The 49,039-nt window shown below is 71.9% G+C and carries 40 protein-coding genes and 2 pseudogenes (1 of these 42 only partly in view); 28 read left to right on the top strand and 14 right to left on the bottom strand.

Features of this window, described 5'->3' with window-relative positions; translation table 11 throughout:
- From ABZ478_RS25590 to ABZ478_RS25580, 3 genes and pseudogenes are all read left to right on the top strand, one after another.
- Positions 1–426 (top strand): annotated as a pseudogene (locus tag ABZ478_RS25590) (hypothetical protein); the annotation flags it as partial.
- A gap of 13 nt (positions 427–439) precedes the next feature.
- Positions 440–1,261, top strand: coding sequence for a sterol desaturase family protein (locus ABZ478_RS25585; RefSeq protein ID WP_359552985.1), 822 nt, complete (start codon positions 440–442; stop codon positions 1,259–1,261).
- A 140-nt stretch (positions 1,262–1,401) separates the two neighbouring features.
- Positions 1,402–4,047 carry a glycosyl hydrolase gene (locus ABZ478_RS25580; RefSeq protein ID WP_359552984.1) on the top strand — a complete coding sequence of 882 codons (2,646 nt, stop codon included), beginning with the start codon at positions 1,402–1,404 and terminating at the stop codon, positions 4,045–4,047.
- A gap of 122 nt (positions 4,048–4,169) precedes the next feature.
- Here the strand turns inward: ABZ478_RS25580 and ABZ478_RS25575 are convergent, their stop codons facing one another.
- The 4 genes from ABZ478_RS25575 to ABZ478_RS25560 form a co-directional block, all read right to left on the bottom strand.
- Positions 4,170–4,745: a rhodanese-like domain-containing protein gene (locus ABZ478_RS25575; RefSeq protein WP_359552983.1), complete on the bottom strand. Its 576-nt coding sequence runs from the start codon at positions 4,743–4,745 to the stop codon at positions 4,170–4,172.
- Between the two features lie 99 nt (positions 4,746–4,844).
- A complete protein-coding gene (locus tag ABZ478_RS25570) occupies positions 4,845–5,588 on the bottom strand; it encodes a sulfite exporter TauE/SafE family protein (protein WP_359552982.1) in 744 nt (247 codons plus the stop codon).
- On the bottom strand, positions 5,585–5,950 hold the full coding sequence (locus ABZ478_RS25565) for a rhodanese-like domain-containing protein (RefSeq protein ID WP_359552981.1): 366 nt from the start codon (positions 5,948–5,950) through the stop codon (positions 5,585–5,587). The genes ABZ478_RS25570 and ABZ478_RS25565 overlap by 4 nt, the downstream gene beginning before the upstream one ends.
- A gap of 53 nt (positions 5,951–6,003) precedes the next feature.
- A complete protein-coding gene (locus ABZ478_RS25560) occupies positions 6,004–7,362 on the bottom strand; it encodes an MBL fold metallo-hydrolase (protein ID WP_359552980.1) in 1,359 nt (452 codons plus the stop codon).
- Positions 7,363–7,763: 401 nt separating this feature from the next.
- Here ABZ478_RS25560 and ABZ478_RS25555 point away from each other — a divergent pair, with 401 nt between their 5' ends.
- On the top strand, positions 7,764–7,928 hold the full coding sequence (locus tag ABZ478_RS25555) for a hypothetical protein (RefSeq protein WP_359552979.1): 165 nt from the start codon (positions 7,764–7,766) through the stop codon (positions 7,926–7,928).
- Between the two features lie 235 nt (positions 7,929–8,163).
- Here ABZ478_RS25555 and ABZ478_RS25550 read toward each other — a convergent pair whose 3' ends face one another.
- Positions 8,164–9,270, bottom strand: coding sequence for an aliphatic sulfonate ABC transporter substrate-binding protein (locus ABZ478_RS25550; RefSeq protein WP_359552978.1), 1,107 nt, complete (start codon positions 9,268–9,270; stop codon positions 8,164–8,166).
- 400 nt (positions 9,271–9,670) lie between these two features.
- Positions 9,671–10,903, bottom strand: a complete 1,233-nt coding sequence (locus ABZ478_RS25545) for an acyl-CoA dehydrogenase family protein (RefSeq protein ID WP_359552977.1) — start codon at positions 10,901–10,903, stop codon at positions 9,671–9,673.
- Positions 10,904–11,596: 693 nt separating this feature from the next.
- Between ABZ478_RS25545 and ABZ478_RS25540 the strand changes: the two are divergent.
- The 7 genes and pseudogenes from ABZ478_RS25540 to ABZ478_RS25510 all read left to right on the top strand — a co-directional run.
- Positions 11,597–11,782 (top strand): annotated as a pseudogene (locus ABZ478_RS25540) (ABC transporter substrate-binding protein); the annotation flags it as partial.
- 27 nt (positions 11,783–11,809) lie between these two features.
- A complete protein-coding gene (ssuE, locus tag ABZ478_RS25535; RefSeq protein WP_359552976.1) occupies positions 11,810–12,367 on the top strand; it encodes an NADPH-dependent FMN reductase in 558 nt (185 codons plus the stop codon).
- 47 nt (positions 12,368–12,414) lie between these two features.
- On the top strand, positions 12,415–13,578 hold the full coding sequence (locus tag ABZ478_RS25530) for an LLM class flavin-dependent oxidoreductase (RefSeq protein ID WP_359552989.1): 1,164 nt from the start codon (positions 12,415–12,417) through the stop codon (positions 13,576–13,578).
- 55 nt (positions 13,579–13,633) lie between these two features.
- On the top strand, positions 13,634–14,860 hold the full coding sequence (locus ABZ478_RS25525) for an LLM class flavin-dependent oxidoreductase (RefSeq protein WP_359552975.1): 1,227 nt from the start codon (positions 13,634–13,636) through the stop codon (positions 14,858–14,860).
- Positions 14,857–16,242 carry an NtaA/DmoA family FMN-dependent monooxygenase gene (locus tag ABZ478_RS25520; protein WP_359552974.1) on the top strand — a complete coding sequence of 462 codons (1,386 nt, stop codon included), beginning with the start codon at positions 14,857–14,859 and terminating at the stop codon, positions 16,240–16,242. The genes ABZ478_RS25525 and ABZ478_RS25520 overlap by 4 nt, the downstream gene beginning before the upstream one ends.
- A gap of 103 nt (positions 16,243–16,345) precedes the next feature.
- Positions 16,346–17,476: an LLM class flavin-dependent oxidoreductase gene (locus ABZ478_RS25515; protein WP_359552973.1), complete on the top strand. Its 1,131-nt coding sequence runs from the start codon at positions 16,346–16,348 to the stop codon at positions 17,474–17,476.
- 236 nt (positions 17,477–17,712) lie between these two features.
- The gene (locus ABZ478_RS25510; RefSeq protein WP_359552972.1) at positions 17,713–17,907 is read left to right on the top strand and encodes an antitoxin; all 195 of its coding nucleotides are present in this window, start codon (positions 17,713–17,715) and stop codon (positions 17,905–17,907) included.
- 114 nt (positions 17,908–18,021) lie between these two features.
- Here ABZ478_RS25510 and ABZ478_RS25505 read toward each other — a convergent pair whose 3' ends face one another.
- Positions 18,022–18,633: a TetR/AcrR family transcriptional regulator gene (locus ABZ478_RS25505; RefSeq protein WP_359552971.1), complete on the bottom strand. Its 612-nt coding sequence runs from the start codon at positions 18,631–18,633 to the stop codon at positions 18,022–18,024.
- A 123-nt stretch (positions 18,634–18,756) separates the two neighbouring features.
- On the opposite strand from ABZ478_RS25505, the gene ABZ478_RS25500 reads away from it, so the two are divergent.
- On the top strand, positions 18,757–19,692 hold the full coding sequence (locus ABZ478_RS25500; protein WP_359552970.1) for a carbon-nitrogen hydrolase family protein: 936 nt from the start codon (positions 18,757–18,759) through the stop codon (positions 19,690–19,692).
- The gene (locus tag ABZ478_RS25495) at positions 19,689–21,074 is read left to right on the top strand and encodes an APC family permease (RefSeq protein WP_359552969.1); all 1,386 of its coding nucleotides are present in this window, start codon (positions 19,689–19,691) and stop codon (positions 21,072–21,074) included. Before ABZ478_RS25500 ends, ABZ478_RS25495 begins: the two co-directional genes overlap by 4 nt.
- A gap of 165 nt (positions 21,075–21,239) precedes the next feature.
- On the opposite strand, the gene ABZ478_RS25490 is transcribed toward ABZ478_RS25495, so the two are convergent.
- The 5 genes from ABZ478_RS25490 to ABZ478_RS25470 all read right to left on the bottom strand — a co-directional run bounded on the left by ABZ478_RS25490 (position 21,240) and on the right by ABZ478_RS25470 (position 28,867).
- Positions 21,240–23,234 carry a vWA domain-containing protein gene (locus tag ABZ478_RS25490; RefSeq protein ID WP_359552968.1) on the bottom strand — a complete coding sequence of 665 codons (1,995 nt, stop codon included), beginning with the start codon at positions 23,232–23,234 and terminating at the stop codon, positions 21,240–21,242.
- Positions 23,231–24,511 carry a hypothetical protein gene (locus tag ABZ478_RS25485; protein ID WP_359552967.1) on the bottom strand — a complete coding sequence of 427 codons (1,281 nt, stop codon included), beginning with the start codon at positions 24,509–24,511 and terminating at the stop codon, positions 23,231–23,233. Before ABZ478_RS25485 ends, ABZ478_RS25490 begins: the two co-directional genes overlap by 4 nt.
- The gene (locus ABZ478_RS25480; RefSeq protein WP_359552966.1) at positions 24,508–26,295 is read right to left on the bottom strand and encodes a hypothetical protein; all 1,788 of its coding nucleotides are present in this window, start codon (positions 26,293–26,295) and stop codon (positions 24,508–24,510) included. Before ABZ478_RS25480 ends, ABZ478_RS25485 begins: the two co-directional genes overlap by 4 nt.
- A gap of 4 nt (positions 26,296–26,299) precedes the next feature.
- On the bottom strand, positions 26,300–27,493 hold the full coding sequence (locus ABZ478_RS25475; protein ID WP_359552965.1) for a hypothetical protein: 1,194 nt from the start codon (positions 27,491–27,493) through the stop codon (positions 26,300–26,302).
- Between the two features lie 417 nt (positions 27,494–27,910).
- Positions 27,911–28,867, bottom strand: a complete 957-nt coding sequence (locus ABZ478_RS25470; protein ID WP_359552964.1) for a LysR family transcriptional regulator — start codon at positions 28,865–28,867, stop codon at positions 27,911–27,913.
- Between the two features lie 116 nt (positions 28,868–28,983).
- Here ABZ478_RS25470 and ABZ478_RS25465 point away from each other — a divergent pair, with 116 nt between their 5' ends.
- The 13 genes from ABZ478_RS25465 to ABZ478_RS25405 all read left to right on the top strand — a co-directional run bounded on the left by ABZ478_RS25465 (position 28,984) and on the right by ABZ478_RS25405 (position 42,800).
- Complete coding sequence (locus tag ABZ478_RS25465; protein ID WP_359552963.1) at positions 28,984–29,856, top strand: xanthine dehydrogenase family protein subunit M; 873 nt, start codon at positions 28,984–28,986, stop codon at positions 29,854–29,856.
- 1 nt (position 29,857) lies between these two features.
- Positions 29,858–30,379 carry a 2Fe-2S iron-sulfur cluster-binding protein gene (locus ABZ478_RS25460; protein ID WP_199212901.1) on the top strand — a complete coding sequence of 174 codons (522 nt, stop codon included), beginning with the start codon at positions 29,858–29,860 and terminating at the stop codon, positions 30,377–30,379.
- Positions 30,376–32,748 carry an aerobic carbon-monoxide dehydrogenase large subunit gene (locus ABZ478_RS25455; protein WP_359552962.1) on the top strand — a complete coding sequence of 791 codons (2,373 nt, stop codon included), beginning with the start codon at positions 30,376–30,378 and terminating at the stop codon, positions 32,746–32,748. The genes ABZ478_RS25460 and ABZ478_RS25455 overlap by 4 nt, the downstream gene beginning before the upstream one ends.
- Positions 32,749–32,758: 10 nt before the next feature.
- Complete coding sequence (locus ABZ478_RS25450) at positions 32,759–33,685, top strand: XdhC family protein (protein ID WP_359552961.1); 927 nt, start codon at positions 32,759–32,761, stop codon at positions 33,683–33,685.
- The gene (locus ABZ478_RS25445; protein WP_359552960.1) at positions 33,678–34,586 is read left to right on the top strand and encodes a MoxR family ATPase; all 909 of its coding nucleotides are present in this window, start codon (positions 33,678–33,680) and stop codon (positions 34,584–34,586) included. Before ABZ478_RS25450 ends, ABZ478_RS25445 begins: the two co-directional genes overlap by 8 nt.
- Positions 34,579–35,730 (top strand): VWA domain-containing protein, encoded by a 1,152-nt coding sequence (locus tag ABZ478_RS25440; protein WP_359552959.1) that lies wholly within the window; start codon positions 34,579–34,581, stop codon positions 35,728–35,730. The genes ABZ478_RS25445 and ABZ478_RS25440 overlap by 8 nt, the downstream gene beginning before the upstream one ends.
- 300 nt (positions 35,731–36,030) lie before the next feature.
- Entirely contained in the window at positions 36,031–37,506 is a 1,476-nt protein-coding gene (locus ABZ478_RS25435; RefSeq protein ID WP_359552958.1) for a PHB depolymerase family esterase, read from the top strand.
- Positions 37,507–37,749: 243 nt separating this feature from the next.
- Positions 37,750–39,165 (top strand): DEAD/DEAH box helicase, encoded by a 1,416-nt coding sequence (locus ABZ478_RS25430; RefSeq protein ID WP_359552957.1) that lies wholly within the window; start codon positions 37,750–37,752, stop codon positions 39,163–39,165.
- Positions 39,166–39,317: 152 nt separating this feature from the next.
- The gene (locus tag ABZ478_RS25425; RefSeq protein ID WP_359552956.1) at positions 39,318–39,560 is read left to right on the top strand and encodes a DUF5302 domain-containing protein; all 243 of its coding nucleotides are present in this window, start codon (positions 39,318–39,320) and stop codon (positions 39,558–39,560) included.
- 308 nt (positions 39,561–39,868) lie between these two features.
- Positions 39,869–40,240 carry a hypothetical protein gene (locus tag ABZ478_RS25420; protein WP_359552955.1) on the top strand — a complete coding sequence of 124 codons (372 nt, stop codon included), beginning with the start codon at positions 39,869–39,871 and terminating at the stop codon, positions 40,238–40,240.
- An 11-nt stretch (positions 40,241–40,251) separates the two neighbouring features.
- Positions 40,252–41,835 carry a peptidoglycan-binding protein gene (locus ABZ478_RS25415; protein ID WP_359552954.1) on the top strand — a complete coding sequence of 528 codons (1,584 nt, stop codon included), beginning with the start codon at positions 40,252–40,254 and terminating at the stop codon, positions 41,833–41,835.
- Positions 41,795–42,346 carry a protease inhibitor I42 family protein gene (locus ABZ478_RS25410; protein ID WP_359552953.1) on the top strand — a complete coding sequence of 184 codons (552 nt, stop codon included), beginning with the start codon at positions 41,795–41,797 and terminating at the stop codon, positions 42,344–42,346. The genes ABZ478_RS25415 and ABZ478_RS25410 overlap by 41 nt, the downstream gene beginning before the upstream one ends.
- A gap of 46 nt (positions 42,347–42,392) precedes the next feature.
- Positions 42,393–42,800, top strand: a complete 408-nt coding sequence (locus ABZ478_RS25405) for a hypothetical protein (protein WP_359552952.1) — start codon at positions 42,393–42,395, stop codon at positions 42,798–42,800.
- Positions 42,801–42,865: 65 nt separating this feature from the next.
- Here the strand turns inward: ABZ478_RS25405 and ABZ478_RS25400 are convergent, their stop codons facing one another.
- Both ABZ478_RS25400 and ABZ478_RS25395 read right to left on the bottom strand, forming a co-directional pair.
- Complete coding sequence (locus tag ABZ478_RS25400; RefSeq protein ID WP_359552951.1) at positions 42,866–45,010, bottom strand: NB-ARC domain-containing protein; 2,145 nt, start codon at positions 45,008–45,010, stop codon at positions 42,866–42,868.
- Positions 45,011–45,027: 17 nt separating this feature from the next.
- Positions 45,028–46,518, bottom strand: a complete 1,491-nt coding sequence (locus ABZ478_RS25395; RefSeq protein WP_359552950.1) for an HAD-IA family hydrolase — start codon at positions 46,516–46,518, stop codon at positions 45,028–45,030.
- A 1,500-nt stretch (positions 46,519–48,018) separates the two neighbouring features.
- On the opposite strand from ABZ478_RS25395, the gene ABZ478_RS25390 reads away from it, so the two are divergent.
- Together ABZ478_RS25390 and ABZ478_RS25385 are read left to right on the top strand one after the other, a co-directional pair.
- Positions 48,019–48,819, top strand: a complete 801-nt coding sequence (locus tag ABZ478_RS25390; protein ID WP_359552949.1) for an intradiol ring-cleavage dioxygenase — start codon at positions 48,019–48,021, stop codon at positions 48,817–48,819.
- 18 nt (positions 48,820–48,837) lie between these two features.
- A protein-coding gene (locus ABZ478_RS25385; protein ID WP_359552948.1) for a LuxR C-terminal-related transcriptional regulator crosses the window boundary here: on the top strand, positions 48,838–49,039 show its beginning. It continues 2,387 nt past the right edge of the window; the window shows 202 of its 2,589 coding nt (coding positions 1–202); it begins with the start codon at positions 48,838–48,840; its stop codon lies beyond the right edge, outside the window.

Here is a 49,039-nt window from a genome sequence, read left to right as displayed (position 1 = left end):
ACCGTAGTTCCCGCGCGGCTGCGACCGGTGCTCGCCGTGTACGCGCTGCGCGGCCTGATCGTATGGCCCCTTCCGCTGCTCGTCGCAGCCGTGGCCGCCGGCGAGATCGTCGGGGCCGCGGGACGCTACGCGCGCGGCGGGCCCGATCTGACCGAACTGGGCGCCGCCGACATCGCCTGGTGGCGGCTGGTCGTGGAGGGTTCCGGAAACATCGCCTATCTGCTCGCCTTCAACAGCCTTGTCGAGGGCACGCTGCCGGTCGCCGACGTGCCCGGCGACCTGCGGACGGCCGAACTCCTCGATGTGGCGGCCCGGCTCCGGCTCGCGTCGTACATCGAGGCACGCGAGCCGGAGGCGGCCGAGCGCCTGGCGCGTGAGCTGCTGTCCCGCAGTGTGCCGACGACTCCCCGGACGGCGGTGCGCTGAAATGATCCCTGCCGTGGTCTACGCGATACCGGCGTTCGTGCTCCTCGTCGTCGTGGAGGCGTTGTCCTACCGTTTCCTGCCGGACGACGACGAACGCGGCTACGAGCTGCGGGACACGGTGACCAGTATGTCGATGGGCGCCGGCAGCCAGGTCGTCGCGGTGCCGTGGAAGGCGGTGACGGTCGTGGTGTACGCGGCCCTCTTCACCGTCGCTCCCTGGCGGCTCTCGCCGTCCTCGGCCTGGACCTGGCCGGTGCTGTTCCTCGCCGACGACCTGGCGTACTACGCCTTCCACCGTGCCCATCACCGCGTCAGGGTGCTGTGGGCGAGCCATGTGGTCCACCACTCCAGCGTCCGCTTCAACCTCTCGACCGCGCTGCGCCAGAGCTGGACACCGATGACGGGGCTGCCGTTCTGGCTGCCCCTGGCGCTGCTCGGCATCCCGCCGTGGATGATCCTGCTGCAGCAGGCCTTCAGCCTCGTCTACCAGTTCTTCCTGCACACCGAGCGGGTGGACAAGCTGTGGCGTCCGGTGGAACTGGTCTTCAACACGCCCTCGCACCACCGCGTCCACCACGGCTCGAACAACGAGTACCGGGACCGCAATTACGGCGGCGTCCTCATCGTCTGGGACCGGCTCTTCGGGACCTTCGAACCGGAGGGCGCACGCGCGGTCTACGGCCTCACGAAGAACATCGGCACCTACAACCCGGTCCGGGTGGCGTTCCACGAGTACACGGCCGCCTGGCGTGACGTCCGCACGGCCCGGAACTGGCGCCAGCGCGCCGGGTATCTGTTCGGGCCGCCCGGCTGGGCACCCAGGGCCGAGGGGTGATCCGCGCACGTGTCCCTGCCGGATGCCTGGGTAATAAATGACAGGTTCCGGACAAAGAGTTGGCCAAGTACCGGACCGCCCCGACCGCTCGTGATCGGGTCTCCTGCGACGGCTGTACCACACCCGTTCTGGAGGATCCGGTGCCAGCACCAACCCGCAGAAGACGATGGCTCACGATCTGTGCCATCACCGCAACCGCCGGGCTCGTCGCGATACCCGCGAGCGCCGCGCCCGGTCGCCATGGCAGTCCGTTCGGAGTCCGCACCCTCGACCGGCTCGCCGCCCAGCGCGAGCACCCGGTGGGGACCGTCAGCCCCCGGGTGAAGTCCGAGGACGGGGACGACGGCAACGAGGCCGACGAGATAGCCGAAGGCGCCGACCAGTACGCGGAGGCCCGTACCGCGCCCGGCGTCGTCGCGCCCGGCGCCTACGGCGCCGCCTGGCAGTCCTTGAACGACCTCAAGCGGACCAAGGGCAGTTGGCGGCACGTCACCGGGCTGACGTACAACTCCGACGACCCCCGCTACCGCGACATCGACTCCAACTCCAGCGGCGGCTCCGGAAACGTCACCGGGCGCATGGCCGCGATGGCCGCGGACGACGACGGCTACGTCTACGCGGGCAGCGCCGGCGGCGGAGTCTGGCGCTCGCGGACCGGTGGCGGGCACTGGCGGTCCATCAGCGACCGGCTGCCCTCGCAGTCCACCGGCGCGCTCGCCGTGGACGGCACCGGACGCCTGTGGCTCGGCACCGGCGAGGCCAACACCAACGCGGACGCCTATCTGGGCAGCGGCGTGTACGTGCTGTCCGACCCGCATCACGGCTCCTTCACCACCCGCAGCCGGGTCGGCGGCGACGAGCTGGAGAGCACCACCGTCCGCCAACTGCGGTTCGGCGGCGGCAAGGTGTGGGCGGCGACCGGCGAAGGAGTGTGGAGCCACTCCACCAAGAAGCTCCGCGGCCCCTGGAAACTGGAGTTCGCGCCCAACCCCGACTATCTGCCGGGCGGTCCGAAGGCGACGGAGGAGGACGCCGCCTACAAGAACATCACCAACGACATCGCCATCGACCCGAGGAACCCCGCCAAGGTGATCCTCGCCGTCGGCTGGCGCAGCGGTGACGACTACAACGGCTTCTACACCCGGACCGCGGGCCACTGGCAGCGGATCACCAGCGGCTTCGGTGAACTGCCGACCGACGCCGACAACGTCGGCACCGTCACCTTCGCGCACTCCGCCGACGGCTCGCGCTACTACGCGATCGACCAGTCGCCCGAGCAGATGGCCACCAACCCGGACAGCGGCCTGCAGGGCATCTACCGCGCCGCCTCGCCCTTCGGCCCCTGGACGAGGATCGCCGACTACAAGCAGCTCGCGGCCGACGGCTCCGCCCTGACCACGGCGGGATACATGCCGGGCGTACAGGCCTGGTACAACCAGTTCCTCACCGTAGACCCGGCCGACCCCGAGCACGTGTACGCCGGCCTGGAAGAGGTCTACGAGACCAAGGACGCCGGCGCCACCTGGTCCACCGTCGGCCCCTACTGGAACTTCAACTTCCCCTGCTGGAACATCGATCCCGCCCGGCAGACCGGAAGCTGCGACCAGACCACGCACTCCGACCAGCACGGCGTGGCGATCGGCCGCTACCACGGCAGGAGTTACGTCTACGTCGGCAACGACGGCGGAGCCTACCGGCGCCCGGTGCACGGCTCCCGGGACTCCTCCGGCCACGCCACGGACTGGGCCTCGCTCAACGACGGCACCATCGACACCCTCCAGTACTACTCGGTCGGCGTCGGCAAGGACCCGGGCCACCACGGGGTGTCCGTCACCGGCGGTCTGCAGGACAACGGCCAGTCGGTCCTGCGCAGCGACGACAAGGTGATGGGCTCCAACTTCGGCGGTGACGGCGGTGACACCCTCACCGACCCGGCCAACGGCTGCGACCTCGCCGAGGAGTACGTCTACCTCGCCGTCCAGGTCACCCAGAACTGCGCCGTGAACGACGGCTCCTGGATGACCGACCCCGCGAAGGCGACCTCGTACAACGTCGCCCCGGCCGACAACACCACCGGCGAGGCCCGCTTCATCGCCCCGCTCGCCGCCGACATGCGGAACAGCGCGACCTGGATCGCCGGCGGCCGCCACATCTGGGTGCAGGACCACGGCTACGCCATCCGCAGCGGCTCCGAATGGCGGAGCGTGTACGACCTCGGCGCCGGCCGCACCGCGACCGCCGTCGCCGCCTCGGGCGGCAAGGTGTACGCGGCCTGGTGCGGGCCCTGCAACGAGGACGGATTCGCCCGCGGTATCGCCGTCGGCAACGCGGACGGTACCGGCTGGCACGACATCGGCCTGCCGGCCACCGGGGCGGACGGCACGGTGCCCAACCGCTACCTCAGCGGCTTCGCCGTCGACCCGAGGAACGCCGACCACGTCTTCCTCGCGGTCAACGGCTTCTCGCGGCACTGGACCGAGGGTCCCGGCGCCGGTCACGGCCACGTCTTCGAGTCCACCGACGGTGGCACCACCTGGAAGGACGTCTCGGCGAACCTGCCCGACGTACCGGCCGACTCCGTCGTGGTGACCCCGAACGGCGGGCTCGCCCTCGCCACCGACCTCGGCGTTGTCTACCGCGCCCCGGGCCACACCAAGTGGCAGCGCGTCGGCTCCCTCCCGGCCGTCGCCGTGCTGCAGCTGAAGCTCAGCCCGGACGGGGGCACCCTGTACGCGGCCACGCACGGCCGCGGCATCCACGCCATCAGGGTGCGCGACCTCGGCTGACGCGAGCACGGACGCGCGAGGGGTGATCCCGGTCCCGGGGTCACCCCTCCGCAGTGTGCGGCACGGCGCTCACCGCTCACCGGAACCGGCGGGCACGCGGCAGCGCGCCCGCCGGTTCCGGATCAGCCGGCGCGCAGACGGGTGAGCGTCGCCTCCAGGTCGGCCTGGCGGGGCCGGTTGTGAGGGAGCTTGGCGAGCATGGCGGCCATGCCGCAGGTGTTGGTCACCGCCGAGAAGACCAGGCCGCCGGCGATGCCCGCGGACAGCAGCCGGAAGGCGGGGTGCACGAACTCGCCCAGCGCCAGGCCGAGCAGGACCACGGAGCCCGCGGTGAGGCGGACCTGCCGCTCCATGCCCCAGGTCGCCCGCGTGCCGCCCTCGGGGCGGTCGAGGTCGTTGCCCCGGGCGGCCCAGGCACCGGTGCCGCCGGCGAGGGTGGCGGTGTGGACGCCGCTCTCGGCGAGCGTCCGGCAGGCGTTCTCGGAACGGGCGCCCGAGGCGCAGACGACGAGGACCTCGCCGCGCTCGGCGGCCCCCCGGATCTCCGGCAGCGCCCGGCCGAGCTGGTCGAGGGGGATGTTGAATGCGCCGGGAATGTGTCCGCCGGCGTACTCGCCGGGGGTGCGGACGTCGATGACGGTGAGTTCGTGCAGCCGGGAGCCGGCCTGCTGGGGGTCGAGGGTGACGGGGGTGGTCATGGCGGATCTCTTCCTTGTGTGTGAAGGCGCCCCGGACGGGGGCCGGACTGCTGAAGTCGTGAGGCGTACGCGCACGGGCCGACCGGGCCGCCGCCGTGGTCAGACGAGCGCGTCGAGGAGCATGAGGGCGGCCACCGCGAGCAGCACGCAGGCGAACAGGCGCTGCAGGGCCTGGCCCCTGATATTCCGCGAGAGCCGTTTGCCGTCCCAGGCGCCCAGGACCGCCGCCGCGGTGAACGGTGCGACGACCGCCCAGTCCAGACGCGTTCCGCTGCCGGCCCGGGCGCCGAGCGCCGCCAGCGAGTTGATCGTGATGACCAGCAGGCTGGTGCCGACGGCCCGGCGCATGGGCAGGTTCAGCACACCGACCAGGGCCGGTACGGCGAGGAATCCGCCGCCCACGCCGAGGAACCCGGTCACCGCGCCGAGCCCGGCACCGGCGGCACCGGCCTTCCCGGGCCGCACCGCGCCCGAGGCGTCGGCACGGGCGGGACGCAGCATGCGCAGCGCCGCGAGGGCCGCGACGACGGCGAAGGCGGCGGTCAACACGGTCTGGGGGAGGTGTCCGGCGGCGGCCCCCGCGATCATCGCGGGCACGATGCCGGCCGCCGCGAAGAGCAGACCGGTGCGCCAGACGACGTTGCCGTCCCGGGCGTGCCCGGCGAGGGCGGTGACCGAGGTCAGGGTGACGATGACCAGGGCGGCCGTGGTCGCCTCCGCCGGGGTGAGGCCGAGCAGGTAGATCAGGGCGGGCACCGCCAGGACGCTGCCACCACCGCCGAGCCCACCGAGGGCCAGGCCGACGACGGCACCGGCGACGAGCGCGAGGAGCAGAGCGGTCATGCTATCGAGCCGTGGTTCCCGCGTTCGTCGACGACCGGATGCCCGGCGGCGGCCCACGCCTTCATGCCACCCTTGACGTCCACCGCCTCGGCGCCACGGCCGGCGAGCAGACCGGCGGCCTGCCGCGAGCGGTTCCCGCTGCGGCAGATCACCACCAGGGGCCGCCCCCGGGCCGCGTCCGGCAGCGCCGCCCCGGCGGCCAGGCGGGACAGCGGCGCGTGGACCGCGGCGGGCGCGTGCCCGGCGTCCCACTCGTGCTGCTCGCGTATGTCCAGCAGGACGGCCGGCGCCTCGGCGTCCAGGACGCGCCGGCGGGCCTCGTCGACGGTGACGCGGTCCTCGCCGCGACGGAAGAGGGACATCAGACGACCTCTCATGGGTTCGAAACGTTCGGAACGGCGGAGACGAAGGGCGGTCAGCCGGTGACCACGGTCAGTCCGGCGGCGGTGGCGGCGTCGAAGCCGTCGTCCACCGCCACGACGTACCGCCCGGAGGCGTCGAGCAGCGAGGCGGCGATGCCGGCGCGCATCCCGCCGGCGCAGTGCACCCAGACGGTGCCCGCCGGTACCTCGGCGAGCCGCTTGTGCAGCTCGTGGACCGGGATGTGCGCGGAGCCCTCGATGTGGCCGGCGGCCCGCTCGGAGTCCCGTCGCACGTCCAGCACGACGACGCCGTCCGTACCGCGCTCGGCCAGCCCCGCGAAGGTGGAGCGGGTGAAGGAGGCCGGCCGTCCGCCCTCGGGCACCCACTGCTCGGGGCTTCCGGTCGCGGCGGCGGCGGGCCGGTCGATGCCCACCCGGACCAGCTCCCGCTGCGCGGCGGCCAGCTGCTCGGGGGACTCCGCGAGCAGGGTGACCGGCTTGCCCCACGGGATCATCCAGGCCAGGTAGGTGGCGATCTTGCCGTCCGCCTCGAAATTGAACGACCCCGCGACATGGCCCCGCGCGAACGCGACCCGGTTGCGCAGGTCCACCACCCACTCACCGGCCGCGAGCCGGGCGGCGATCTCGTCCGCGTCCGCGACGGCCGGGGGAGTCAGATCGACCGGGGCCGGCCCGCCGGCGTTGGCCGGGCCCATGTGCGCGTAGTAGGCGGGGATGTCGTCGAGGCCGGCGAGCAGGTGGGCGACGAAGGAGTCCACGTCCTGGGTGAGCGCCGCGTTGGCGGTCTTCTCCTTGCCGATCGTGGTGGCGTCGCCCTCCGCCTGCGCCGAGGAGCAGAAGCTGCCGAAGCCGTGCGTCGGCAGCACCGGGGTCTCGTCCGGCAGCTCGGCCGCGAGACGGTGGGCGGAGGCGTGCTGGGCGCGCGCCAGCCGCTCGGTCAGGCGGGGCTCGACCAGGTCGGGGCGGCCCACGGTGCCGATCAGCAGCGACCCGCCGGTGAAAGCGGCCACCGGCACGCCGGCCTCCCGCAGCACGTAGGAGGTGTGGTGCGGGGTGTGGCCGGGCGTGGCGACGGCCCGCAGTTCGAGGCCGCTGTCGAGGGCGAGCGTGTCGCCGTCGCCCACCGGCACACGGGCGAACGCCACGTCCGCCCCGGCCGGCACCAGATAGGCGGCTCCCGTGACCCGTGCGAGCTCCAGGCCGCCGGTGACGTAGTCGTTGTGGATGTGGGTCTCCACCACGTGCGAGATCCGCACCCCGCGCCGGGCGGCCGCCGCCAGGACCTGATCGAAGTCGCGCGGCGGATCCACCGCCACGGCCGTGTCACGGCCGCCGGCCAGGTAATGGCGGTTGCCCAGCCCCTCGAGCTCGATGGTGTCGATGAAGAACACGGAGATGCCCCTTCCACGGAGATTACCCCCCCGGGTATGTAATCCACCGTAACACGGGTACCCCGGGGGGTATTTCTGTCGCCTTTCCGTCGCCGTGGTGGGGGAGAGCGCGGGATCGACGGGTCCCGGCCGCCGAGAGGTCCGACGTGGGGTGTACGCGGGATGGGGCCGTGGCCCCGTCGTCATCGCGAATCAGCCGAACGGGCAGGTGGGACCCGTCGGGAGCAGCGTGGGGGGCGTGCCTTCCATCGCGGGCGCGGCACTCTTCCGTCGAGGCCCGAGACCGTGACACCGCCGGTCAGCGGGCAGGCGGGGCCTCAGCGCACCGCCCAGGTGTCCGCTCCGCTCGATGGCGAGCCCTGAAGGCCGACGTCCAAGAGTTCTCCCTCTCGGAGGCCGCCGTGACCTGGACCGGCGCGACCGACCTGGAACCGGGCGACGTCATCAGCATTCTCGGCGTCGATCACGACTTCTACGACGATGCGATGCGCACCGGAGGCAGCATCGCCTGGAACGACCGGAATCCCGGGAGCATCATCAGCTCCGGTGAGGCGGTGAGGCGGTGAGGCGGTGAGGCGGTGAGGCGGTGAGGCGGTGAGGCGGTGAGGCGGTGAGGTACGGCGCGGCGCCGGCTCGTGGGAGCCCAGTGACGTCACGCGCGGGTGTCCCGGCACGGCGGAGCGGGCCGGTCGGTCGTGTCCGTCGGGCCCCGCGCGTCGGGGCGGGCCGGACCTCCGTGTCCGTCGCGCCGGAGGACGGCAGGTCCGGTCCCGTGGCCGGGCCTGCCGCCGTCGGCGGACGCTACTTGGTGCCGAGACCGGCCGGGTCGAGTTCGTCCTTGCCCGCGGCCTTGAGCACCTTGTTGAGCGGCGTGAGGTCGTAGATGCCCTTCAGGTCCGGCTTGTCGAGCAGGCCGGCCGTCACCGCGTGCTGCGCCTCGGTGTCGAGGGTCGAGGCCAGCGGGTCGTCGAGGAAGGTGATGGACTTCCACGCCGGATCGATGACCTCGGCGGGCAGCGCCTTGCCCGACAGGTCCTCCAGGGCCTTGTTGGCGGACGCCTTCGCCTTCTCCGGGTTGGCGTCGATCCACTCGTTCGTCTTCACCGAGCCGCGCAGCACGGCCTCGACGACGTCCGGGTGCTCCTTCAGGAACTTCTGCGACACGATGATGTTCGTGATCACGAACTTGTTGCCGGGCCACAGCGACGACTCGTCGAGCAGCACCTTGCCGCCCTCGGCGACCAGCTTGGAGGCGGTCGGCTCGGGCACCCATGCGCCGTCGATGGAGCCGGACTTGTAGGCGTCCGGGGTCACCTTGTTGTCGGTGCGGACGACGGAGACGTCACCCTTGCCGCTCTGCGCGTCGACCTTCCAGCCCTGCTCCGCGACCCAGTTGAGGAAGGCCACGTCCTGGGTGTTGCCGAGCTGCGGCGTGGCGATCTTCTTGCCCTTGACGTCCTTCAGGGACTTGATCTTCTTCGGGTTCACGACCAGCTTCACGCCGCCGGAGGCCGAACCGCCGATGATCCGCAGGTTCTTGCCGTTGGACTTGGTGTAGCCGTTGATGGCGGGGGAGGGGCCGATCCAGCCGATGTCGATGGACCCGGCGTTGAGCGCCTCGATCTCGGAGGGGCCGGCGTTGAAGGTGGAGGTCTTGATCGTGGTGCCGCCGAGCTCCTTCTGGAACAAGCCCTCCTGCACGCCCACGAGGGCGGTGGCGTGCGTGAGGTTGGGGAAGTAGCCGATCTTCACCTCGTCGGTGGAGAGCTTCTCGGCACCCGCCGCGACCGCGTTCTTCTTCCCGTCGTCGGTCGACTCGGAGCCGTACCCGCAGGCGGTCAGCAGGACGGGGAGCGCCGCGATGACGGCGATGGTGCGTGAAATGGTGAGCGGTCTTGCGGCAGACACGGAGGTGTCCTCTCGGGGGAGGGATGAACAAGGAGATGCGGAAAGCGGGCAGGGCTGCGCGCTCTCCTTCGGGTGCGTGGGCTCGCCCGGCCGGTCCGCGGCGGCGGGTACGTCGTCCCCGGCCTGCGAGCGGGCCGGAAGGGACGTCAGGCGAGAGCGACGCGCCCGCCGAGGCCGGCGGGGTACGCGGACGGCTCAGACAGGCCGACAGATGGCACTGCGGGTGCGGCCGAAGTCGATGTGCCGACGCGAGGTCAGCGGGGGCGGCGACAGGAGTGTGCGGTTCGGCGACTCCATGAGCACACCCCCGCCTTCCCTAGTTTTCCTACCTGGTTGCTAGGGATCGTGACAGAAGGCGGCGCTCACCCCAAGGGGGTGTTCGCATGATGGACGGCAGCGGTCAGACGGGCAGGACGAACGGCGGATGCGTGCCGTTGAGGAAGTAGTCCCCCACATCGCGGAGCCGGGGAGCGACGGGCTCGTACAGGGTGTGCGTCCGGGCGTTGCGCCAGAAGCGGTCGAAGCCCAGCCGTGCGGACGCGGAGCGGGCGCCGACGATGTCGAGGGCGCGGGCGGTGGACTCCTGCGCGGCCCGCGAGGAGGCGGCTTCGGCCATGGCGACGAGGACGGAGATGTCCGCGTACTCGTCGTAGGTCAGGTCCGCGCCGCGTGCCAGCCCCTCGTGCACGGCTTCCAGCGCCTGATCGGTGAGCGCGGACGCGGAGCGGGTGAGGACGGCGAGCTCCCCGTAGGCGGCCAGCACCTGCGGGTCCTGGGCGGAGCCGGCCGGCCGGGAGGGGTGCCGGGACGACCGCCCGGCCCTGCTGTACTCCCGGGCCTCGGCGAGCACTCCCTCCGCCATGCCGAGACGGAGCTGGACCGAGAGGAGGCGCCCGACCGGAGAGGCCAGGGCGGTCGGAGGCGACAGGATGTCCTCGTCCGCGGACAGCGACCCGAGCACGTCGTCGGCGGCGACCGGTACGGAGTCGAACTCCACGCCGCCGCCGGCCGCGAGGCGCTGGCCGAAGGTGTCGGCGTCGCCACCGGTACCCACGCCGTGGTGGGCGGGATCGACGACGACGGCGAGTGGTTCGCCGGTGTCGGCCCGCACCGCCCGCACGGCGAGGCGGTCGGCGACCAGGACTCCGGTGGAGTAGCTCTGCCGTCCGTTGAGCACATGGCCGCCGCCGCGCGCCCTGGTCAGTGCCAGAGGGGAGTCCTGACGGGCGAGACCGCCACCCCAGCACCACTGCTCCGCGGCGTACTGCCGCTCCAGCCGGGCGGCACGGGAGGGATCGGTGAGAAAGCGGGCGCTCCACGACAGGAAGTAGTGGCCGCCGAGCAGTTGGCCGATCGCGCCGTCGGCCGCGGCGATCTCCCGGACCACCGCGTAGGCCGTGGCCCAGTCCGCGCCGCCCCCTCCCGACTCCGCCGGCACGAGGAGCGTCAGCAGCCCCGCCTCGCGCAACCGGGACACCTCGTCGAGCGGGGGCTTGCCCGCCTGCTCCCGGGCCACCGCGTCCGTGGCCAGGTCGTCCGCCGACTCGCGGGCCACGCGCAGCCAGTGCGCACGGCCGGGCGCGGTCGGGCCGGTATCCGAAAGGGATCCGGACGGCGCGGTGGCAACGCCCATGGTGGCGGTCTCCTCAAAGTCAACGGCAAGGCTTCCAGCGGTAGTCGGCTCACCCGTCCGCCCGTGCCGCCACGCACCGGCCGTGTGCCTCGCACCCGGCAGCGGGCGGCGCCGGGGACGTGACCGGAGCGGACGTGCCGACGGCGAACGAGTCGTCGCGGCGCGGGGCACTCGTACCTCATCCTGCGCACCCCACCGGGGAACCGTCAACGCTTCCCTAGTAAATCGATAGGAATTATAGGGAACGCGTCCGCCGGGCTCCCGGAACCGGGTCGCGGAAGCGGCTCAACACCCGTCCGCCATCCGGGCCGTGGTTGACGGAACGCGAGATGTACTGCTCAATTGGGCGCATGAATGCCGAGCAGCGCCTGGTCACCCGTGACCACATCGACTTCGGTCGGGTGTGGTCCGCGGCGTGTTGCGCCTGAAGCGGCAGCGGGCCGTCTGACCGGCTCTCACCTTTCCCGGTCACCCCGTCGCGGACCGGGTTCCTCCCCTCGTAGCACCGTCGCACGCCCGCGCTGACACGCGCTGACCGGCGTGGGAACGGTCCCGCGGGACACACCGGACGCGCGCTGCCGCCGCCCTCTTCCGCCGAGGTCCAGCGCCCCGGCGTCGTCCCATCCGCTCACCCTTCTTCCAGCGCCCGAGGTGTGCCGTCGCACGGTCCGCGGGGCTGCTGCTCGCTCAACCCTCCAGGGCCTCATCGCGGCCACCACCAAGAAGGACAACGGACTGGTCAAGGCGCTCGCCGACGCCCTCGACAAGATCATCGAGAACGGCACCTACGCGAAGGTGCTCAAGCGCCGGGGCCCGTCCGGCGAAGCCGTGGCGAAGTCGGAGATCAACCCGCCCGGCCTGCCCAAGACCAGCAAGTAGCCGTCCCCACGCCACGAAAGGTCCGCCATGGCCACCGTCCTGTCCGTCTCCGGAAGCCCGTCCGCCACCTCCCGCACCGCCCGGCTGCTGCGCCACCTGGACGCGCGCCTCACGGCGCAGGGACACCAGGTGATCCCACTGGACGTCCGCACCGTCCCCGCCGAGGCCCTCCTCGGCGCCGACTTCCAGCACCCCGCGATCCGCGAGGCGGCCGCGCTCTTCGATGGCGCCGACGGGGTGGTGATCGGCACTCCCGTCTACAAGGCCGCCTACTCCGGGCTGCTGAAGTCACTGCTCGATCTGCTGCCGCAGTACGGCCTGGCCGGCAAGACCGTCCTCCCGCTGGCGACCGGCGGAACCACGGCCCACGTCCTGGCCATCGACTACGCCCTGCGCCCCGTACTCAGCTCCATGGGCGCCGCGCACATCGTCCCGGGCTGGTTCACGTTGGACAAGGACATCGCGGTGGGCGATGACGGCACCCTGACCGTCGCGCCGGGCCCGGCCGAGGCCCTCGCCCAGGTCGTCGACCAGTTCTCCGCCGCCCTCGGAAGCCGTACGGCCCTGCTGGCGGCCGCCGGATGAGCTCCCCGACCGCGACCGCCGACGACGAACGAGAGATGTGCGACCCGGTGAACCTCACCTTCCACTGGTTCCTGCCCACCAACGGCGACAGCCGTCATGTCGTCGGCGGCGGCCACGGCACCCCGGCCACCGTCTCGGGACGGGACCGGCCGCCCACGGTGGCCTACCTGAGCCAGATAGCCCGCGCCGCGGAGGACCTCGGCTTCACCGGTGCGCTGACCCCCACCGGCGCCTGGTGCGAGGACGCCTGGCTGACCACCGCCATGGTCAGCCGGCACACCGAGCGGCTGAAATTCCTGGTCGCCTTCAGACCCGGCTTCGTCTCGCCGACGCTCGCCGCGCAGATGGCGTCCACCTTCCAGCGGCAGAGCGGCGGCCGGCTGCTGCTCAACGTGGTCACGGGCGGAGAGAGCCACGAGCAGCGCGCCTACGGCGACTTCCTCGACAAGGACGCGCGTTATCGCCGTACCGGCGAATTCCTGCACGTCGTACGGGAGTTGTGGGACGGCGGGACCGTCGACCTGGACGGCGAGCACCTGCGGATCGCGGACGCCCGGCTCGCGCGGCTGCCCGACCCCGTCCCCGAGGTGTACTTCGGCGGCTCGTCGCCCATCGCCGGTGAGATCGCGGCGCGGTACGCCGACGTCTACCTCACCTGGGGCGAGCCACCCGCCCAGGTCGCCGAGAAGATCGCCGGGATCAGAAGGCTCGCCGCCGGCCAGGGTCGCTCCCTCCGCTTCGGAATCCGGCTGCACGTCATCACCCGCGACACCTCCGAACAGGCGTGGGCGGAGGCGCACCGGCTCCTGGACGGCTTCCACCCGGAGACGGTGCGGGCGGTGCAGGCCGGGCTCGCCCGCAGCGAGTCCGAGGGGCAGCGGCGCATGCTCGCCCTCCACGGCGGCGGCAACCGCGACTCCCTGGAGATCCACCCCAACCTGTGGGCCGGCATCGGCCTGGTGCGCGGCGGCGCGGGCACCGCGCTGGTCGGCAGTCACACCGAGGTGGCCGAGCGCATCGAGGAGTACCACGCCCTGGGCATCGAGGAGTTCGTCCTCTCCGGCTACCCGCACCTGGAGGAGGCGTACTGGTTCGGCGAGGGCGTACTGCCCAGGCTCCAGGCGCAGGGTCTGTGGACCCACCCGCTGCGCGCCGCGAAGGACACGCCCGCCGCCCAGGTCCCCTTCGCGGGCTCCGGAACCCCGCGATGACCCACGGTCGCGACCGTCCGGCTCGGCACCCCCGCACCAGGAAGGCAGCCCTTTCGTGTCCGCATCCCCTCCGCTCCACCTCGCCGTCGCGCTCGACGGCACGGGCTGGCATCCGGCCGCATGGCGTGAGCCGGGCGCCCGGCCCCACGACCTGCTCACCGCCGGCTACTGGGCCGGCCTCGTGACCGAGGCCGAACGCGGCCTGCTCGACTTCGTGACCTTCGAGGACGGGCTCGGGCTCCAGTCCGCGCACCCCACGGAGCCCGACGGACGCACCGACCAGGTGCGCGGCCGACTGGACGCGGTGCTCATCGCCGCCCGCGTCGCACCGCTGACCCGCCACATCGGGCTGATTCCGGCCGTGGTCGCCACCCACACCGAGCCTTTCCACATCTCCAAGGCGATCGCCACCCTGGACTACGTCAGCACCGGTCGCGCGGGCCTGTGCGTCCAGGTGTCGGCACGGCGGAACGAGGCGGCGCACTTCGGCCGCCGTACCTTCCCGCGCCTCGGCGCCGAGGACCGCGACACTCCGGCGGGCAGGGCACTGATCGCCGAGCTCCTCGAGGAGGCCGCCGACCATGTCGAGGTGGTGCGCCGCCTGTGGGACAGCTGGGAGGACGACGCGGAGATCCGCGACGTCGCCACCGGCCGCTTCATCGACCGCGACAAGCTGCACCCCATCGACTTCGAGGGCAGGCACTTCAGCGTCAAGGGCCCTTCGATCACCCCCCGGCCACCGCAAGGGCAGCCCGTCGTCAGCGCGCTCGCACACCACGGCGTGTCCTGGCAACTGGTGGGCGGCTCCGCAGACATCGGCTACATCACCCCGCACGACACCGACCAGGCCCGCGCGGCTGTCGCCGGCATCCGCGCCGCCCAGGCCGCGGCGGGGCGGGCCGAGGAGCCGCTCCACATCTTCGGTGACCTGGTCGTGTTCCTGGACGACGATCCGGCGGCGGCGAAGGACCGCAGGACCCGCCTGGACGACCTCGCGGGACACCCCTACGCCAGTGACGCCGAGGTGTTCACCGGTACGCCCGCACAACTGGCCGATCTGCTCATGGAACGCCGCCGGGCCGGACTGAGCGGCTTCCGTCTGCGCCCCGGAGCGATCGGGCACGACCTGGAGCACATCACACGAGGCCTGGTGCCCGAACTCCAGCGGCGAGGAGCCTTCCGGCGCGCCTACGAGGCGGACACACTGCGCGGACTGCTCGGACTCGACCGCCCCGCCAACCGCTACGCAGCCGTCCGAGCCGGAGGAGCCCCACGGCCATGAGCGACCCCGCAACGGGCAAGCCCCTCAAGCAGATCCACCTCGCCGCCCACTTCCCCGGCGTCAACAACACCACGGTGTGGAGCGACCCACGGGCCGGCAGCCATATCGAGTTCAGCTCGTTCGCGCACTTCGCCCGGACCGTCGAACGCGCCAAGTTCGACTTCCTGTTCCTCGCCGAGGGACTGCGGCTGCGCGAACAGGGCGGTCACATATACGACTTGGATGTGGTGGGGCGGCCCGACACCTTCACCGTCCTGTCCGCCCTCGCCGCCGTCACCGAACGGCTCGGCCTGACCGGCACCATCAACTCCACCTTCAACGAGCCCTACGAGGTGGCCCGCCAGTTCGCGAGCCTGGACCACCTGTCGGGGGGACGCGCCGCCTGGAACGTCGTGACCTCCTGGGACGCCTTCACCGGCGAGAACTTCCGCCGCGGCGGCTTCCTCCCGCAGGAGCAGCGCTACTCCAGGGCACGGGAGTTCCTCGCCACCGCCACCGAACTGTTCGACTCCTGGCACGGTGACGAGATCGTCGCCGACCGCGAGTCCGGCATCTTCCTCAAGAACGCCAGCGCGGGCGCCTTCGTCCACCGGGGCGAACACTTCGACATCACGGGCCGGTTCGACGTGCCGCGCAGCCCCCAGGGCCGCCCCGTGATCTTCCAGGCCGGCGACTCCGACGAGGGCCGCGAGTTCGCCGCGTCGAGCGCGGACGCCATCTTCAGCCGGCACAGCACCCTGGAGGCGGGCCAGGACTTCTACGCCGACGTCAAGGGCCGCCTGGCCCGCCACGGCCGGACCCCCGGCCGGCTGCTGATCCTGCCCGCGGCGACCTTCGTGCTCGGCGACACGGACGCCGAGGCGCGGGAGCGGGCGCGTGAGGTGCGACACCTGCAGGTCAGCGGACAGACCGCGATCAAGTACCTGGAGCACGTCTGGAACCGGGACCTGTCCGGCTACGACCCGGACGGCCCGCTTCCCGACATCGACCCGGACCCCGGCGAGAACACGATCGCCCGCGGCCGGGCGAGCGTCCGGATGTTCCGCGACCCCCTCGCCGTCGCCCGGCAATGGCGCGAACGCGCCGCGGCCGAGAACCTGTCGATCCGCGAGCTGGTCATCGAGACCACCGGCCGCCAGTCGTTCGTCGGCTCCCCGGCGACCGTCGCCGAGACCATCAACACCTTCGTCCAGACCGACGCCGCCGACGGCTTCATCCTGGTCCCGCACATCACTCCCGGCGGCCTGGACGAGTTCGCCGACACCGTCGTCCCGCTGCTCCAGGAACGCGGTGTGTTCCGGCACGACTACACCGGCACCACACTCCGCGACCACCTCGGCCTGGCCCACCCCGACGCCCGCACGCACCCGCCGGCCGGGTGACGCCGTGAAGCGGGGCCGAGCACCGCACCCCGCTCGAACCCCCGTACACGCAACCGGGTCCGCCCCCGCCCCCGCGCCCACCGACGGCCAGGAGTCCCCGACCATGCCCAGCACCCCCCTCGGCGTACTCGACCTCGTCCCGATCTCCTCCGGCTCCACCGCCGGCGAGGCCCTGCGCGGCACCATCGACCTCGCCCGGCAGACCGAGCGGTTCGGCTACACCCGCTACTGGTTCGCCGAGCACCACCTCAACCCGGGCGTGGCCGGAACCTCGCCGGCCGTCGTGCTCGCCCTGACCGCCTCCGCGACCTCGACGATCAGGATCGGCTCCGGGGCCGTGCAACTCGGTCACCGCACCGCCCTGTCCACCGTCGAGGAGTTCGGGCTGATCGACGCCCTGCACCCCGGCCGCCTCGACCTGGGCCTTGGCCGCTCGGGCGGCCGGCCGTCCGGACAGGACGCCGCTGGACCCCGGCCGACCACAACCCCCGTAGTCGACGGACGCGCCCCCAACGGCCTCGTGATCCCTCCCCGCTTCTCCCCGGAGCACCTGATCGGTTCACCCCGCTTCCTGCTTCAGCAGCGGCTGCTGCACCAGCCCGGCGCCGGCTCCCAGGACTACGGTCAGCAGGTCGACGACATACTCGCCCTCCTGCGCGGCGACTACCGCTCGGCTGACGGCACCGAAGCGCACGCCGTACCGGGCGAGAACGCCGACGTACAGGTATGGATCCTCGGCAGCAGCGGCGGACAGAGCGCCGACGTCGCGGGCCGCAACGGCCTGCGTTTCGCCGCCAACTACCACGTCAGCCCCGCCACCGTGCTGGAGGCCGCCGAGGGCTACCGCGCCGCCTTCCAGCCCTCCGACCAGCTCGACAAGCCCTACGTCAGCGTCTCCGCCGACGTCGTCGTCGCCGAGGACGACGCGACCGCCCGCGAACTCGCCACCGGCTACGGCCCGTGGGTCCGCAGCATCCGCACCGCCGAGGGCGCCATCCCCTTCCCGACCCCGGAGCAGGCCCGCGCACACACCTGGACCGACGCGGACCGGGCCCTGGTGGCCGACCGCGTCGACACCCAGTTCGTCGGCTCCCCGGGGCGCGTCGCCGACCGGCTCGAACAACTCCAGGAGGCCACCGGCGCGGACGAGCTGATCATCACCACCATCACCCACGGCCACGCCGACCGGGTGCGCTCGTATCGACTCCTGGCCGAGGAGTGGCAGCGCCGGTGAGCCGGGCGTGACCGGAAGCAGGCGGCCGGATTCCGGCCTCCTCCAGCGCGGGTCCTACCGCCGGCTCGGCAGGCGGCGCAGTCCCCGCGGTCGGCGGGCGAGGCGGGCGAGAGCCGTGCCGCGCCCGCCTCCCGCTCCGCCTGACCGGCTCGTGCGCGGGATCGGCACGCATCGAACAGAACGCCGCGGGTACTCACCGCAGGGTACGACACACATGTATCGCCGGGAGGTACCTCATGGGCAAGCTGGGAGACATGGCGAACAAGGCCAAGGAGATGGCCAAGGGCCACCCGGACCAGGCCGACAAGGGTGTCGACAGTGCAGAGCGGCTGGTCGACGAGCGTACGGGGGACAAGTACGACGCGCAGACCGACAAGGCCGCCGACGCCGTGCACCGTTCCTACGGCGGCGGCGAAGTGACGGACCGCTGAACCCGCGGCACCCGCAACCGGGCCCCGGCGTCGATCGCCGGGGCCCGGTCGTGTTCCGGGTGCGAAGCGCCGGCCCGAACCGGACGCACCCGCGCGGGCGCGGATCGCGTCCGGTCAGTCGCGCCGGGCGAAGGCCGGATTGCCCGTGACGACGCGGGCGTGGTCGAGCAGGCGGTCCTCGATGTCCTGGGCGGTCGCGTCGCCGACCAGCAGGTCCATCGCGTAGCCGTCCTCCAGCGCCACGAAGGATCGTCCCAGGGCCCGGGCGTCGCCGGTCAGTGTGAACTCGCCGCCCTTCTGCCCGAGTTCGAGCACCTGGCGATAGAGCTCCGCCTGCTGGCGCGCGAAGGTGCGCTGCCGGTCGGCGGCGCCCTCGTTGCGCAGGGCCACCGGGAACAGCTCGAAGAGCAGCCGGGTGCTTTCCTCTCCTTCTCCGGGCCAGGGCACGCCGGAGCGGATGCAGGCGCGGAGCCGCGACACCGGTCCGTCCGCCGCCGCGATGGCCTCCTCGCGGCTGACGAAGTACGTCGCGGCACTGCGCTCGAACACGGCGGCGAACAGTTCCTGGATGTCGGCGTAGTAGTAGAGCACCGACGCGGGGGTGACGCCGGCGGCCCTGGCGACGTCCCGCAGCTTGGTGGCCGTGGCCCCGAGCTCGACCACGGTCCTGGCGGTCGCGTCGATCAGCTGGGCGCGGCGTTCCGCCTGATTCCTTGGTCGGGCCATGGTCGACATGCTCGCACACCGTCGAACGCCGTTCGTATCTCACCTGTGGCAATCCATTGACCTCCTCTGGTTCATTAACTAAATTTCGTTTAACTAATCCCCCCGAGTCAGACCTGGTGACCCATGTCCCGTCCTCTCCCTCTAGTGCTGGCCCAGGCAGCCCAGCGCGCCGCCGACGACCTGGACGGCCTGGCCGCCGACGTGCGAAGGCGCACGGCGGGGCTCCCCGCCGCACCGCTGGTCATATATCCCGAGCTGCATCTCGGCGCCTCCTCGGGTGGTGCCACGCTCACCCCCGCCGAGCTTGCCGAAGCCCTCGCCGAGCCCCTGGACGGCCCGCGTGACCGCGCCCTCGCCGAGATCGCCGGCGACCTCGGCGTCTGGCTGGCCCCGGGCAGCGTCTACGAGCGAGGAGCCGACGGACGCGTGTACAACACCGCGCCCGTGTACTCCCCGCGCGGCGAGCGGGTAGCGGCCTACCGCAAGATCTTCCCGTGGCGGCCTTACGAGACCGTCGCCCCCGGCGCCGAGTTCACCGTCTTCGACCTCGACGGCGTCGGCCGCGTGGGGCTGTCGATCTGCTACGACGCGTGGTTCCCGGAGACCACCCGCCACCTGGCCTGGATGGGCGCCGAACTGGTACTGAACTTCGTCCTGACCTCCGGCAGCGACCGGGCCCAGGAGACCGTGCTGGCCCGCGCCAACGCCATCGTCAATCAGGTGTTCGTCGCCAGCGTCAACTGCGCCGCGCCCGCCGGCACCGGCCGCAGCCTGCTCGTGGACCCGCAGGGCAACGTGCGCTCCGAGGCCGCGGCCGACAGCGACACCACCCTCACCGACGTGATCGACCTGGACGAGGTCACCAACGTCCGCCGCCTCGGCACCGCCGCGCTCAACCGGCCCTGGCAGCAGTTCCGCCCCGACGACCGACCCCTCGACCTGCCGCTCTACCAGGGCCGGATCGACCCCGCCGCCTGGGCCGGGGCCACCGCCCCGGCCCCCTTCCCGCACGACCCCACCGAGACCCGCCGTGCGCTCGGGGAAGAGAGAATGCCGTGACGGATCAGCCCACCCGCATGCGCGGAAACCTCGGACTGGTGTCCGTGGTCGCCTTCGGCGTCGCCTACATGGCCCCCGCCGTCGTCACCTCGATCTTCGGCGTCATCGCCGCCACCAGCAAGGGCGCCGCCGCCACCGCCTACGTGATCGCCACCGGCGCCATGCTGCTGACCGGCCTCAGCTACGCCAAGATGGCCAAGGTCCACCCCAGCTCCGGCTCCGTGTACACCTACGCCCGCAAGGAGCTCGACTCCCGCGTCGGGTTCCTGGCCGGATGGGCACTGCTGCTCGACTACCTCTTCCTGCCGATGGTCGCCTGGCTGCTCCAGGCCATCTACCTGCACGCCCAGTTCCCGGCCGTCCCGGAGTGGGCCTGGCTGGTCATCAACGTGGTCCTGGCCACCGCCATCAACGTCGTCGGCCTCAAGGTCGCCGACCGGATCAACCGGGTGCTGCTGCTCGGAGTCACCGCCGTCCTCGTCGTGCTCGCGGTGCTCTGCGTCCACTACGGCCTCGGCCACGGCGGCACCCCCGCGGCCGGCCACGCCTTCTGGAACAGCGCCACCAGCCTCTCCGCCGTCACCGCGGCCGCCGCCGTCGCCGCCTACGCCTTCCTCGGCTTCGACGCGGTGAGCACCCTCAGCGAGGAGGTGCGCGACCCGCGGCGCACCATCCCGCGCAGCATCGTCCTCACCGTGCTGACCGGCGGCACCTTCTTCGTCGTGATCTCCTTCCTGATGCAGTGGGCCCGCCCGGGCGGTTCCTTCCCCGACCAGGACTCCGCCGGGTACCTGCTGTCCACCACCGTCGGCGGGAAGACCTTCGCGGACGTCGCCAACGTCGTCGGCATGCTGGGCGGGTTCGCCTCCTGCGTCGCCATCCAGGCCAGCACCAGCCGCCTGATGTTCGTCATGGGCCGCGACGGCGCCCTGCCGCGCCGGGTGTTCGGACGCCTGCACCGCAAGCTGCTCACACCGGTCACCAATGTGCTGGTCATCGGCGCCGTCGGCCTGCTGGCCATGAACCTCTCGCTCGCCGACGCCACCTCCTTCATCAACTTCGGCGCGTTCCTCGGCTTCACGCTCGTCAACGTCTGCGTGATCGCCTACGCCGTGCGGCAGTGGCGCTCCGGGGTCCGGCACTCGCCCGTGCGGTACCTCCTCCTGCCGGCCGCCGGTGCAGCGGTCGACGTCTACCTGATCACCCAGCTCGGCGGCACCGCCGTCAGGCTCGGCCTCGGCTGGCTGGTCATCGGTATCGTCTGGCTCGCGGTGATCACGCGGGGCTTCCGCCGTCCCGCCCCCGAGATGCGACTCGGGTCCGACGAGGAAGCCGGCCCCACGGAGCCGGAGGCCTCCGGCCCCCTCCTCCCGACGGTATGAACCACACCCGGGGTTCCCGGCCGCCGTCGGCGGCCGGGAACCCCGGGCGTACCACCTGACGGTGTTCGTGCGCGGCCGGCGCGTGTCGACCGTGCGTGCTTCGAGCGGGACGCGGGGACTCGGGCAGCTGTGACCGGGCAGAGCCGGTGCGGTGGGAGTTCGCCGTCAGTCGTAGCCCTGCGACTTGATGCGGATACCGCCCGCCGCGGCCGGACCGGCCGGCGCCGAGGGTGAGGGTTCGTCCGGTGCCGTCTCCGGGTCGGGGGCCGCATCGAGTATCGCGTGGGCCTCGTTGAGGAGGGCCGCCAGGTCGCGCACCAGACCCAGTTGCAGGGTGCGCCAGGCGCCGGCGTCGTCCTCCAGCGGGGCGTAGCTGCCCGTGTGCTTGTGGATGATGCCGCCCGCGACGCGGTTGCGCTCGGCGCGCTCCTCCATGTCACGGTCGTGGTGGTAGAAGTTGCGCAGTTCATGCAGCTGCGACATGCGGCCGTCCCAGAAGGGTGCCGCGAGCTGTGGCAGGTCGAGTACCTTAGCTGGATCCTTCTTGGGGATGCGAAGGGGGGCGTGCAGGCGCTCGTTGAAGACCTGGTACGCCACCGACAGCCAGGCCGTGAAGTCGGCCCGGTCGGCGCACTGGCGGCGCAGGCGGGCGAAGTCGTCGGGCGGTGAGGAACGGAGCAGCTGGTAACCGAGGCGGGCCCGTGACGCCTCGCAGACCCTGCTGTAGGCGACCAGCGCGTCCTCGGCCGCCGTTTCCCAGGCGCGGCGCTGCCGCGGATCGGTCGCGGCGCGGCGCTGCGGCTCCGCGGCCAGCTGCTCGGGGGTGAGCTGGAGGGCGGGCAGGCGGGGGCGGGCCGGGCGTCCCACAGCTCGTACGACTCCGCTGCCCAACTCGGCGAAGTACTTCTCCAGGACGTCCAAGCCGCCGATGCGCTGCCGGTCGCCGCCCGCCACGGACACGAGCTCGCCCAGCATCCGATGGTTGGGCACCATGCTCTCGTGGGCCTGCGGAGTCCAGCCGGTGCGGTGCCGCTGCGCCTGCCACCAGCGGTCGAACAGAGCCTCGTCGCTGATGCCGACCGCGTGCAGGCGAATACCCAGGCCAGCGTGCAGGTCCTCCATGAGCGACACCGGATCCTGGGTGCCGGAGATGGATTCACCGCTGCGTTCGTCGGGGATGGGCGCGTAGTGCGCGCCGTCGCTGACCAGGACGACGAGGCGCTCGTTGCCGGGAACCCCATAGCGGTGGAGTAGTTCACCCGCCTTGTGCAGCGCCTTGCCGATGTCCGTGCCGGACTGGCGGTAGTTGAGGAGGGACACGGCCTCGCGCAGGCGCTGGACGGAGTGGGTGTCCGAAACCTCCTCCATGCCCCATCGGCTGGGGAACATGGGCTCGTGGTCATGGTCGAAGCGGACCAGGGCGAAACGGGTACCCACGCCGTCGTAACGCATCCGGGCGTCGATCATGGCGCCGAGCGCGTCCTTGAGGGCGTTCATGCGGGAGATCGTCGGGTTCGCGCGCAGACGGCTGAGCCATTTGTCCCCGTCACCGGGCGTGGTGACGATGTCCTCGATACTCATGGAGCCGCTGCAGTCCGCCAGTACGACGATGTCCACACCGCTGCGCTCGCCCGGCGCGAAGAGGGTCAACTGGGTGTTCGAACCGACGCGGAAGAGGCCGCGCAGGGGCCGACCGCCGTGATCCAGGGCCTGACGCACCCGGAAGAGGGTGCCGGCGGCGTCGATCCAGACGTCGGGGGCGTTCTCGAAGCCGTGGGCGAAGACGTGGCCGCAGAGGAGTGGGGCGCCGTGCAGCACCGTCGTGGCCTCGTCGAGGGACGGACCCGGCGGCAGTTCGAGTTCCAGTACCGCGGGCGTGACCGCGTCCGCCGATACCAGCTCCCAGCCCTCGTCGGGCGTGACGCGGTGCTCATGGACCAGGGCGGCGGGGACCACCACCACGTCGGTGGGCACGCCGGGTGCGGGCATCAGCCGTACCGCCACCGAACGGGTGCCGCCGGTGTCGCGCACCTGGAGGACGCCCGCCGACTCGTCCGTCAGCCGGGACGACGAGACGGCGAGCCTGTTGTCGGCGACCAGGCCAGGGCCGGTCGCCGTCACGAGCCGGGTGTCGGCCGCCGAAAGCTTGAAGGCAGTCATCCGCGCTCCACTTGAATCTTCACGCCCACGCGTTGTTCCAGTTGCCTGACGGACGAGCCGCCCCTACCCCGGAAGAGGCCCTGGAGGTGCTCCGGCACCCGGACGAACAGGATCCCGCTGCGCGGCCGGAAGTCGGAGAACTCCACGGCTCCGGCGAGCTCGTGTCGGCCGCCGCGACGCAGCTCCTGCACCAGACGTTCGTAGTGACCGCGTCCTTCGACGTGCTGCTCCCGGAACCGCTCGATGTCCTCGCGTCGGGACGCGCGGTGCCTGGCGAGCAGGTCCAGAGCGGTCGAGAGGTTCGTGTCCCGCGGGGTGCGGCCGCGCAGGGCCTGCTCCAGGGAGCTGAAGAGGCGGTCGACGGCCTCCATGTCGAGCACGGTCCTGCGAGTGTTGATCAGGATGTGCCGCACGATGCTGATGCGTGGCAATTGCACCCGGCGGCGGGTCGCGGACCTGCCCCGGCCGTTGCGGGCCACGGTGCCGGCCAGGATCATGTCGATCAGCCCCTCGGGCGGGGTCGACGACAGCTGCTGGTGGTGCGGGGTGCACAGGGCCAGCCCCCGGTTGTAGGAGCCGTACACCTGCCAGCGCCGGGCGTGCTCGGTGCAGACGCGGCGACCGCACGGCTTCATCGCCGAGAGCGTGCGGTGCTCGCAGCGGATGTAGCCGCTGCCGGTGCAACGTTCGTGCTCGCAGGCCGGGAAGCGCTCGGCGTAGCAGTCATCGCAGTAGGCGACGGCTGGATCGCCGGGATGACGGCGCAAATGGGTCGCGCACCATGCCCTGCGCGTACGGCAGTTCGGGCCGCCGCACCAAGCGACCGCCTTCGTGCCGCACCGGCACTCGGGAGTGTGGCTCGGGCAGGAGGCACGCAGACTGCCGTCCAGGAACACGGCGTGCGCCTCGCAGACGCGGCCCATGCGGCGGCCCTCGTCGCAGCCTGGGCACTTGTACGGCGCGTAGGTGGTGGTGCGTGCCGCCCGGCAGGTGGTGCAGGCATGCCGGATCTCGGGGGGCTCAAGGACGCCCCGGATCGCGAACCGTGTGGTGGCCGCGAGCGGGCGTGGCGCCTTGGCCGGATCCAGGAACCAGACCCCGACCTCGCCCTCGTCGGCCAGGTCGAACCGGACCCGGGGCCCGGCCAGCGGGTCCAGCGTCAGCACGGCCGGTTCCAGGCGCTCCCACAGCGCCACGCACTCGTCCGTGGAGCGGGGGACGTGTCGGAACTCTCGAAGATCAAGGGTGACCGGTACGACCGGTGCGTGCTGAGTCATCGGTCGGCCTCCTCACGCGGAGCGACGAGCAGCACCTCGACCGTGCCGCGCTTCTCGTCCTCGCGGGCGGTGTACGTCGTGTCGGTCAGCAGGACGGACCGTACGCCGCCGGGCGCCCGGCCCATCCTGCGCAGGGCCTCGCGTACCCGGGCGCGGTCCTGCGCGGGCAGGTCCCAGTGCATCAGGGCGACTCCCTGCTCGCCCGCGGCGCGCAGGGCACGGGCCGCCGTCGCGTCCTCCCACGACGCCGGCGGTTCCTCGCACCGCACCCGCTGACCGGACTGCGGCCGCAGCACCCGGCGCAACGTCCGCGCCTCGTCCCGGCCACGGGAACGCAGCGGGCGGGTGAGATCGAGGATGCCGCCGGTACGGCAATAGGAGCGGAGGGCGTCCAGGACCTCGGGCGCGGGAAGGTCGGGCTTCGCGAGACGGTCGAGGAGCTGGTCGGCCGTGAGGGGCGCCGGGCGCTCGGGATTCCGGCGGGACTCCGGCTTCGGGTTCCGCTGCGCCTCATGGTTCCGGTTCGGCCGCGGCGCGGGCTCCGTCACACGGTCCGTGAGCCAGATCCGGGCCGTCGCCCAACTACCGGGTGCGAGACCTTTGTTGATCGCGCTGAGGTGGTCGGCGGTCAGCCAGTCCGGGGTGGCCAGACCCTGGGCGAGGCTTTCGGGCGCCAGGGCGTTCCGGTCGACCGTGTGCCAGCGGGCCAGCAGGTCGTTCTCGTTGCGTACGAAGCCGGAGGTGGCCGCCGACTCGGCCAGCTCCACGCCGAGGAACAGGGGCGCCAGTTCGTCGGCAGTCGCGTCCAGCTGACTCAGATGCGGCACGAGTTCGGACAGCAGCCCGCGCACCGCGCGGCCGGCCGGCTGCGTCTGGGGGGTCTCTTCGGCGCGCTTGCCCTGGTCGACCTGGAGCTCGGCGGCCAGACCGTGGGCGATGGCCCGGGCGCGGTTCCGCTCCACCAGGAACTGCGGCACCTGACGCACCCGCCGTCCCGTGCGTTCCAGCTCACGCGACCACATGGACAGGGCCTGCACGAGCAGGGCGTGAGCCAGCGCGCCGGCGACGGTGACCTGGGCGTCGAACAGCCGCACCGTGACATCTCCGCCCGAGTCCGCCTCCGGCACCCCGAGCGGACTGACATCCATGACCTCGAGACGGCCGACCCGCTCCTCCTGGCGCAGTCTGATCCGCACCCGTTCCAAATGGTCCGGCGCGCACGAGTCCAGATAGCGGGCGCTGACCTGGTCGAACGAGCGTGACAGGCGAGCCGAGCCACCGGGTGCGACGCCGCCGCGGCCGTACAACTGGCGGCCGGTCAGGGCGATCAGGGATGCGGAGTGCTCCCGTACGAGGTTGGTGAACGCCTCGCGCTGAACGGGGTTCAGCACCTCGACGGAGTGCAGGTCGGCGCAGAGCCCGGCGACCGGGTCGGGCTGCTGCTGCCGGCCCGTGGGGAGCAGCAGGCCGCCGCGGTGGCGGACGTCGGCGGCCACCTGGGCGACGGACATGGCCAGGGCTTGGGCCGCGTGTGCCCGGGCCGCCGGGTCGTGCAGCGAGACACGGCCGGTGTCGATCCACAGCGCACCACTGGTGCGCGCGCCGCCCCGCAGGACGTACGGCTGCCCGGACGGGCCTGCGGGGAGCCGCGGAGGGTGGGCCAGCAGCGCGGCGACCAGATCCGCGGCGCCCCGGCCGGGACCGGGTTCGGGGACGTACACGCTGTATCCCTTGGCGATCCGCTGCCTGAGCGGAGCGGAACGGTAGAGCGCCACCAGGGCCATCGTTTCAGTCCTCCGCCCTGTCCCACACCGTGTCGGACACGAGCCCTCGCAGCGGCGGGAGCAGTAGGAACGCCGCGACGGTGAGCAGCAGCGCCACGACGGTGGCGACCAGCAGCGTCCAGGGGCCGGGCGCGCCCCACAGGGCCCCGGCCGCGTACGCCACGCCGAACGGCAGACCCACCGCCGACAGCAGCCCGAGTGCGACGGAACTCCGGCGGGAGCGGGTCGCCTCCACGTAGCGGGCGGTCTCGGCGAGACCGGATCCGGTGTGCGCCAGCAACTGGTCCAGCCGGTGCTGTTCCTGGAAACGTTCGAGCAGTTCGTTGGCCTTGCCGCGGGAGGTGATGTGGGATGACCACAGGGCCCGGCGCAGCTCGATCAAACGGCTTTCGAGCCGGAGCAGCCGCCGCGCGTCGCAATCGCGAGCGGTCAGCGCACAGACCGTGTTGGCGAGGGAATTGGCGCCCAGATACTGGAGCCGGCCCAGCAGGAACACGTCGAGATAGAGGGTGTGGACGTGGTGCGCGGCGGTGGAGTGGAACGTCCGGTCGCCGCCGGGGTCCGGGGAGAGGCCGACGAAGGCGGCCCCGTCCCGCAGGACCAGCGCCTGCCAGTCGGCGGAGAACCGCACCCGGCCGGCGAACAGTCCGGAGTCCTCGGGGTCTGGGGCGAAGCGGTCCAGCGGGCTGCGGGAGGCCAGCAGCCACAGCCACTGGTCGTGCGTCGCCCAGGACGCGTAAGCCGCCGGCATCACCGCGGGCGGCGGACCCTGCGGGAACGTCACGTGAGCCAGGGTCCAGGCGCGGCTCGCCTCGTCGGCCACCCGGACGCCCCTGGGCAGGAGCTTCGTCAGACGGGCGTGGTCGGTGGGAAGGGCGGCGAGGGCGGCCAGCTCGGTCAGTGGGGCGTCGCCCAGGTGGACGTGCAGGACGCAGAGGCCGGCATCACTTTCCCGCAGACCGGCGACGGCGGGCACGCGTAATAACTCCATGGCCTCCACGGCGGGGTCGTCCGCGCCCGCCGGGCGACGCAGGTGCCAGCGGGACGGGCGGGCCGGAGTGCCGAACAGTGACTCGCCGACGCGGGGTTCGAAGTACGTCAGACGCCGGTCACGGTCGGCGGTCGACCCGTCGGCGAGCAACGCGGGCAGCGGACCTTCGGCCCATTCCGCGGGCAGCTCCTCCGGCGCCAGCCTCACCTCTAACACGACGCATGACGAACTTCGCCGCGTCGTCCGTCCCCCGGACATCCGCAGTCCCCCTCGATGACCTTTGGTCTCAAAAGGTAACAGGGTGAGCGCGGTCGCACGGTGGACCGGGAAAACCGGCGGCAACGAACCTTGAAGGGAGCCGCTCGCCCGCGGAGGCTCACGCGGCGGCGCGCTCCGGAGCCGAGACGTGCCGCGAACTCGGAAAGCACGCCGGGCCGATGGGCGGGCCGCGGAAACCAGATGAGCCCGTTCCGTGCCCTCGATGCGACCCGGCGGCGCGGCCGTCGCGAGTCGGCCGCCGGACGCGCTGATCCGCTGGCGTGACCCGCGCGGCTTCGCGGTGAAGTTCTACACCAGCGAAGGCAGGCGCGGTGGCCCCAAGTGCGCCGCTGCGGCGAGGAGGGCTCACGCGTCCCAGAGCGTGACGTGTACCGGGGGCCGGAACCGGGAGGGCGGGACGCCCGCGCCGGGCGCGCGCATGATGCGGGTCGCCGCGGGCGTGTGCAGGAAGTGCAGGAACGCGTCGGTGGCCGGGGAACGATGTCCCGGCCGCAGGACGGTGACGTGCCACGTGGCGTCCGCCGGCGTGGCAGGCGTCTCCAGCAGGCGCAGCTCGTCACGACGGACGCGGGGTGACACCAGGTGGGCCGGCGCCGGTGCCACCCCCGCGCCCTCGGCGGCGGCCGCCAGGGTCGCGGTCTGGTTCGGGAAGACCCACACGTTCCCCTCGGTCACTCCGAGCCGGCGGAGCAGGCGCCCGGAGTCCGCGTCGGGATCGGTCCCGGAGGAGTCGACCAGCCACGACCACCGCGCCGGCGGACCGGGCGGCCGCGGCGATCCGGCGCCGGTCACCACGACGAGGTGGGTGCGGAACAGTGGCTCGCTGACCAGATCGCCCCTGCCGTCGTCGCCGAGGTAAGGCCCGAGCGCGACGTCGGCCAGCCGGTTCTCCACCAGCACGCGTATCCCGCCGTCGGCGGCCACCCCGAACGAGGTCTCGGTCCTGGGCCCCGAGCGCCGGGCGAAGGCCTCCATGAGCGACGGGAGCACGAACTCGGCCAGCGTGCTCGTGGCGACGACCCGCAGCTCGTCGGGCGCTCCCCGTGCCGCCCGCACCGCGGCCTCGGCATCCGCGCTCAGCGCGGCCATCCGCGAAGCGACCGGCAGCAGCCGCGCCCCGGCGGGCGTCAGCCGCATCCCGCCACCGCCGGTGCGCCTGATCAGCGGGTCGCCGAAGTGGACGCGCAGCGCGGTGAGCGTCTGCGACACCGCGGATTCGCTCACGTCCAGAGCACGCGCCGCGGCGCCCACCGACCCGAGGCGGGCCACCAGCACGAAGGTGCTGAGCTGGGTGATGGTCACCGTCCGATTTTCTCGCGTTCGGGGTGATAAGTGAATGCTTATCCACCCATTGTGCGGCCGGTACGGACGAGCGCAGCATCATCACGGCGACGGGCACGGCGTTCCAGGAGGGCCCGATGCAGGTACCGGCCGCATTCCAGTACGAGAGGGCCACCAGCCTCGAGCAGGCGATCGAGCTGCTGGGACGGTACGGCCCCGAGGCCCGGGTGGTGGCGGGCGGACACAGCCTGCTGCCGATGATGAAGCTCCGGCTGGCCCAGCCCGAGGCCCTGATCGACATCAACGGCCTCGACGAGCTGGCGTCGATCCGGGTGGACGGCCACGATCTGGCCCTCGGAGCGATGGTCCGCCACGCCGAGCTGCTCGCCTCGCCGGTCGTCGGCGAGCACTTCCCCATCCTGCGGGACGCCGAGCGGGTCATCGCCGACCCGCTCGTACGCAACCGCGGCACCGTCGGCGGCTCGCTCTGCCAGGCCGATCCGTCGGAGGACCTGTCCGCGGCGTTCTCGGCGCTGCGGGCCGCCCTGGTCACCCAGGGCCCCGGCGGCCGGCGCACCATCGCGATCAGGGAGTTCTTCCTCGGTCCGTACGAGACCGCCCTGCACGAGGCGGAGCTGCTGGTGGAGATCCGCGTGCCCATCCGTTCGCACGCCAGCGCCTACCGCAAGGTGGAGCGCCGGGCCGGCGACTGGGCGGTCGTCGCCGCGGGAGCGGTGCTGGAGATCTCCGGCGGGCTGGTCGCCGAGGCCGGGATCGGGCTGACCGCGGTGGGTGCCCCACGGTTCGTGGCCGAGCGGGCCGAGGACTTCCTGCGCGGGGGACCGCCGGACGACGAGCGCTTCGCCGAGGCGGGCCGGCTCGCCTCGCAGGAGTGCCGGCCGACGGCCGACCAGCGCGGGCCGGTCGACTACAAGCGGCATCTGGCCGGAGAGCTCACGACGCGGGCACTGCGTGCCGCCGCCGCACGCGCCCAGGGGCAGGAGGCGTGACATGCGGATCACCGTGACCGTGAACGGCGAGCAGCACACCAGGGACGTGGAGCCCAGGCTGCTGCTCGTGCACTTCCTGCGCGACGAACTCCGACTGACCGGCACCCACTGGGGCTGCGACACCTCCAACTGCGGAGTGTGCACGGTATGGCTGGACGGCACACCGGTGAAGTCCTGCACCGTGCTCGCGGTGATGGCGGACGGCCATGAGGTGCGGACCGTGGAGGGCCTGGCGCACGGGGCCGAACTCGACCCGGTGCAACAGGGGTTCATCGCCTGCCACGGGCTGCAGTGCGGCTTCTGCACGCCGGGGATGATGATGACCGCCCGCTGGCTGCTCGACCACGACGCGGACCCGTCCGAGGAGGACATCCGCGAGGCCGTCTCCGGACAGATGTGCCGCTGCACCGGCTACGAGAACATCGTGCGCTCGATCCGCTGGGCCGCCGAGCACGGCGGCGCGCGGGGGACCGCCGACGCGGGCACCGAGCCGGCGCCCGGCCGCGAGGAGGTGCGGGCATGACGACCACCGGGGAACGGCCGGTCGGCTTCGGGCGGATGCCCCGCAAGGAGGACGCCCGGTTCGTCCGCGGCCACGGGACCTACGTCGACGACGTCACGCTGCCCGGGATGCTGCACGGCGCGATCCTGCGCAGCCCGCTCGCGCACGCCCGGATCGTGTCCGTCGACACCAGCGCCGCGGAGGCGCACCCCAAGGTCAGGGCCGTGATCACGGGTGAGACCCTGGCCGGTCTCGGACTGGCCTGGATGCCCACGCTCTCGTACGACACACAGGCGGTGCTCGCCACCGACAAGGTGCGCTTCCAGGGCCAGGAGATCGCGTTCGTCGTCGCCGAGGACCGCTACGCCGCCCGGGACGCCCTCGAACTGATCGACGTGGAGTACGAACCCCTCCCGGCGGTCGTCGACGCCCGCCGCGCGCTCGACCCGGACGCGCCGGTGATCCGCGACGACAAGGAAGGGCAGGCCGACAACCACATCTTCGACTGGTCGGCGGGCGACAAGGAGCGGACCGACGAGGTCTTCGCGGCCGCCGACGTCGTGGTGGAGCAGGACATGCTCTACCCCCGGGTGCACCCCGCCCCACTGGAGACCTGCGGCACCGTGGCGGACATGGACGCCATCACCGGGAAGCTGACGGTGTGGTCCACCACCCAGGCCCCGCACGCCCACCGCACGATCTACGCGATGGTGGCAGGCATCCCCGAGCACAAGATCCGGATCATCGCCCCGGACATCGGGGGCGGCTTCGGCAACAAGGTCGGCATCTACCCCGGCTACGTGTGCGCGGTCGTCGGCTCGATCGTCACCGGCAAACCGGTGAAGTGGATGGAGGACCGCTCGGAGAACCTGATGAGCACCTCCTTCGCCCGCGACTACCACATGCACGGTGAGATCGCGGCGACGGAGGACGGCAAGATCCTGGGCCTGCGCGTCCATGTCATCGCCGATCACGGCGCGTTCAACGCCACCGCCCAGCCGACGCAGTTCCCGGCCGGCTTCTTCGGCGTCTTCACCGGCTCGTACGACCTGGCCGCCGCGCACTGCACCGTGACCGGCGTCTACACCGACAAGGCCCCCGGCGGCGTCGCCTACGCCTGCTCGTTCCGCGTCACCGAGGCCGTGTACCTGGTCGAGCGGATGGTCGACCTGCTCGCGGACCGGCTGGGCACCGACCCGGCCGAGCTGCGGATGCGCAACCTGCTGCGGCCCGGGCAGTTCCCGTACCGGACGCGGACGGGGTGGGAGTACGACTCCGGCGACTACCCGAGGGCCCTGCGGCTGGCGATGGACATCGCCCACTACGAGGACCTGCGCCGGGAGCAGGCCGGCAAGCGGGAGCGCGGCGAACTGATGGGCGTCGGGGTCAGCTTCTTCACCGAGGCCGTCGGCGCGGGCCCCCGCAAGCACATGGACATCCTTGGACTGGGCATGGCCGACGGCGCCGAGCTGCGGGTCCACCCGACCGGCAAGGCCGTCCTGCGGATCTCCGTGCAGAGCCAGGGACAGGGCCACGAGACGACGTTCGCGCAGATCGTCGCCGAGGAACTGGGCATCCCGCCCGAGGACGTCGAGGTGGTGCACGGCGACACCGACCAGACCCCGTTCGGGCTCGGCACCTACGGGTCCCGCTCGACGCCGGTGTCCGGAGCCGCGGCCGCGATGGTCGCCCGCAAGGTGCGCGAGCGCGCGAGGATCGTCGCCTCCGCGATGCTCGAAGTGAGCCCGGACGACCTGGAGTGGGAGAAGGGCCGCTGGTTCGTCACGGGCGACCCCGACCAGGGACGGACCATGGCGGAGATCGCGCTCGCCGCGCACTCCAGCCTGGAGCTGCCCGAGGGCGTCGAGGGCCACCTGGACGCGAGCTGCGTCTACAACCCGCCGAACCTCACCTTCCCCTTCGGCGCGTACATCTGCGTCGCCGACGTCGACGCGGGCACCGGCCAGGTGAAGGTCCGCCGGTTCGTCGCCGTGGACGACTGCGGCAACCGCATCAACCCCACGATCGTCGAGGGCCAGGTGCACGGCGGGCTCGCCGACGGCCTCGGCATGGCGCTCATGCAGGTGATCGCCTTCGACGAGGACGGCAACTGCCTCGGCGGATCGTTCATGGACTACCTCCTGCCCACCTCGGTCGAATGCCCCTCGTGGGAACTCGGCGAGACCGTCACCCCCTCCCCGCACCACCCCATCGGAGCCAAGGGCGTCGGCGAGTCCGCCACGGTCGGCTCGCCCCCCGCCGTGGTCAACGCCGTGATCGACGCGCTGAAGCCGCTCGGCGTACGCCACGTCGACATGCCGCTGACCCCCGCCGCCGTATGGCGGGCCGCCCAGGGCCGGCCCCTGCGCACCGACCTGGCGATCACCTGAGGCGCCCGCGATGACCGACGCCGAACTCCTGACCCGGGCGGACGTGCTCCGGCACGGCCGGACCCCGTTCGTCCTGGCCACCGTCGTCCACGTGGAACGGCCCACCAGCGCCAAGCCCGGGGACAGCGCACTGGTGCTGCCCGACGGCACCGTCGAGGGCTTCGTGGGCGGCAGCTGCGCCGAGACGACGGTGCAGCTCCAGGGCCTGCGGGTGCTGCGGACCGGCGAATCGCTGCTGCTGAGGATCACCCCCGCCGGCGGCAGCGACACCGCGGGCGCCGAGGAGCCGGGCGAAGGCCTCGTCACGGTGGCCAACCCCTGCCTGTCGGGCGGGACCCTCGACATCTTCCTGGAGGCCAACCTCCCCCCGGCGCTGGCCTACGTCTACGGACACGCCCCCGTCGCCCGCGCCCTGCTCGACGTCGGCCGGGTGCTCGGCCTGGACGTCCGGCCGGCCTCGCCCGGGGAGCCGCTGCCGCCCGATCTGCACGTCGTCGTCATCGCCACCCATGGCCGCGACGAGGAGACCGTGCTGACCGAGGCGGCGCGCGCCGGGGTCCCGTACATCGGTCTCGTGGCCAGCCCGAAGCGCGGCGCGACGGTGCTCGCCGGGCTCGATCTCGGCGAGGAGCAGAAGACGCGCGTCCACACCCCGGCAGGCCTGGACATCGGCGCGCGGACCCCCGCGGAGATCGCGTTGTCGGTGTACGCCGAGATCATCGCCCTGCGGCCGCAGACGGCGCGAACCGTGTGCCCCGAGGCCTACCCGGCCGCGCCACGGGCCGTGCCCGAGGAGGTGGATCCCGTGTGCGGCATGACCGTGGCGGTCACGGCCGACACCCACTCACTGGACCAGGCCGGCCACCGGGTGTACTTCTGCGGGCCGGGGTGCCGGCACGCCTTCGCCGACGACCCCTCCCGCTACGCGCATGCCTGACCCCGACCCCCTCGTCCCCGGCGTCCCCGCCCTGCGCTCGCGCCTCGACGCGGTCGGATACCTCGCCGACGACGCCCTGGTCACGGCGCTGCTGCTGGCCGTACGCATGCGGCAGCCGATCCTGCTGGAGGGCGAGCCCGGCGTCGGCAAGACCGAGGCGGCCCGTGCGCTCGCCGCCGTGCTCGACACCCCGCTGATCCGGCTGCAGTGCTACGAGGGACTGTCCTCGGCCGAGGCCCTCTACGAGTGGAACTACCCCCGGCAGCTCCTCGCCATCCGGTTGGCCGAGTCGCGCGGCGAACCCCTGCGGGACGCCGACCTGTTCACCGAGGACTACCTGCTGCCACGGCCCCTGCTCGCCGCGATACGCCACCCGGGACCGCGGCCGGCGGTGCTGCTCATCGACGAAGTGGACCGCGCCGACGACGAGTTCGAGGCGTTCCTGCTCGAACTGCTCGCCGACGCCGCGGTCACCGTCCCCGAACTCGGCACCCGCGTGGCCGTGGTGCCGCCGGTGACCGTACTGACCTCCAACCGCACCCGGGATCTGCACGACGCGCTCAAACGCCGCTGCCTCTACCACTGGATCGACCACCCGGACACCGCGCGCGTCGCCGCGATCATCCGCAGACGGGTACCGGAGTCGGCCGAATGGCTGGCCGCGCGCGTGGCGCGCGCGGTGACACGCCTGCGGGCCCGGCAGGAGCTCACCAAGCCGCCCGGCGTCGCCGAGGCGATCGACTGGGCGGGCGCGCTGCACGCGCTGGGGCTCCGCGATCTCGACGCCGACGCCGCCGGCCGCACCCTGGGGGCGGTACTCAAATACGCCGAGGACCTTCAGGCCGTACGCCGGGCCGGACTGGCGGAGCTGGTCGACGCGGAGCCGGGCTCCGATGCCTGAACTGCCGGAACTGGCCGCCGCCTTCACCGCCGCCCTGCGTGAGGCGGGGATCGCGGTGGGCCCCGACCGTACCCGCGGCTTCGCACGGGCGCTCACCCTGCTGGCGCCGTCGACGACGCGCGAGCTACGGCACTGCGCGCTCGCCACCCTGGTCTCCGGCCCCGAGCAGATCGAGCCGTTCGAGGCGGTCTTCCGGGCGGTCTTCGGCGGCCCGGAAGACCGTGAAGCACAACGCGGACAGGCCGGCGACCCCGCCCGGTCGCTCCCGGACGCCGTCCCCGGCCGCGTGCCAGGCACCGTGAAGGCCTCCGCGGACGGACGAGGCCGGGACGCCGGAGCACAGGAGCGGAAGGCCGCCGTGCCCGTCGCCGCCAGTCCGCTCGACCGCCTCGCGAGCCGTGACTTCGCGGACCTGTCCGTCGAAGAACTGGCGCGGCTCGCCGAGGTGATGCGCACCATGGTGCTCCACACCCCGACCCGGCCGTCCCGCCGGCACCGCACCGCCCACCACGGCACGCGCATCGACGTGCGCCGCACCCTCTCCGACAGCCGCCGCACCGGCGGACAACCACTGCGGCTGCGCCGCTTCGTGGCCCGGACCCGCCCTCGCGACCTCGTCGTGCTCTGCGACATCTCCGGCTCGATGGAGCCCTATGCCCGCGCGATGCTCCAACTGCTCTTCTGCGCCGCTCGCGCCACCCACGCCGAGGTCTTCACCTTCGCCACCCGGCTCACCCGACTCACGCCCGTCCTCCGCCGGTCCGGGCCGCACGACGCCCTGGCGCGGGCCGGACGTACGGCCCCCGACTGGTCCGGGGGCACCCGGATAGGGGAGTGCCTGGCGGAGTTCAACGAGCGGTTCGGCCGGCGCGGCATGGCGCACGGCGCCGTGGTCGCCATCGTCTCCGACGGCTGGGACACCGGCGGGCCTGCCGCCCTCGCCACCCACATGGCGCGGTTGTCCCGCGTCGCCTACCGCGTCGTATGGGTCAACCCGCGCTCGGCGAGCCCGCGTTACCGTCCGCTCGTGACCGGCATGGCCGCCGCGCTGCCCTACTGTGACGCGGTCGTCAGCGCCCACAGCCTCGCGGCCCTGGACGACTTCACCGCCGCGCTGGCCGCCCCGCGCCGCCGCCGCCGCTGACCCTGCCCGCCACCGACCCCGTGCCCGTACCCGCCGGCATGGGCGGCCCCGCTCCCGACGGGACGGCACGGGCCTGACTCCCACCGGGCCCCGGCAGCGGCTCCCCGCTAGCGGGTTCCGCGCATGCCGCAACGGTGAGGACCCACAGGCCCGGCCACCGCGAGGTGGGGCGCGTCTCCATTACGGCTTCCCGTGGGACGGACGTAACTTCCCCGTAACTTCCGCGCCATGCACCGCACTTGACACAGGCGCACGGCTCCCCTCGACCTCCCCACCCGTCGCGATCACCCAGGTGGCACGATGAACCCCACTTCCCCCCACCCGCTGCCGCGCCGCTCGTGGCCACGCCCCGCCTCCACGGCGGCGCTGGTCCTGACCCTGATCGCCGTGGTCCTCGGGCTCTCCCCGGCCCCGGCGCGGGCCGCGAGCCTGCAACAGGTCCCGGGCTTCGGCTCGAACCCGGGCAACCTGCAGATGTTCCAGTACGCCCCCGACAACCTGCCCTCCGGTGCGCCGCTGGTCGTGGCCCTGCACGGCTGCACCCAGAGCGCCAGCGACTACTACGGCCATTCGGGCTGGCCCAAGTACGCCGACACGTACGGCTTCGCCGTGGTCTTCCCGCAGACCACCAGCTCCAACAACGCCAACTCCTGCTTCAACTGGTTCCAGTCCGCCGACTACACCCGGGGCCAGGGCGAGGCGCTGTCGATCAGGCAGATGGTGGACAACGCCAGGTCCCACTACGGCAGCGACCCCGGCCGCGTCTACGTCACCGGGCTGTCGGCCGGCGGCGCGATGACCTCGGTGATGCTCGCCGACTACCCCGACGTGTTCGCGGGCGGCGCGATCGACTCCGGCATCCCGGCGGGCTGCGCGACCGACCTGTCCAGCGGTCTGACCTGCCAGCACAGCGCGGTCGGCAAGACCCCGAAGCAGTGGGGCGACGCGGTCCGCAGCGCCTCCGGCGGATGGAGCGGGCCCTGGCCGCGCGTCGCGATCTGGCAGGGCACCGCCGACACCACGGTGAACCCCGCCAACGCCACCGAGGAACGCGACCAGTGGACCGACGTCTGGGGCATCGGCCGGACCCCGTCCTCGACCACCACCCTGACCGGCGGCACCACCCAGTCCGTGTACAACGACCCGAGCGGCAGGCCCGCCGTGGAGACCTTCTCCGTCTCCGGCATGGCGCACGGCCTCGCCGTCAACCCGGGCTCCGGCACCGACCAGTGCGGCAGCACCGGTACCTACTACCTCAGCTACATCTGCTCGTCGTACTGGACCGCGAAGTTCTGGGGTCTGGACGGTACGGCCGGGGGCGGCACCGGCAGCCTCCCGGCGCCCACCGGGCTCACCGTCACCGGCACGACCGACTCCACAGCGTCGCTGGCCTGGTCCGCGGTGAGCGGCGCGGCGTCGTACGACGTGTACCGCGGCGGCAGCAAGGTCGGCTCGGCCACCGGTACGTCGTACACCGACACGGGACTGAGTTCCGGCACGCAGTACGGCTACACCGTCGCCGCCACGGACTCCGGCGGCGCGGTCGGCACGCGGTCGTCGGCGGTCACGGCCACGACCACCGGGTACCAGCCGCGGTGCTTCACGGACAACAACTACAACCAGGTCGCGGCGGGCCGCGCCCACCAGAGTCTCGGCTATGTCTACGCCAACGGCTCCAACCAGAGCATGGGCCTCTACAACGTCTCCGTCACCCACACCCTGAAGGAGACCTCGGGCGGCTACTACGTGATCGCGGACTCGGGCTGCCCGTCCTGACGGACGACCGGACAGGCCGTGCCCACGCCCTGCGGCGGTGGCTCCACCCACACCCGGTGAAGCCACCGCCGCACGCCGCATGCCCGTTAACGATCAGCGCGGCGCGAGGTCATGCCTTGTGTTAGTGTCATGCGTTTGCGTGGTCGTCGCGGTGGGCGATTCCGACTGTTCGGTTCCGCATGGGCGGGGGCTGTTCCGTCCTGCCGGGCCTTCCTCGGTACGTTCCCCTGCGGAAGGCTCTCCATGAAGCATCCCGATGACTCCGGCACCGTTCACAGCGGTCCCGTCCAGCCCGAGGCCCCGAACCCGGCGCCGCTCCCGGCCGTCTCCTTCGCCGGTCTGGAACTGCCGGTGGAGGTGCTGCGGACACTGAACGAAGCCGGGGTGCGCGAGCCCTTCCCGATCCAGGCCGCCACACTTCCCGACGCCCTGAAAGGACGCGACGTCCTGGGACGCGGGCGCACCGGATCGGGCAAGACGCTCGCCTTCGGCCTGCCGCTGCTGACACGTACGGCCGGGCGGCACGCCGAACCGAAGCAGCCCCTCGCCCTGATCCTCGTGCCCACCCGGGAGCTGGCCCAGCAGGTCACCCAGGCGCTGGCGCCGTACGCCGAGGCGCTGCGGCTGCGGATGGCCACGGTCGTCGGCGGCATGTCGATCGGCCGGCAGGTCTCCGCGCTGCGCCAGGGAGCCGAGGTGGTCGTCGCCACCCCCGGACGCCTGCACGACCTGATCGAGCGCAACGACTGCCGTCTGGGACGGGTGAGGATCACCGTGCTCGACGAGGCCGACCAGATGTGCGACCTGGGATTCCTGCCGCAGGTCGTCGACGTGCTCGACCAGGTGCGCCCCGACGGTCAGCGGATGCTGTTCTCGGCCACTCTGGACCGCGACGTCGATCAGCTGGTCCGCCGCTACCTCAACGACCCCGTCGTCCACTCGGTCGACCCGTCCGCGGGCACGGTCACGACCATGGAGCACCACGTTCTGGTCGTCCACGGCCCCGACCGCTACGCCGTCACCACGGAGATCGCCGCCCGTGACGGCCGCGTACTGCTCTTCCTCGACACCAAGCACGCCGTCGACCAGCTCACCAGGCATCTGCGGGCCAGCGGGGTGCACGCCGGCGCCCTGCACAGCGGAAAGTCCCAGCCGCAGCGCACCCGGACCCTGGCACAGTTCAAGAACGGCCAGATCACCGTCCTGGTGGCGACCAACGTCGCGGCCCGCGGCCTGCACGTCGACGACCTCGATCTCGTGGTCAACGTCGACCCGCCCACCGACCCCAAGGACTACGTGCACCGGGCGGGCCGCACCGCCCGCGCCGGTGAGTCCGGCAGCGTGGTCACGCTCGTGCTGACGGGCCAGCGCCGCGAGACGAGCCGCATGATGGCCGAGGCCGGCATCGAGGCAACCGTCACCAAGGTGCGCTCGGGCGAGGCGGAGCTGAGCCGGATCACCGGCGCCAGGACTCCGTCCGGGGTCCCGCTCGACGGCGGCCCCGCCGTCCCCCGCCCCAAGAACACCAACGCTCCCTTCCGCGGCCTCGGCACGAGCAAGGACAGCTCCCGAGGCGCCGGCGGCAAGTCCCGGAAGGCCGGCGAGGCCCGCAAGCTGGCCGAGGCCCGCAAGGCCGCCCGCGTGCGCCGCACCGGCTGAGAGGCGTTGCCCTGGCGGCGGCCCCCGGCCACGGGGCCGCGGCCGTAAGGGGACACCCGCCGAGACGGAGCAGGACGATGTCGTAGGCGCCCCGGCCAACGCAAGGCATGACAAGCTGTGTTCACCCACCCCCGGACCCCCAGGAGGTCACCATGACCGCAGAGCCCGTACCCACGGAAGGTTCGGAGCCGGCCGCCCCGGAGACGCCCCCGCTGGCGCCCGACAGCGACGGCAACTACGACCTCAAGCGCAAGTTCCGCGAAGCCCTGGCGCGCAAGCGCGGTGCGCAGGCGGACGCCGCCGACGCCGCCGCCAACCCGAACGCGTCGAAGGTGCGCGCGGCGCACGGCCCGGCCGCGAGCCAGCGGTCGTTCAGGCGGAAGAGCGGCGGCTGAGCCGATCGGTCCCGGCAGCCGGCCGCTCCGCCGGCCGTCCGCGCTCCAACCGCTCGCGCGGCCCGTGCCGTGATCCGCGACGTGCGCAGGCTCCTGCGCGCGTCGCGGGCCAGGCGTAGCCGGAGCCGCGATCGTGCCGGTGCAGGGCGAGTCGAGGCCGATCGCCCAGGCCGGGACGATCGCCGGTGCGTGCCTGTCGGGCGGTTGATGTGGAGGAGGTGTGCGCGGCTCACGAGAGGTGATTTCCGTCTTCACGACGGGTGTTAGCCTGCCCCGCGGCACGATCGAACGCTTACGGGGGAGGCGCGGTGGGCTCGGACGGCTACCAGGTCAAGGCAGGCATGACCGGACAGGCCCGGCAACTCGACGACGCGGGCACGGACATGGACGGCGTCAGCTCGGCCGTCAAGGCCCGCACCAGCTACTCGTACGGCGATGTCGGCGGCGACGACGCCGCGTCGGCGCTGAACGCGTTCGTCAAGGCCTGGGAGGCGGAGAGCAAGACGCTGGCGTCGGCGTTGCACGAGCTCGGTGCCAAGGTGCAGTTGGCCAAGAAGACCTACCACGGCACCGACGGCCTGGTGAGGACACAAGCGGACCGCGTCCCCGTCGGCGGCACGAGCAGCGGCACCGGCACATCGGCGCAGGGCGGGCGCGCCTCGGCCCTGTCGAGCTACTGAGGAACGGGCCGGTGTCGTTCTTCTCCTCTCCTCTCGACTCCCCTTCCTTCCGCCTCGCGTGGCTCGCCGGGCTCTCCAAGAAAATACTCAACGCGGGAAGCAAGAACGAGCTCCTCGACCTGATCGACGACGCCCTCTCGGTGCCCGGACCGGGCGGTGACCAGGCCGTGCTGGAGGGCCTGGCCAGTCTCTACCGCGGCCAGGTCGACCAGGTCGGCAGCGTCTTCGACCAGGTCGACCGGGTGGGCCGCAAGGGTCTTCCGGAGGTGTGGGTCGGCGACACGAGCGTCCTCGCCTCCGACGTGGTGAACGCCGCCGGGCGGTCCGTGACCCAGATGGGCGAGGCGTTCCAGGGCGGCGCGACGGTGCTGCTGACGCTGGCCGACGCGATCGGCGCCGCGCAGCGCAAGGACGAACAGGGCCGCGGACAGCTGCTGGAGCAGAAGAAGACGCTCGGCGGCAAGGACGGTTTCTTCGACGACCTGCACGAGAACGACGAGGAGGAGTGGGACCGCAAGAACGCCGCCCACTTCGGCTCCTACGCGGTCGACCTGATGCACGACGCCGTCTCCGAGGCACAGGAGGCCACCCGCGTCGCGGCCCGGGACCTGAACAAGTGGGCCGCCGAGGCACGGGCCGGGAAGATGGAGACCAGCGAACTCACCGCCGTCGACAAGCTCATGCTCGCCGACACCGGCGTCGCCGGCGCCGACACCGAGCTGAACGAGATCCTCACGGCCGGCGACCTCGCGCGCGCGTCGACGCGTATGGACCTGCTCAGCCTCGACGACGAGACGGCCATGGAGCGGATGCTGGCCAAGTCGGACAGCCCGCAGGAGCGGGCCTACCTCATGAAGGCCCTGGCCGCCGGCCACAGCGTCACCGAGATCGGGGAGTTCCAGAACAAGATCCACGGCAAGGACCCCGACTGGCTGCGCCGGCATCTCACTCCGGTGGTCACCGCCGCGGACAGCATGAACGACGAGGGTCTGGGGTCGGACGGCTCGAACAACAACAAGGACTACGTCACGTTCGACGGCCAGCGGTGGGTCCAGGGCGGCGACGGCTCCGAGGGCACGTGCGTGGCCTCGTCCACGGTCACGTCCCGCGCCATGGTCGACCCCCTCTACGCGCTCGACCTCACCGGCGGCCCCGACGGGCAGCAGGACGACCCGGAAGCCTTCAAGCAGCGCCTGGTGGCCGAACAGCACCGGCTGCACACCGAAGGCGACGGCGGCAAGAACTGGGGCGGCATGGGGCCCGAAGGGCAGGAGCGGATCAACGACTCCGCCGTCGGCGGTGCCACCGGCAGTGACTACGAGCGCCAGGACCTGAACAGCGCCGACGACCGCAGGGCGGTCCTCACCGAAGTCGAGAAGTCGGTGGCACAGGGGCGGCCGGTGCCGGTCGACGTCTCGGGCAAGGAGGGCGCCCACGCCATGACCATCATCGCCCAGGAGGGTGACATGCTTCAGGTGTACAACCCCTGGGGCTCGACCACCTGGGTCAGCGAGGACGACTTCATCAACGGCCACATGGGCAAGGCTTCCAACAGTGATCTCCCCAACGCGTACAGCGTCTATCTTCCGCGGTAGCAGGGGCGGTGCCGCGCTGGCGGCGGCCGCGCTCCTCGCTCTCGCCACGGGCTGCGGCTCGGGCACCGACGAACCGGCCGGCGGCTCCACGAGCACCGCGAGCCGCCCCACGGGCACGACCAGCCGCCCGGTGAAGGACACCAGCATCACCGCCCAGCCGGGCGAGCGCTTCACACTCACGGTCGGCCAGAACGCCTCCACCCGCGAGTACTGGTACCTGGTCGGCCCCCAGCCCGACAGCTCGGTGCTGGTCGGCCGCGGCCGGCACTACGCGCCGGACTCCGGGGACGAGCCGGTGGACGGTGCCGGCGGCCGGCTCACCTTCACCTTCGAGGCCAAGGGCAAGGGAACCACCCGGTTCACGCTGCTGCACTGCACGTTCACCACCTGCCAGGGCAACAGCTCCACCCAGCCCCCCGAGACGACCGGGCCCTCCGCCACTCCGACCACAGGGGCGGCCACCCCCTCCGAGGCCCCCGAACGCATCACCTACACCGTCACCGTCGGCTGAGCCGCGGCGGACCGGTCAGATGAGACGAGACACCCGAGGCCCCGCCATGAACGACGACGCCCCGCACCCGCCGGACCGCACGGACGACGAGCTGGCCCGGCTCGACATCACCGTCCTGCTGCGTTACGGCCTCACCGCCGAGTCCGGTGCCCGGCGCACCGCCCTGTTCGGCGACGGCGCCGCGGCCGCGGCCGTCATCCTCGACCGCCTGGGCACCGAGCCGCGCTCGGTCGCCTTCCTCGCCGACACCGTGCGCGCCGGCGGCCTCGCCCGCGCCGCGGAACTCCCCGAGCCCCTGCCCCGCCGGGAGGCGGCCGCCCTCGTACGGGAATGGCTGCGGGCCGGCACCGAACTCGCGGGCGGGATCCCCGCCGACGACACAGCGGCCACCTGGCTGCACGCCGTCGCGACCATCATCGAACTGAAGCAGCTGACCCGGGCGCGGGGCCATTAGCGTGCGAGCCGGTCGTGGAAGGCACTGTCTGCCTTCCTGATCGACCGCGTCACGACACCGCGAGGCTAGACCCGGTTCCCCAGGATGCGGCGTCGGCCGCGGTCGGGCAGACCGGTCAGGAAGGCGCGGCATTCGGCGATGCCCCGTTCGCTGCCGATGCGGTCGAAGTAGGTCTCCGCTTCCACGGCCAGGCTCCGGGCCCGGGAATGGTTCCCGGCGGCCGCTTCCGTACGGGCGAGGATGTGGAAGGCCTTTCCCGCGTCCTCCCACCATCCGCACTCCAGCGCCTGGTCACGGCTCTCGGTCGCGTAGGCGTGGGCCAGACCGAGGTTGCCGGCGGACAGGGCTATGTTGGCGAGAACGCCCATGGACCGGACCTTCTCGATCACCTCGCCCTCGGCGTCGGCGCGCGACAGGGCTTCCTGGGCGAGGGTCTCCGCCTCCTGGGCTTGACTCGACAGGGCCTGGGTCTCCGCGAGGTCGTTCAGCAGCCGGCAGATACCGTGGACGTTGTCGCAGGTCCGCATGACCTCCAGCCCCCGGCGGAAGTGTCCCAGCGCTTCGTCGGTGTGGCCCGATTCGCGGGCCAGATAGCCGGACAGCCGTAAGAGGCTGCCCAGTTGGTACGAGGGACGGTCCGCCGCGACGAGGCGTTCCGCCTGGCGTCGGTAATAGGTGGCCCGGGCCGGCCGTCCCATGAAGAAGGCCATGTAGCCGAGGTAGGTGAGGAAGCGGGCCTGGGCCACCACGTCGCCGCATTCCTCCGCGGAAGTGGCACCCGTCTCCCAGGCCCACACCGCATCGGTCCAGAGGCCGCGCGCGTGCAGGTAGTAGCCGAGCCCGCCCACCAGGCTTCGCACGTCTTCGTGGGCGCCTTCCTGACTGCTCCGTGCGATCAGGTAACGGATGTTGGGCCACTCCAGGTCGATGGAGGCGTACTGCGTGGCCCGCACGTGCTGGGTCCGCTCGTCACCGATCAGCCGGCTCAGGTACCCCACCTGGTACCGCGTCGCGCGCTCGAGTATGGCGTCGTGATCACCCGCGTCGGACGGCCTCAGATGCCGGCGCACCAGCGGGTGCATGTCCCAGGTCCCGGCCTGACGTTGCAGCAGCGAGAGATGCACGAGGTCGTGGAGCGCCGCACGGACCGATTCCTGGTCCGCTATGCCCGCCGCTCCGGCGGCCAGTCCGAGGGTGACCGGGGTGGGCAGAGCGGCGATGGCGTGCATGACCTCCACCCGGCCGGGCCGGACCGACACGCGTTCCAGGATGCCGCTGAAGGAGTAGCGGGTCAGGTCGTCGTGGCCCGACGACAGGTCCTCGACGACCTCGTCGAGGGTCATGCCCAACCGGATGCGCGCCGCCGACCAGACGATGGCCAGCGGGAGACCGCCCGTCAGGCCGATCAGGCTGTCGACGGAGGCGCCCGCGTCGGTGCCCGTGCCGGTGCCGGAGTCGGTGGTCTGTGACACGAGTTGCCGCAGCAGGCTCCGGGACTCTCCCGCCGGGAGATTGCCGAGGCTCACGGAGACGGCCACGTCGAGGCGGTAGCGGGTGGTGACGATCGCCTTGGTCGGGGCGGGCAGCTCCCGCAGGAAGGACTCCACGCTCACGTCGTTGATCGTCTCCATGTTGTCCACGATCAGCAGCGTCCGCTGGCGCTTGAGCGCGTTGCGGACGACTTCCACGCGGTGATCCGCGGGAGCGCGCGTGATGTCCTCCCGGCCCAGGCAGATGGCGATCGTCTCGAAGATGTCGTCCAGCGTCCGGTGCCGCCACGGGCGTATCTGGGTTCCTCGCGCGGTGAGCAGATTCTCCTTCGCGGAAACCCAGATGACAGCGTCGAACCGCTCGCCCCGGTCGAGCTTGAGATGGTTCACCACGTAATATCGCGCGACTTCCAGAGCCAGGGCGGATTTTCCGCTTCCGCCGATCCCGTCCAGGGCCACCACGGCGTGCTGAGAATGAGGATAGGGGCGGAGGATGGAGATGATCCGGTCCATTTCCCGGTCGCGTCCGAAGAGTTCCGCGTAGTCCGGTGAGGGCAGATTCTCTATCTGCCGCTCGGACGCCTCCTCCCGTTCCGAACGGTCATCGCGGCGCCGACGCCTCTCCACGTACCATTCCACGACCGATCGTTGCCCGAAGAAGACCAGATAGAGGAAGCCGAGAACACCCACAATCACCGGCACGGCGACTTCCAACGACATGCTTCCCCCTGTTGTGGTCACCCGTGGACGGAATGAGCGTTCTTTCTGGCGATCAGGAATATGCCTATCCCGCGACGACTGCGGGGCCCCAGCACCCGTGTCTCCAGAAACGTCAGCTCTTCCACGATCCGGCCGGTCAGCCGGGAGAGCCATCGCAGGCGCAGCAACGCCCGGGCGGCCGGGGCCGCGAGACGGCTGCGCTCGACGCCGAAGGCCAGCCAGTAGAACAGGAACCAGCGGCTGCCGAGGGAGACCCGGTGGAAGCCGGCCCGCTCGGCCGCCTCGGCCAGGGCGTCCACGGTGTACTCGCGGACGTGCCCGGCCGAGAAACTCTTGCGCTGGATGCCGCGGAACAGCGGCCAGGTGGCCTCGACACTGTTGGGGACCGCCAGCACGAGCAGGCCTCCGGGGCGGGTCACCCGTGACAGTTCCGCGAGCACGGCGTCGGGATCGGGTACGTGCTCCAGGAGTTCCGCGCAGAGGGTGAGGTCGCTGGTGGCGTCCCTCAGGGGCAGCCGCGCGGCGTCCGCCTGCACCGAGGCCGGCCCGGGGAGCCCGCCGGACAGCGCGGACCCCCGTCTCAACGCCGCCTGAGTCAGGTCGATGCGCAGCACCGGGCAGCGGAACAGCCGTGTCATGGCCATCGCGTGGAAGGAACTCCCACAGCCGACGTCGACGGCGAGCGCCGGTGCGGGGGTGGCGACGGCACGGTGCAGATAGCGGACGAAGGAGAGGTTCTCCGAGTGGTACCAGTCCGGGAGCCTGGTTATCCGGCCCGCCGACTTCTCGCGCTCTCGACGCTCGTAGACATCCCGGTACTCGCGGCTGGCGCCGCCTCCCGCGAGCCTGCCCGCCGCGGCGCCCTCGGCCACCTTGAGCACGTCCCTGAGGTCGTCGACCAGGAAATCCGCGGCTGAGAGGTCCTGACGCAGGACGGACGGCTTGCCCACCGTGACCAGTCCGGCGGCCTTGCCCAGGTTGATGCCCTGCGTCATGTCCTCCACCAGAATCGTGCGCATCGGCTTCAGACGCAGGTCGCGCAGGATCCCCCAGAGAGCCTCCGGATCGGACTTGGGGACCTTGGCGCCCCGGGCGGCGACGACGATGTCGAAGTACTGCTCCCATCCGAAGTGGCGGATACAGGAACGGAGACAGGGCTCGAGCTGATTGCTGAGAATGGCGATTTTCAGACCGGCTTTTCTCGCGTCCCGTAAGACCTCGCCGGCTCCCTCGACAGGGTGGACGCTGAGAAGATTCTTCGCGAAGTGCGCGGCGAAGACATCGGGAGCCTGCCGCATGGAACGCGCCGAAACTCCCTGGTCCACATACAACTGCCGCCAGTCGTCGAGGATTCCTGACTTCCATTGTTCGGCCGTAAGCGGACGCCCTCCCAATGCGGCGATCGCACTCGCGTGGGCTTGGGCCACCGCCTCGATCTCATCGGCCAACACGCCGGACCAGTCAAAGACGATACCGTCGATCGGGTGGCCGTCCAGAGTTGACGTCATGTCAGGCATGCTAGGACATCGGGTCCGGCCGCAACAGCAGGTGCGTGCACAGCGGGTCCCGCGGTGTCAGTGAGGACGGAGTGATTTCCGGGAATTCCGGGGATGACCGAGAGGGGAATTCCTCCGGCCGGGCCAACGAGTTCGTGTGTGACAGGCGGCGAGACGTCGGGAACCTCGGTGTGGCTCCTGTTCACATCCGTCGTGTCGTGTCTCAGGCCCCACGGTGCGCTGTGCGCCGGACGCTGGTGGGATGTCCCGTCAGGGCACGGAACGCCTTCGTGGATCAGCGGGGCAGGCGGCCGGCCGCAGTTCTCGCCTCCGGCACCGACACCGGCTGTTGGTTTCTCGGCCCGCCGGTGTGCTGCCCTTGTGCGGCGGGCCGAGGGAGGGCATGCCGAGATCGGCGTGGGACGGGGCGGTGCGGCAGGCCGCTGCCCGCTGGCGTCGGCGTACGACGAGGATCCCCGTGACGGCCGCCACTGCCACTGCCGCGAGGGCGGGTATCCACAGCGCGCCGATCGCCGAGACGGCCCCGACACCGCCGATCACGGCCAGGATCGGGCCCGCGCAGCACACCGCGCACGCGGCGATCGCGGCCGCCCTGGCACCGAGAGCGCCCCAGGGCCTGGACGTGCGGGAGGACGGAGTTGTTCATACGTGTGCTCCAAACAGGTCGGCCAGCATCCCGGCGGCGCTTTCGGGAGCCCGCACGGTCAGCCGAGGGGCATCGGGGGTCAGACGGAGGGTGAAGTCGAAGAAGGCGCAGCAGCCTTGCTCGGCCGCGGCCAACGCCGCGAGTTGAGCGGCGAGTCCGCCGTCCGGCGGGGACGAAAGCCGCACGAGTCTTCCGCATGCGAGCACGAAGGCGGAGGGCACCTGCTTACTCGCCCGCCGCCTCGCCCGACCGCTCGGATAGGGGCTTCCGTGATAACAGGTGAGAGGTGAGGAACCCCCGTCGGCTGGCTCCGGCGGGGTTTCCTGCGTTCGAGGAAGTAGTGGTCGATGCGGTCTTTCTGCGCTATGGCTCGCCGTTCTCGACGGCGTGGAGGCAGGGCGGCAACCCGAAGAGCAGGGGGTCCGGACTGCCGTGTTCCCGGAACAACCCGCGGCAGCGCGCGGCGCACGATGTTGTGGTAGTTCTTCGAGTCCAAGGCATGCCGTTGTAGAGTGAACGACGCCCCTGACCTGCAGGAAGCAGGCAGGGACCCGTCTTCTAGAGGTGCTGAATGCTGCGCACCATGTTCAAGTCCAAGATCTAGCATCGAGAGATTCGCGCAGGTCAGAGCTCTGTAGGCTCATCCCCGGTCAGCAAAGGTCAGCGTGCGTCGCAGCAGTGTCTCCGCTGGTTGACCTCCCGCTCGCTGCGCGGACGCGGCGGATCGTCATGGACGCGACGACCGTGTACGGCGCCCTCGGAACCGATGGTGGGTTTCGTAACGCGGTGGCCTCGTGGGTCGTCCGTGCGATCCCGTGGGTCGTCACCGGCGCCATGCTCACACCATGACTGACATCCCCCACCACAACGCCGCGGAACCGCAGCGCGAACTCGAGCCGTCGGACGTTCCCGCAGGTGCCACCCGCAGGTCCGTCATAGCCGCCCTGGGCGGCGCTACCCTCGGCGTGGCCACGGGGCTCGCCGCCACGCAGGCGACCGCCGCAACCGAGCACCAGTCCGCGGCCCGGCCGGCTGCCGCCTGTGTCCTCACGCCCGAGCAGACCGAGGGGCCGTATTACCTGGACCTGGAGACGGTCCGCAAGGACATCACAGAAGGGAAGGCGGGTGTTCCGCTGGCCCTCCGCGTGACGGTGGTCGACGCAGCGACCTGCGCCCCGCTGCCTCAGACGGCGGTCGACATCTGGCACTGCGACGCCCTCGGGGTCTACTCGGGTTATGCCGCCGGAGGTTCCACCCCGGACACCACCTTCCTGCGCGGTGTGCTGCTGACCGACTCCGCCGGTGTCGCGGAGTTCACCACCGTCTACCCCGGCTGGTACGTCGGTCGGGCCATCCACATCCACGTCAAGACGCATGCGGGAGGCACCGTGTCCAACGGGACCTACCACGGCGGCCATGTGTCCCACACGGGCCAGCTCTACTTCCCGGAGGCGTACAACACGAGGATCGCCGCCCTGTCCCCGTACCGGAACAACACGGCCACCCGCACGCTCAACGCGCGGGACGGCATCTACCGCAACGGCGGGTCCTCGACCCTGCTGACCCTCACCCAGGCAGGCAGCGGCCTCGGCAAGGGAGTGACCGGAACCGTCGTACTCGGCATCGACCCCGCCGCCACACCCTGACGCGCCTGGATGCCTGTAGTGGCCGCACCTGCCACGGTGCGGCCATCGCACGCGCGACTGCGGCCGCTCTGCTCGTGCCGAAGCCGGCCGGGGCGTTCGTGGAGGGACATGGCTCAGGGCGATGGTTTCGTTCCGGGGCGGTGCGGCCAGGAATCGGGGATGAGCCGGAGTCGAACATGTGATGTGTGCGGTGAGGCGCTGATCGTGAAGCCGCACGGGG

This window comes from Streptomyces sp. NPDC005706, assembly GCF_040631045.1.
Taxonomy (GTDB): domain Bacteria; phylum Actinomycetota; class Actinomycetes; order Streptomycetales; family Streptomycetaceae; genus Streptomyces.
This window is presented reverse-complemented; position numbering and strand designations above follow the sequence as displayed.

What these genes read in the sequence shown, in the direction of transcription:
- ABZ478_RS25575 (WP_359552983.1), bottom strand. Translation starts at nt 4,745, where the DNA reads ATGACCACCCCCGTCACCCTCGACCCCCAGCAGGCCGGCTCCCGGCTG.
- ABZ478_RS25570 (WP_359552982.1), bottom strand. Translation starts at nt 5,588, where the DNA reads ATGACCGCTCTGCTCCTCGCGCTCGTCGCCGGTGCCGTCGTCGGCCTG.
- ABZ478_RS25565 (WP_359552981.1), bottom strand. Translation starts at nt 5,950, where the DNA reads ATGTCCCTCTTCCGTCGCGGCGAGGACCGCGTCACCGTCGACGAGGCC.
- ABZ478_RS25545 (WP_359552977.1), bottom strand. Translation starts at nt 10,903, where the DNA reads ATGGGCGTTGCCACCGCGCCGTCCGGATCCCTTTCGGATACCGGCCCG.
- ssuE (WP_359552976.1), top strand. Translation starts at nt 11,810, where the DNA reads ATGGCCACCGTCCTGTCCGTCTCCGGAAGCCCGTCCGCCACCTCCCGC.
- ABZ478_RS25520 (WP_359552974.1), top strand. Translation starts at nt 14,857, where the DNA reads ATGAGCGACCCCGCAACGGGCAAGCCCCTCAAGCAGATCCACCTCGCC.
- ABZ478_RS25515 (WP_359552973.1), top strand. Translation starts at nt 16,346, where the DNA reads ATGCCCAGCACCCCCCTCGGCGTACTCGACCTCGTCCCGATCTCCTCC.
- ABZ478_RS25510 (WP_359552972.1), top strand. Translation starts at nt 17,713, where the DNA reads ATGGGCAAGCTGGGAGACATGGCGAACAAGGCCAAGGAGATGGCCAAG.
- ABZ478_RS25505 (WP_359552971.1), bottom strand. Translation starts at nt 18,633, where the DNA reads ATGGCCCGACCAAGGAATCAGGCGGAACGCCGCGCCCAGCTGATCGAC.
- ABZ478_RS25500 (WP_359552970.1), top strand. Translation starts at nt 18,757, where the DNA reads ATGTCCCGTCCTCTCCCTCTAGTGCTGGCCCAGGCAGCCCAGCGCGCC.
- ABZ478_RS25490 (WP_359552968.1), bottom strand. Translation starts at nt 23,234, where the DNA reads ATGACTGCCTTCAAGCTTTCGGCGGCCGACACCCGGCTCGTGACGGCG.
- ABZ478_RS25485 (WP_359552967.1), bottom strand. Translation starts at nt 24,511, where the DNA reads ATGACTCAGCACGCACCGGTCGTACCGGTCACCCTTGATCTTCGAGAG.
- ABZ478_RS25480 (WP_359552966.1), bottom strand. Translation starts at nt 26,295, where the DNA reads ATGGCCCTGGTGGCGCTCTACCGTTCCGCTCCGCTCAGGCAGCGGATC.
- ABZ478_RS25465 (WP_359552963.1), top strand. Translation starts at nt 28,984, where the DNA reads ATGCAGGTACCGGCCGCATTCCAGTACGAGAGGGCCACCAGCCTCGAG.
- ABZ478_RS25460 (WP_199212901.1), top strand. Translation starts at nt 29,858, where the DNA reads ATGCGGATCACCGTGACCGTGAACGGCGAGCAGCACACCAGGGACGTG.
- ABZ478_RS25455 (WP_359552962.1), top strand. Translation starts at nt 30,376, where the DNA reads ATGACGACCACCGGGGAACGGCCGGTCGGCTTCGGGCGGATGCCCCGC.
- ABZ478_RS25450 (WP_359552961.1), top strand. Translation starts at nt 32,759, where the DNA reads ATGACCGACGCCGAACTCCTGACCCGGGCGGACGTGCTCCGGCACGGC.
- ABZ478_RS25445 (WP_359552960.1), top strand. Translation starts at nt 33,678, where the DNA reads ATGCCTGACCCCGACCCCCTCGTCCCCGGCGTCCCCGCCCTGCGCTCG.
- ABZ478_RS25440 (WP_359552959.1), top strand. Translation starts at nt 34,579, where the DNA reads ATGCCTGAACTGCCGGAACTGGCCGCCGCCTTCACCGCCGCCCTGCGT.
- ABZ478_RS25435 (WP_359552958.1), top strand. Translation starts at nt 36,031, where the DNA reads ATGAACCCCACTTCCCCCCACCCGCTGCCGCGCCGCTCGTGGCCACGC.
- ABZ478_RS25430 (WP_359552957.1), top strand. Translation starts at nt 37,750, where the DNA reads ATGAAGCATCCCGATGACTCCGGCACCGTTCACAGCGGTCCCGTCCAG.
- ABZ478_RS25425 (WP_359552956.1), top strand. Translation starts at nt 39,318, where the DNA reads ATGACCGCAGAGCCCGTACCCACGGAAGGTTCGGAGCCGGCCGCCCCG.
- ABZ478_RS25405 (WP_359552952.1), top strand. Translation starts at nt 42,393, where the DNA reads ATGAACGACGACGCCCCGCACCCGCCGGACCGCACGGACGACGAGCTG.
- ABZ478_RS25400 (WP_359552951.1), bottom strand. Translation starts at nt 45,010, where the DNA reads ATGTCGTTGGAAGTCGCCGTGCCGGTGATTGTGGGTGTTCTCGGCTTC.
- ABZ478_RS25395 (WP_359552950.1), bottom strand. Translation starts at nt 46,518, where the DNA reads ATGACGTCAACTCTGGACGGCCACCCGATCGACGGTATCGTCTTTGAC.
- ABZ478_RS25390 (WP_359552949.1), top strand. Translation starts at nt 48,019, where the DNA reads ATGACTGACATCCCCCACCACAACGCCGCGGAACCGCAGCGCGAACTC.